General features: G+C 41.7%; 49 protein-coding genes and 1 tRNA gene (1 of these 50 running past the window's edge). 33 read left to right on the top strand and 17 right to left on the bottom strand.

Translation table 11 applies throughout. The features are described from left to right. The 7 genes in view from ACSLUK_RS09280 to ACSLUK_RS09250 are tightly spaced (at most 36 nt apart) and all read left to right on the top strand, a layout consistent with a single transcriptional unit that may run on beyond the window. Positions 1-52: the 3' end of an ABC transporter permease gene (locus ACSLUK_RS09280; protein ID WP_448548283.1), read on the top strand. It extends 1,049 nt beyond the left edge of the window; the window shows 52 of its 1,101 coding nt (coding positions 1,050-1,101); its start codon lies beyond the left edge, outside the window; it ends in the stop codon at positions 50-52. After that, positions 49-471, top strand: a complete 423-nt coding sequence (locus ACSLUK_RS09275) for a DUF2141 domain-containing protein (protein ID WP_448548282.1) — start codon at positions 49-51, stop codon at positions 469-471. The genes ACSLUK_RS09280 and ACSLUK_RS09275 overlap by 4 nt, the downstream gene beginning before the upstream one ends. 10 nt (positions 472-481) lie before the next feature. Continuing rightward, a complete protein-coding gene (locus tag ACSLUK_RS09270) occupies positions 482-1,174 on the top strand; it encodes an ABC transporter ATP-binding protein (RefSeq protein WP_448548281.1) in 693 nt (230 codons plus the stop codon). Continuing rightward, entirely contained in the window at positions 1,171-2,397 is a 1,227-nt protein-coding gene (locus ACSLUK_RS09265) for an ABC transporter permease (RefSeq protein WP_448548280.1), read from the top strand. Before ACSLUK_RS09270 ends, ACSLUK_RS09265 begins: the two co-directional genes overlap by 4 nt. After that, the gene (locus ACSLUK_RS09260) at positions 2,390-3,139 is read left to right on the top strand and encodes an outer membrane lipoprotein-sorting protein (protein ID WP_448548279.1); all 750 of its coding nucleotides are present in this window, start codon (positions 2,390-2,392) and stop codon (positions 3,137-3,139) included. The genes ACSLUK_RS09265 and ACSLUK_RS09260 overlap by 8 nt, the downstream gene beginning before the upstream one ends. Then, positions 3,136-4,383: a hypothetical protein gene (locus ACSLUK_RS09255; RefSeq protein ID WP_448548278.1), complete on the top strand. Its 1,248-nt coding sequence runs from the start codon at positions 3,136-3,138 to the stop codon at positions 4,381-4,383. Before ACSLUK_RS09260 ends, ACSLUK_RS09255 begins: the two co-directional genes overlap by 4 nt. A 36-nt stretch (positions 4,384-4,419) precedes the next feature. Continuing rightward, positions 4,420-5,625, top strand: coding sequence for an aromatic ring-hydroxylating oxygenase subunit alpha (locus ACSLUK_RS09250; RefSeq protein ID WP_448548277.1), 1,206 nt, complete (start codon positions 4,420-4,422; stop codon positions 5,623-5,625). On the opposite strand, the gene ACSLUK_RS09245 is transcribed toward ACSLUK_RS09250, so the two are convergent. Further along, a complete protein-coding gene (locus tag ACSLUK_RS09245) occupies positions 5,603-6,337 on the bottom strand; it encodes a LytR/AlgR family response regulator transcription factor (RefSeq protein WP_448548276.1) in 735 nt (244 codons plus the stop codon). The two genes, ACSLUK_RS09250 and ACSLUK_RS09245, sit on opposite strands and share 23 nt — an antisense overlap. A 14-nt stretch (positions 6,338-6,351) precedes the next feature. Continuing rightward, positions 6,352-7,365 (bottom strand): sensor histidine kinase, encoded by a 1,014-nt coding sequence (locus tag ACSLUK_RS09240; protein WP_448548275.1) that lies wholly within the window; start codon positions 7,363-7,365, stop codon positions 6,352-6,354. Between the two features lie 512 nt (positions 7,366-7,877). On the opposite strand from ACSLUK_RS09240, the gene metA reads away from it, so the two are divergent. Together metA and metH are read left to right on the top strand one after the other, a co-directional pair. Continuing rightward, on the top strand, positions 7,878-8,819 hold the full coding sequence (metA, locus tag ACSLUK_RS09235; protein WP_448548274.1) for a homoserine O-succinyltransferase MetA: 942 nt from the start codon (positions 7,878-7,880) through the stop codon (positions 8,817-8,819). 13 nt (positions 8,820-8,832) lie between these two features. Continuing rightward, complete coding sequence (gene metH, locus ACSLUK_RS09230) at positions 8,833-12,525, top strand: methionine synthase (protein ID WP_448548273.1); 3,693 nt, start codon at positions 8,833-8,835, stop codon at positions 12,523-12,525. 45 nt (positions 12,526-12,570) lie between these two features. Here the strand turns inward: metH and radA are convergent, their stop codons facing one another. Further along, positions 12,571-13,938, bottom strand: a complete 1,368-nt coding sequence (gene radA / locus ACSLUK_RS09225) for a DNA repair protein RadA (protein ID WP_448548272.1) — start codon at positions 13,936-13,938, stop codon at positions 12,571-12,573. A 506-nt stretch (positions 13,939-14,444) separates the two neighbouring features. Here radA and ACSLUK_RS09220 point away from each other — a divergent pair. Then, positions 14,445-16,898 (top strand): PilZ domain-containing protein, encoded by a 2,454-nt coding sequence (locus tag ACSLUK_RS09220; RefSeq protein WP_448548271.1) that lies wholly within the window; start codon positions 14,445-14,447, stop codon positions 16,896-16,898. Between the two features lie 19 nt (positions 16,899-16,917). Continuing rightward, positions 16,918-17,262: a cupin domain-containing protein gene (locus ACSLUK_RS09215; protein WP_448548270.1), complete on the top strand. Its 345-nt coding sequence runs from the start codon at positions 16,918-16,920 to the stop codon at positions 17,260-17,262. 7 nt (positions 17,263-17,269) lie between these two features. Here the strand turns inward: ACSLUK_RS09215 and serB are convergent, their stop codons facing one another. After that, positions 17,270-18,349 carry a phosphoserine phosphatase SerB gene (serB, locus tag ACSLUK_RS09210; protein ID WP_448548269.1) on the bottom strand — a complete coding sequence of 360 codons (1,080 nt, stop codon included), beginning with the start codon at positions 18,347-18,349 and terminating at the stop codon, positions 17,270-17,272. An 85-nt stretch (positions 18,350-18,434) separates the two neighbouring features. Here serB and ACSLUK_RS09205 point away from each other — a divergent pair, with 85 nt between their 5' ends. After that, on the top strand, positions 18,435-19,067 hold the full coding sequence (locus ACSLUK_RS09205; protein ID WP_448548268.1) for an AhpA/YtjB family protein: 633 nt from the start codon (positions 18,435-18,437) through the stop codon (positions 19,065-19,067). A gap of 2 nt (positions 19,068-19,069) precedes the next feature. Here the strand turns inward: ACSLUK_RS09205 and ACSLUK_RS09200 are convergent, their stop codons facing one another. The 4 genes from ACSLUK_RS09200 to prfC form a co-directional block, all read right to left on the bottom strand. Continuing rightward, positions 19,070-19,858 carry a TatD family hydrolase gene (locus tag ACSLUK_RS09200; RefSeq protein WP_448548267.1) on the bottom strand — a complete coding sequence of 263 codons (789 nt, stop codon included), beginning with the start codon at positions 19,856-19,858 and terminating at the stop codon, positions 19,070-19,072. Between the two features lie 104 nt (positions 19,859-19,962). Beyond that, positions 19,963-21,084 (bottom strand): HDOD domain-containing protein, encoded by a 1,122-nt coding sequence (locus ACSLUK_RS09195; RefSeq protein WP_448548266.1) that lies wholly within the window; start codon positions 21,082-21,084, stop codon positions 19,963-19,965. Positions 21,085-21,099: 15 nt separating this feature from the next. Further along, positions 21,100-22,839: an arginine--tRNA ligase gene (gene argS, locus ACSLUK_RS09190; protein WP_448548265.1), complete on the bottom strand. Its 1,740-nt coding sequence runs from the start codon at positions 22,837-22,839 to the stop codon at positions 21,100-21,102. A 138-nt stretch (positions 22,840-22,977) separates the two neighbouring features. Continuing rightward, positions 22,978-24,558 (bottom strand): peptide chain release factor 3, encoded by a 1,581-nt coding sequence (gene prfC, locus ACSLUK_RS09185; RefSeq protein ID WP_448548264.1) that lies wholly within the window; start codon positions 24,556-24,558, stop codon positions 22,978-22,980. 591 nt (positions 24,559-25,149) lie between these two features. On the opposite strand from prfC, the gene ACSLUK_RS09180 reads away from it, so the two are divergent. From ACSLUK_RS09180 to ACSLUK_RS09165, 4 genes are all read left to right on the top strand, one after another. Continuing rightward, entirely contained in the window at positions 25,150-25,524 is a 375-nt protein-coding gene (locus ACSLUK_RS09180; protein ID WP_448548263.1) for a BlaI/MecI/CopY family transcriptional regulator, read from the top strand. Next, positions 25,517-26,758 (top strand): M56 family metallopeptidase, encoded by a 1,242-nt coding sequence (locus ACSLUK_RS09175; RefSeq protein WP_448548262.1) that lies wholly within the window; start codon positions 25,517-25,519, stop codon positions 26,756-26,758. Before ACSLUK_RS09180 ends, ACSLUK_RS09175 begins: the two co-directional genes overlap by 8 nt. Positions 26,759-27,109: 351 nt before the next feature. After that, on the top strand, positions 27,110-28,252 hold the full coding sequence (locus tag ACSLUK_RS09170; RefSeq protein WP_448548261.1) for a serine hydrolase domain-containing protein: 1,143 nt from the start codon (positions 27,110-27,112) through the stop codon (positions 28,250-28,252). A 55-nt stretch (positions 28,253-28,307) separates the two neighbouring features. Next, a complete protein-coding gene (locus tag ACSLUK_RS09165; protein WP_448548260.1) occupies positions 28,308-28,700 on the top strand; it encodes a hypothetical protein in 393 nt (130 codons plus the stop codon). 120 nt (positions 28,701-28,820) lie between these two features. On the opposite strand, the gene ACSLUK_RS09160 is transcribed toward ACSLUK_RS09165, so the two are convergent. The 6 genes from ACSLUK_RS09160 to aceK all read right to left on the bottom strand — a co-directional run bounded on the left by ACSLUK_RS09160 (position 28,821) and on the right by aceK (position 35,618). Next, positions 28,821-29,066 (bottom strand): hypothetical protein, encoded by a 246-nt coding sequence (locus ACSLUK_RS09160; RefSeq protein ID WP_448548259.1) that lies wholly within the window; start codon positions 29,064-29,066, stop codon positions 28,821-28,823. Positions 29,067-29,183: 117 nt separating this feature from the next. Continuing rightward, the gene (gene rimI, locus ACSLUK_RS09155) at positions 29,184-29,660 is read right to left on the bottom strand and encodes a ribosomal protein S18-alanine N-acetyltransferase (protein WP_448548258.1); all 477 of its coding nucleotides are present in this window, start codon (positions 29,658-29,660) and stop codon (positions 29,184-29,186) included. After that, on the bottom strand, positions 29,627-29,983 hold the full coding sequence (locus ACSLUK_RS09150) for a DNA polymerase III subunit psi (RefSeq protein ID WP_448548256.1): 357 nt from the start codon (positions 29,981-29,983) through the stop codon (positions 29,627-29,629). Before ACSLUK_RS09150 ends, rimI begins: the two co-directional genes overlap by 34 nt. A gap of 79 nt (positions 29,984-30,062) precedes the next feature. Continuing rightward, the gene (locus ACSLUK_RS09145; protein WP_448548255.1) at positions 30,063-33,206 is read right to left on the bottom strand and encodes an EAL domain-containing protein; all 3,144 of its coding nucleotides are present in this window, start codon (positions 33,204-33,206) and stop codon (positions 30,063-30,065) included. A 469-nt stretch (positions 33,207-33,675) separates the two neighbouring features. After that, positions 33,676-33,752, bottom strand: a tRNA-Trp gene (locus ACSLUK_RS09140). Positions 33,753-33,887: 135 nt separating this feature from the next. Then, positions 33,888-35,618, bottom strand: a complete 1,731-nt coding sequence (gene aceK / locus ACSLUK_RS09135) for a bifunctional isocitrate dehydrogenase kinase/phosphatase (protein ID WP_448548254.1) — start codon at positions 35,616-35,618, stop codon at positions 33,888-33,890. Between the two features lie 185 nt (positions 35,619-35,803). Between aceK and queA the strand changes: the two genes are divergently transcribed. From queA to ACSLUK_RS09105, 6 genes are all read left to right on the top strand, one after another. Then, a complete protein-coding gene (gene queA, locus ACSLUK_RS09130; RefSeq protein WP_448548253.1) occupies positions 35,804-36,850 on the top strand; it encodes a tRNA preQ1(34) S-adenosylmethionine ribosyltransferase-isomerase QueA in 1,047 nt (348 codons plus the stop codon). A gap of 71 nt (positions 36,851-36,921) precedes the next feature. Continuing rightward, a complete protein-coding gene (gene tgt, locus ACSLUK_RS09125) occupies positions 36,922-38,067 on the top strand; it encodes a tRNA guanosine(34) transglycosylase Tgt (RefSeq protein ID WP_448548252.1) in 1,146 nt (381 codons plus the stop codon). A gap of 81 nt (positions 38,068-38,148) precedes the next feature. After that, on the top strand, positions 38,149-38,484 hold the full coding sequence (yajC, locus tag ACSLUK_RS09120) for a preprotein translocase subunit YajC (protein WP_448548251.1): 336 nt from the start codon (positions 38,149-38,151) through the stop codon (positions 38,482-38,484). A gap of 28 nt (positions 38,485-38,512) precedes the next feature. Continuing rightward, positions 38,513-40,360, top strand: a complete 1,848-nt coding sequence (gene secD / locus ACSLUK_RS09115) for a protein translocase subunit SecD (protein WP_448548249.1) — start codon at positions 38,513-38,515, stop codon at positions 40,358-40,360. 8 nt (positions 40,361-40,368) lie between these two features. Further along, positions 40,369-41,316, top strand: coding sequence for a protein translocase subunit SecF (secF, locus tag ACSLUK_RS09110; protein ID WP_448548248.1), 948 nt, complete (start codon positions 40,369-40,371; stop codon positions 41,314-41,316). A gap of 86 nt (positions 41,317-41,402) precedes the next feature. Then, positions 41,403-41,540 (top strand): hypothetical protein, encoded by a 138-nt coding sequence (locus ACSLUK_RS09105; protein WP_448548247.1) that lies wholly within the window; start codon positions 41,403-41,405, stop codon positions 41,538-41,540. A 530-nt stretch (positions 41,541-42,070) separates the two neighbouring features. On the opposite strand, the gene ACSLUK_RS09100 is transcribed toward ACSLUK_RS09105, so the two are convergent. Continuing rightward, complete coding sequence (locus ACSLUK_RS09100; RefSeq protein WP_448548246.1) at positions 42,071-43,267, bottom strand: cyclic di-GMP phosphodiesterase; 1,197 nt, start codon at positions 43,265-43,267, stop codon at positions 42,071-42,073. 191 nt (positions 43,268-43,458) lie between these two features. On the opposite strand from ACSLUK_RS09100, the gene ACSLUK_RS09095 reads away from it, so the two are divergent. From ACSLUK_RS09095 to ACSLUK_RS09075, 5 genes are all read left to right on the top strand, one after another. Continuing rightward, positions 43,459-45,072, top strand: coding sequence for a beta-helix domain-containing protein (locus ACSLUK_RS09095; RefSeq protein ID WP_448548245.1), 1,614 nt, complete (start codon positions 43,459-43,461; stop codon positions 45,070-45,072). Positions 45,073-45,171: 99 nt separating this feature from the next. After that, entirely contained in the window at positions 45,172-47,862 is a 2,691-nt protein-coding gene (locus ACSLUK_RS09090) for a TonB-dependent receptor plug domain-containing protein (protein ID WP_448548244.1), read from the top strand. Positions 47,863-47,934: 72 nt separating this feature from the next. Beyond that, entirely contained in the window at positions 47,935-48,327 is a 393-nt protein-coding gene (locus tag ACSLUK_RS09085) for a hypothetical protein (protein ID WP_448548243.1), read from the top strand. 93 nt (positions 48,328-48,420) lie between these two features. Further along, positions 48,421-48,873 (top strand): hypothetical protein, encoded by a 453-nt coding sequence (locus ACSLUK_RS09080; protein WP_448548242.1) that lies wholly within the window; start codon positions 48,421-48,423, stop codon positions 48,871-48,873. A gap of 172 nt (positions 48,874-49,045) precedes the next feature. Then, positions 49,046-50,362, top strand: coding sequence for a hypothetical protein (locus tag ACSLUK_RS09075; RefSeq protein WP_448548241.1), 1,317 nt, complete (start codon positions 49,046-49,048; stop codon positions 50,360-50,362). A 435-nt stretch (positions 50,363-50,797) separates the two neighbouring features. On the opposite strand, the gene ACSLUK_RS09070 is transcribed toward ACSLUK_RS09075, so the two are convergent. Beyond that, entirely contained in the window at positions 50,798-51,277 is a 480-nt protein-coding gene (locus ACSLUK_RS09070; protein ID WP_448548240.1) for an aminoacyl-tRNA deacylase, read from the bottom strand. Positions 51,278-51,378: 101 nt separating this feature from the next. Then, entirely contained in the window at positions 51,379-52,014 is a 636-nt protein-coding gene (locus tag ACSLUK_RS09065; protein WP_448548239.1) for a sulfotransferase, read from the bottom strand. 354 nt (positions 52,015-52,368) lie between these two features. On the opposite strand from ACSLUK_RS09065, the gene ACSLUK_RS09060 reads away from it, so the two are divergent. The 6 genes from ACSLUK_RS09060 to ACSLUK_RS09035 are packed head-to-tail and all read left to right on the top strand — an operon-like array spanning position 52,369 to position 57,467. Then, positions 52,369-53,154 carry a DUF3450 domain-containing protein gene (locus tag ACSLUK_RS09060; RefSeq protein ID WP_448548238.1) on the top strand — a complete coding sequence of 262 codons (786 nt, stop codon included), beginning with the start codon at positions 52,369-52,371 and terminating at the stop codon, positions 53,152-53,154. Between the two features lie 22 nt (positions 53,155-53,176). Further along, positions 53,177-54,544 (top strand): MotA/TolQ/ExbB proton channel family protein, encoded by a 1,368-nt coding sequence (locus ACSLUK_RS09055; protein WP_448548237.1) that lies wholly within the window; start codon positions 53,177-53,179, stop codon positions 54,542-54,544. A gap of 3 nt (positions 54,545-54,547) precedes the next feature. After that, complete coding sequence (locus ACSLUK_RS09050) at positions 54,548-55,075, top strand: MotA/TolQ/ExbB proton channel family protein (protein WP_448548236.1); 528 nt, start codon at positions 54,548-54,550, stop codon at positions 55,073-55,075. Between the two features lie 43 nt (positions 55,076-55,118). After that, positions 55,119-55,532 carry an ExbD/TolR family protein gene (locus ACSLUK_RS09045; RefSeq protein WP_448548235.1) on the top strand — a complete coding sequence of 138 codons (414 nt, stop codon included), beginning with the start codon at positions 55,119-55,121 and terminating at the stop codon, positions 55,530-55,532. 2 nt (positions 55,533-55,534) lie between these two features. Then, positions 55,535-56,155 carry an energy transducer TonB gene (locus tag ACSLUK_RS09040; RefSeq protein WP_448548234.1) on the top strand — a complete coding sequence of 207 codons (621 nt, stop codon included), beginning with the start codon at positions 55,535-55,537 and terminating at the stop codon, positions 56,153-56,155. A gap of 16 nt (positions 56,156-56,171) precedes the next feature. After that, positions 56,172-57,467 carry a tetratricopeptide repeat protein gene (locus tag ACSLUK_RS09035; protein ID WP_448548233.1) on the top strand — a complete coding sequence of 432 codons (1,296 nt, stop codon included), beginning with the start codon at positions 56,172-56,174 and terminating at the stop codon, positions 57,465-57,467. The last annotated feature ends 204 nt before the right edge of the window (positions 57,468-57,671 follow it).

Here is a 57,671-nt window from a genome sequence, read left to right as displayed (position 1 = left end):
GGCATTGTGCCTTTGGGGCTCAACTAAAACCTTTAAATGGAGAAATGCATGAAATATTCATTACTAACATTCTTGACTTTATCAGCGCTAATCTCGGTTGTGCCTGAAACATCGGCTAGTGAATTAGTTGTTAATGTTGAAAACTTACATACAGGAAAGGGGAAGCTATATACCAGTTTATGTAGTAGTGCACATTTCATGAATGGTCGTTGTGATTACGAGATTATTAAGAAAGTAGACAAAGACACAGAGCAGGTTGTTTTTAGTCAGATATCACCAGGAAGTTATGCTGTGTCAGTATTCTACGATGTGAACAACAATAGCGAATTGGACACAAGTATTTTTGGTATACCTAAAGAACCTACCGGCGTGAGCAATAATGTGGTTGGAAAAATTGGGCCGCCAGCTTTTTCTGATGCTCAAATCAACATTGATGAGCACGACAAAGAAATTACGATCAAAGTTTTTTAGCGAGTTCTACATGAATCAGAGTTCATATCAAGAAATCATAGTGTCGTGTAAAAACCTGACTAAATACTATGGTCATAGTCAAACCAACGTACACGCTGTTAAGCAACTGAATCTTGAAATCAAAGCAGGAGAGATGTTAGCGATCTACGGGCCATCAGGCAGTGGTAAATCAACCTTGCTTAATTTGATTGGACAACTCGACATTCAGTCTTCTGGAGAGATCGTTTTATTTGGTAAATGCTCTTCAACGTTGAGTGTCAAAGAAAAAACAATGCTTCGCAGAGAGAAATTAGGATTCATATTTCAAAATTTTAACCTAATGCCAGTGTTGACTGCAGTTGAAAATGTCGAGTTAGCGCTAACGACCCATTCTTTTAGCAAGCAACAACGTAATGAACGAGCCATGGAAATGCTTTCGTTAGTTGGGCTAGCGCAGCGAGCTCATCATTTTCCACATGAATTGTCAGGTGGTCAGCAACAACGTGTCGGGGTTGCACGTGCATTAGTTCATCAGCCTAGTTTAGTCATGGCGGATGAACCCACAGCGAATCTAGACTCCAAATCTTCTGAAGACATCGTTAATTTAATGAAGGATTTGTGTCGCCAGCAGCAAGTCAGTTTTGTTTTTTCAACCCATGACCCTCGTATTTTGGCGGCTGTAGATCGCAGTATAAAACTAGATGATGGAGAGGTAGTTTCGTGATTTGGATAAATTTTGCATGGCGGAATTTCGTTAGAAATACGCGTAAATCGTACTTCAATTTACTCATTGTTTTGATTGGTATGCTCGCGTGCATCATTGCCATCGGGTATATGAAAGCGACATTTATGTTGGTTAAAGAAGGCACGATTAGAGGTGGTATGGCACACTTACAAATTGCCAAGCAAGGCACTTTTGACGGCTATGAAGAGTCTCCAATGCAGTTCGGCCTTAGCAAAAATGAAGTAGCCCAAATTGAAATTGTCTTACGCAATGATGCCAATGTAGAATTTATTTTACCGCGAATAAAATTCCAAGGTTTAATCAGCAAAGGCTCTACTAGTTTGGTTTTTATTGGTGATGGCGTATCTCCAAATCAAGAACGTAAACTTGCGCAGAACTTTATCAATACCGTATCAGGTAAAGGACTTGAATATGCACCTGATGGTGACATGTACAACATAGTTATCGGATCTGATATGGCGCGTCTTTTAGGGGCTGCCGTAGGGGATAATGTGACGTTAATGGCCGTCACAGAATTTGGTGGCATTAATGCCATCGACGTTAATGTTTTTGGCATTTCAACTTCGGGCTCCCCAGAAGTTGATAAAATTCAATTATATGCGCCGATAGAACTAGCGCAAAATTTAATTCTGACTGAGAAAATATCACGGCTTGCGATTAAGCTAACCAATGATGAAGTGGTTAGTGCAACACAGACATCGTTGAGTAACACGATTTCACCACTCGTAGTTAGGAATTGGCAGCAACTTTCACCTTTTTATGATCAAATGATCAGTTTGTATGTTCGTCAATTTACCGTGTTTGGTGTCATTATCGCAATCGTGGTTGTTCTGACTATGTTAAACGCCATGTTGATGAGCTTATATGAGCGAAAACGCGAGTTTGCTACCATGCTCAGTATCGGAATTTCACCTTTATCAGTAAAGTCCAGCTGTGTTTATGAAGGGGTTTACATCGGGTTGCTAGCTAGTGTCCTAGGTATCGTTATAGGAGCGGGGGTATGTGAACTAATTAATCTTGCGGGAATAAATATGCCTCCACCACCTGGCCGTTCGCAAGGGTACCAATTAATGGTGCTATTTGATATGAAAGCGACCGCATTAGTATGCGCGATCTTAGTTGGCCTGTGTGCTATCGCAGCATGGCTTGCAGCGTCAAAAATCAACAATATGACTATTGTGGAGGCAATAAACCATGCGTAGTATTTCTCGATTCTTGACAATAAGCACTATTATTTTGTCATTCAGTTTTTTCGCCAATGCTACTACCGACGAAGTAATGACTGATGCGAACAAACAACTAGCTAACAAGATCCTTAATTTTTTGGATAAAGGAAAAGCAGAAGGTACACCTTTTCAATTGCTTATGTCAGTTGATGACTTAACTTCAGGAACAAGTCAGCAATACCGAATGAAAGACGATGGCAATACTAGAACGGTATTGGAGTTTTTGGACAAACGTCAACGCGGTCAAAAAATATTGTCAACAGAGAACGATATCTGGTTTTTTTCAACTCGCACACGTCGCGCGATTAAAATCCCACCTATTCAGAAGTTATTCGGTGATGCGAGCATAGGTGATGTCTCTCGATTAAGGTATACCCTTGATTATGAACCAATCGCACTTATTCATGATAAAGACACCATAAAGCTAACCTTGAATAGCAAGCAGGCAAGTGCAACATACCACCAAATAGAGTTGTGGGTAAGTGGCTCTGAATTTTTGCCCAAAAAAGCTAATTTGTTTGCAGCGTCAGGAAAGATGCTAAAGACTGTTAACTTTGTGGATGTTGAAATTGTTGAAGGCACTCCAGTAGTAAATCGTTGGCAACTATCTAAGCCTGGCCAAGCGTCAAAAATCACTCAAGTGACGAGTTCAGAATTTGCTTACATCAAAGCGAGTGATATCGAGTTTACCAAGAGCTATTTGGAGCTTAAAAAATGATGTCGAAGTATCTGCTGACAGTATTGTTTGTCAGTGCGATGGCTCACAGTCAAGAAGTAAACTTTGACCTGCTTAATATCACTTCTATGCCAATTGCTTATAAGGGACGACTAAATCCCGACGACTTTCTTGGGGTTGATGCAGTCGCAAATGAGACTGCACTAGTGACATCAGGCGTGATTAATGCCAAAGGGGTAAGTGTTAACTTTAGAAACCGGTACAGTTATTACGTTGTTGAGGGAAGCCAATCTGATAGAGATGAATTTGAATGGCAAGAGCTTTCTATTGACCACCTATTAGCTGACAACCTCATTGTAAATATTGGTAAAACGCAGTTACCTTGGGATATGGCAATGTCTTTTCAGCCTTTGGGCTTTTTTCAACGAGAATTGAATATTACTGACCTCACTGATAGCCAAAGTCGTTCTGCGGGCTTACCGTTAATTGCTTTTTCGTATTTAGCTACAAATTGGCAAGGAACTTTAGTTTATAGCCATGATTTTGAAAATCAGATAGATGGATTTAATCAAGGATTAGAGCAATGGGCAGGCAAGTGGGCCTATACTCTGGATCAAGGAGAGGTTGCACTAGTGATGCAAAAACCTCAGGGGCAACCCATTGGTTTTGGTTTGCAAGCGAACTATACCTTAAATGACAGCGCCGTATTTTATACTTCCATTTATGTGAGAAAAGGCACTCGCCGCCCTCAAGATATGAGACTCTTAATGGATGATTATATATTTATGGGGCAGTATCCTTTTTCATATTCGTCACTTAATTCACAACAAAAATACTCAAGGTATGTCGTCGGCTTGTCGTGGCAGTTGTATCAGATAAGCTTTACTACTGAATATAGCTATGACGAACGTGGATTAGATGACACGAAATGGCGTAAATTTATCGATAATAATACCGCAAATCTTGTACTTTACCATAGTGAGAGACAGGCATTAGGCGAGCTAGCGTTATATTACGATAATCAAGCAATCATCAAAACAGGTACTCGGCAAAAATACTGGTTCGTTAACGCTCTGATGGATCTTGAACAAAGCAGTTTAGGTCTGTTTGTTAAGATTGATGGCCACGACTTTTCTTCGATTTCAGGCGCTACATTTACACATCGTTTAAATGACGCTACAGATCTGAGCCTGAGCTACTATCATTTCGCAGGAAGTCGTTCTAGCGAACTGGGCAGTTTGCCTATCAAATCTGAATTCGAGCTTATGTTCAAATACCTGTTTTAACCTATACCTTTCTTAGCCTAGCGAGCAAAAAATACCATGGTTACTCGAACAATTGCACCAGAGTTTTATACAAGTGAATCGCTTTTTGAGCGAGAAAAATCTCAGCTGTTCCCGTCACAGCTATTTTGTCTGACACATGCTAGTGAGCTGCCAAATGTTGGAGATTTTGAACGCTTTAAACTTTTTGATGACGACATTCTACTGAGTCGTCAGCGAGAAGGTAACTTATTGGCCTTTGCCAATACATGTTTGCATCGCAGAGCAACGTTAGAGACAGAGAAGAAGGGATGCAAAAAACGTTTTACCTGCCGATACCATGCTTGGCAATATGATAATTCCGGTGTGCTAATCTCTACAAGGGAACAGCTACCACAGCTTGAGTGTAAGCTAAGCTTGTCTACTTACCCTTTATTTGAACTTGGCGGTTTGCAGTTAGTGCAACTAGGTAATGAAGATGATGTTGGTAATGTTGATCTGACAAATTTAAAGCAATTCTTTGAGTTTTATGGTGTACAAAATACCATAGTTGCACATTCGCAGGAGTATGCCTGTTCGGCAAACTGGAAGATTGTTACCGAGAATTTCTTAGAATGTTATCACTGTGCGCCGAACCATCCTCAGCTTTCACAAGCCGAAGGACATGTAGAATTATTAGAAAATGGCGACATGAGCCAATTCATTCAACAACAAAATGCCTACTTCTCAAGGGCAGAATCTTTCGAGCACTTGGTACCCGAGCCGCAATTCATTAATAGCAATAATGCCGTTTACTCAGTCATCAATGGTGTGCATTTGCAATCGCCTCGCGCTACAGGGACGCAAACAGGGCAACTCATTGGTTCACTACTAGGTAAACAAGAAGGTATAGATCATGGCTTTGTTTATGGTTCTCTGGGCCCATTCTTGCACTTTTCTATATATTCAGATCACGTCGTGGTTGTGTGCTTTGAGCCCAAAACAGCAGGGCACACGCAAGTCAAATTGTTTTGGTTAACTAATGCAGATTTTGATCACAAGAAGTTACCAACGTTGAAATGGCTTTGGCACAATACGATTCAACAGGATTGCCAGCTATGTGAACTCGTACAACAACAAGCAAAGTCAAGCCGAGCTACGTCGGGTTACTACACTGACATGGAGGCTGACAGTGCTTATTTTAGCGCTTGGTATAGGCAACACTTTGTCAACAACGATATAAAAGATATAAGTGTTGAATCTACTAAAAACAGAAGAACTGCTTAATCTTCTTAGCACCGTCGCGACTGCTATTTAACTCACTTTTGTTCTCGTCGTTCATTATCAACATTAGTTTACCGCCAAACCAGCGCTGGATTTCTTTAATGTGGTGAATATTGATCATGTAACTGCGATGCAATCTAATGAATAAAGCAGGATCAAGTAAGTCTTCCAGTTGTTCGAGTGAATAATTGACTGGATAAGCACGATCAAATGTATAGGCGCAAACGCCGCTAGCGGTGGACTTTAAGTAATAGATATCGTCAGTTTTAAGTATGAAAATTCGATCGCCTTGTTTACTGACAAGGTGTGGTTCATGTGTAGTATTCGTAATTGGTGTTTTTTGGCTGGTACTTAGCTTCTGATGCACTTTTTCAACAGCTTGTTTCAATCGTTCGGTATCAAATGGTTTCAACAAGTAATCTACTGCATCTTTATCAAATGCTTTAATCGCATATTCACTGTAAGCGGTAGTGAATACGACCAAGGTATGTGTCGGCAATGAACTTAATACATCAAAGCCATTTAATTCTGACATATTAATGTCGAGAAAAATAACATCTGGATTTATTTTGTTAACTTCGTGAATCGCAGAAAGGGGCTCTTGTGAATTGCCTACAATGTCAATGTTGTTAATTTGAGATAATTGATGGCTTAACTTGCTAATGGCCATCGCTTCATCGTCTAAAATATAGGCGGTGAGTGTTTTACTTTCCATATCTATTCCCCAATCTACGTTTGTGCTATATACAAAGTTGCAATTGCACCAATACCACTGGACGTTGAGCCATTTTCTAAGCTTAATGATGAAGATGGACAATGCTGAATGCGCGTTTTAACATTTTTCAGTCCTACTCGCCTGTGAGTGTCTAGCTTCAAAACATGCTCTGGGAAGCCTACGCCATTGTCACTGACTGAAATTTTAAGTTTGTTGTTTACACGCTTAATTGTCACATTAATGTGTAAAGGCTTATTTTTATTGTTATGTTTGATGGCATTTTCTACTAAGGTTTGCACGATAAGAGGTGGAAGTAAGTAATTATTACTTTCGGGATCAACATGAGTGTCGAGTGTGAGTAGTTCACCGAAACGAGCCTTTTCAATGCTAATGTAACGTGCGATTAGGTCTAACTCGGCTTGCACTGTTATTTTTTCTTTGTCAGACAACTCAAGTGAAAAGCGCAGCAATGCTGCAAGGTCATGCAATATGCGATCAGCTTCATCAGGATTAGTGTGAATCATGGCAGATATCGTGTTAAGACTATTGAACAATAAATGCGGGTTTAGCTGATACCTAAGTGTTTCTGCCTGCGCTTTATGCAGGTTTATTTTGCTCGAAATAAGCATTTCACTATATTCATACACGCGTGCAATTGAATACATAATTAACGTCCAAGAAATTGACATGACCAAGGTGTTTTCCATGTCAAAAACATATTTGCTAAAAATTACGCCTTGAAAAATATCTTTGGCGATGTGTCCTATTAATAAGGAAATCCAAAGGATCAATAACTCAAGCAGGTAATGACCGCGTTCTTTATTCCTAAGTTTGAAAATTAAATAGCCAGCAGTCCACAGCGGCCACCAATAAAAACACACAAACCAAGTTAATGCGGCTAGTAACTCGGCAACTATCACGTTTGATTGATAGGATGAGCCGAAAGCAGCAAACACAACTGTTAATACAAACGATGTATAGAAAGTGAATTTGTAATATCCGAGTTTTGAAATTCTTTGCGTGACCATTTCCCTTCCCTAGTAGTCGTTGCGTGATAACGCGTTGATTCCTTTACGCTACCTATAACATTTAAGTGAAACCACAAGCCATTTATATTGTTTTTTTATCATGATTTACATTGTTTGTTAACATTTTTGTTTCATTTGTCCCGCACTTTCATTGTTTTTTCATGGTAATTAAAAAATACTAGTCATCGTTGCTCATTAATGGCATATCGGGGGGATTTTCATTGCTTCCAGGTGCTTAGCGATAAATATGAATGGGTTAATTAAAATGCTTACTGATTAAATTGTATTTATATCAAAGTGTTAGGTTTTGTTTGGTGACTTGGATTATTTACGGAACTTGCGAACTACTACACTTTGATTGAGGTTGAAAATACAGATTCTGCAATCTGTTTACACCTCATAACAAAATGTTTTAGACGTCTATACGTTTAGAGGTTGACATATCTAGAAATCCAAGCGACATTATAACCATTAAAAGTTTAGCCGAAGAATTGCAAAAAGGTGGATGCTTTATGCCCATTAAAATTCCAGATCAGTTGCCCGCACTTACCGTACTAGATAACGAAAATATTTTCGTTATGTCTGAGCACCGTGCGGTTAATCAAGATATTCGTCCGATGGAAGTCGCAATTCTTAACTTGATGCCAAACAAAATAGAAACCGAAGTACAAATTTTGCGCATGCTTGGCAATACGCCGTTGCAGATCAACATCGAGTTTATTCGTATTCATGCTAATGAATCTAAGCATACGCCTAAAGAACACCTTGATAACTTTTATCGACTATTCGACGACGTTAAAGAGAAGCAATACGACGGGTTAATTATAACTGGCGCTCCACTAGCGTTGCTGGATTACCATGATGTTACGTTTTGGGACAAAATATGTGAAGTATTTGACTGGGCAGAAAGAAACGTTACTTCAACGATGTTTTCGTGTTGGGCTGCACATGCGGCGTTATATCATCATTATGGTATTCAACGCCATTTACGTAAGCAAAAGCTGTCTGGTGTTTATCGTCATTACCCGATAGATCCGCGTGAGCAACTAACCCGTGGCTTTGATGAATCCTTTTACGTACCACATTCGCGTTATGGTTACATTGAACGTGCAGAGTACGAAGCTATCGATGGTCTGAGGGTTTTGGCTGAATCTGAAGAAGCAGGCGTGTACCTCGTTGCGTCAAAGAATAAGCAGCAAGTGTATCTCACGGGACATCCAGAGTATGATGCAACTACGTTGTTAGAAGAGTATCAGCGTGATCTATCTGCTGGAATATCACCCCAAATTCCTGAGAATTATTTTACCAATGATAACGTAAACACGCAGCCAAAAAGCTTATGGCGCAGCCATGGCAGCCTTTTATTCACCAATTGGCTCAACTATTATGTATATCAAATCACACCGTATCAGTTAGACGCTAATAGCATTCAGGCGATCCACCCTGAAGGATAAATAGAGAAGTAGTATGAAAAAATCAGCATCTTATGCCTTATTAGAGCAGCAACTAGGCCAACGAATACTTATCCTTGATGGTGCGATGGGTACGATGATTCAGGCTTATAAGTTTGAAGAGCAAGATTATCGTGGTGAGCGTTTTGCTGATTGGCACTGTGATGTCAAAGGCAATAACGACATGTTGGTATTAACCCAGCCTGACGTTATCAAAGCAATTCACATGGAGTATCTGCAAGCTGGAGCAGATATTTTAGAAACGAATACCTTTAACGCCACCACTATTGCTATGGCTGACTATGACATGGAGCAATATAGCGCAGAGATTAACTTAGTTGCTGCGCAAATTGCACGTCAGGCAGCAGATGAAATGACAGCACAAACACCTGACAGACCTAGGTTTGTTGCGGGGGTTTTGGGACCAACTAACCGTACGTGTTCAATTTCTCCAGATGTAAATGACCCCGCATACCGAAATGTCACGTTTGACGAGTTAAAAGATGCTTACATTGAATCGACCAAGGCATTGATTCAAGGTGGTTCAGATATCATCTTGATCGAAACTATTTTTGACACATTGAACGCAAAAGCGGCGATTTTTGCCGTGGAAACGGTATTTGAAGAGCTAGGTGAGCGTTTACCTGTAATGATTTCAGGTACAATTACTGACGCCTCAGGTCGAACGCTTTCAGGGCAAACTACAGAGGCATTTTATAATTCATTACGTCATGCACAACCGATTTCATTTGGTCTCAACTGTGCGCTGGGGCCGGTTGAATTGCGGCAGTATGTTGAAGAATTGAGTCGTATTAGTGATGTGGCTGTGTCTGCGCATCCAAACGCAGGTTTACCTAATGCGTTCGGTGAGTACGACTTTAGTGTCGATGACATGAACTTGCACGTAAAAGAGTGGGCAGAATCTGGATTCTTAAACATCATTGGTGGTTGTTGTGGTACAACTCCTGCGCATATCAAAGGAATGTCAGATGTAGTTGCAGGCGTTACGCCGCGCAAAATTGAGCCGAGAGAAGTGGCTTGTCGGTTATCTGGCTTGGAAGCACTGACAATCAACAAAGATACTTTGTTTGTTAATGTGGGCGAACGTACAAACGTCACTGGTTCAGCTATATTCAAGCGACTTATTACTGAAGAGAACTACGACCAAGCTATCGCTGTCGCTTTACAACAAGTGGAAAATGGCGCTCAGATTATTGATATCAACATGGATGAAGGCATGTTGGACTCCAAAGCTGCGATGATTCGTTTCTTGAATCTTATTGCGGGTGAGCCAGATATTGCCAAGGTGCCAATTATGTTGGACTCGTCTAAGTGGGATATCTTAGAAGAGGGACTTAAGTGTATCCAAGGTAAAGGTATCGTCAACTCGATTAGCCTGAAAGAAGGCGAAGAGGCTTTTCGCCAGCAGGCTGAACTGTTAAGGCGCTACGGCGCTGCTGTAATCGTGATGGCTTTCGATGAAGTCGGTCAGGCCGATACCCGAAAACGTAAATATGAGATTTGTCACCGTGCATACCACATCCTTGTTGATGAAATTGGTTTTCCGGCGGAAGACATTATCTTTGACCCGAATATATTTGCTGTAGCAACTGGTATTGAAGAGCACAATAACTACGCGGTTGATTTTATTGAAGCAGTTAAAGACATTAAAGATAACCTGCCTTATGCGATGATCTCTGGCGGTGTTTCAAATGTCTCGTTTTCGTTTCGTGGTAATAATCCGGTACGCGAGGCAATTCACGCCGTATTCCTTTATCACGCCATTAAAAATGGTATGGATATGGGCATCGTAAACGCGGGGCAACTGGCAATATATTCAGATATCCCTGAAGATTTGCGCATTGCGGTTGAAGATGTGATTCAAAACAGCGACGACGGTGCAACCGAACGCCTGCTCGATACTGCAGAGAAATATCGTGGTCAGGCAGGAGCGCAAGACAGTAAAGTCGATCAGGCATGGCGCGAATTGCCAATCAATAAGCGATTGGAGCATGCGTTGGTTAAAGGTATCAACGAATTTATCGTTGAAGACACTGAAGAAGCACGACTAGCGGCAGAGCGCCCACTCCATGTAATTGAAGGGCCGTTAATGGACGGCATGAATGTCGTAGGTGATTTGTTTGGCGCTGGTGAAATGTTCTTGCCACAAGTAGTGAAATCTGCGCGAGTCATGAAGCAAGCTGTTGCTCACCTAAATCCTTATATCGAGGCGGAGAAAACGGTCGCCAAATCTAATGGTAAAGTGTTACTAGCTACTGTAAAAGGCGATGTTCACGACATAGGCAAAAACATCGTTGGCGTAGTATTACAATGTAACAACTATGACATTATCGACTTAGGTGTCATGGTGTCGTGTGAAGAAATCTTACGTGTTGCTAAAGAAGAAAAGGTCGATATTATTGGCTTGTCTGGGCTTATTACACCGTCACTTGATGAAATGGTACATGTCGCCAAAGAGATGCAGCGCCAAGGTTTTACTCTTCCGCTGCTCATAGGTGGCGCGACAACATCTAAAGCTCATACGGCAGTGAAAATCGCCCCACAATATGAACATCCTGTGGTATATGTGCCTAATGCTTCACGCTCGGTATCAGTTGTGAGTAATCTATTATCAGATACTCACCGTGGTCCATTTATGGAACGTATCAACGACGAATATGTTCGCGTGCGTGATCGCCACTACAAAAAAGGACCGCGTTCAAGTTTAATCTCTATAGAAGATGCACGTGCCAATGCCGTACCGTTAAGTTTTGAGGACTACACACCCAAAATACCGAATAAGCTTGGTGTTACTGTGCTGGAAGAACTCGATTTAAACGTTGTGCGTAACTATATCGACTGGACACCGTTCTTTATGACATGGCAGCTATCTGGCAAGTATCCATTGATCTTGCGCCACGAAGTGGTAGGTGAGGAAGCAACTCGCTTATTCAATGATGCAAACGCGATGCTCGATGACGTAATCAACAATAAGAAGCTCAAGGCAAAGGCAGTGTTTGGTTTGTTCCCTGCTGTGCGTGTAGGTGATGATGTTCAATTGTTTGAAGATGATGAACGTGAGCAACCCTTGATGAAGTTACACCAATTACGTCAACAAACGAAGAAACCTGCGGGGCAATATAATCGGTGTTTGTCGGATTATGTGGCAGATGAAGCTTCCGGCGTGAAAGACTATATGGGAGCGTTTGCGGTTTCAGCAGGCTTTGGTGCAGATGAATTAGTGAAAGCTTTTGATAAGGATCACGATGACTACAATAGTATTCTGATTAAGGCTGTCGCTGACCGATTGGCAGAAGCGAGTGCCGAGTACTTACATGAGCGTATTCGTAAGGAATATTGGGGCTACGCGCCCGATGAAACGCTTGAAAATGACGCACTGATTCGTGAGCAATATCAGGGGATACGTCCTGCACCAGGTTACCCAGCGTGTCCAGAGCACACGGAAAAAGGGCTTCTGTGGCAATTGTTGGATGTTGAAAATAACATCGGTATGGAGCTAACATCCAGTTATGCAATGTGGCCGGGGGCAGCGGTAAGTGGCTGGTACTTTGCGCATCCTGATGCTAAATATTTTGCTGTAGCGAAAGTGGCTAAGGATCAGGTGCTTGATTATGCGCAACGTAAACATTTTACCTTGGAGCAGGCTGAACGTTGGTTGTCTTCGAATTTGGATTATGAGCCAGAGTAAATAAGTAATAACGAATGATGGGGCATAGCTGCCCCATTTTTTGTGCTACAAAATAGCGTCTAAAGCATCGCTGAGCTTTTTCACACCAATAACTTCCATACCTTCAATTTTGTCTTTTGGTTGATTATTAAAGGGAACAATGGCGCGCTTAAAACCATGCTTGGCAGCTTCGTTGATGCGCTCTTGGCCACTGGTTACTGGGCGGATTTCACCTGACAATCCAACTTCGCCAAACACCACTAAATCTTGCGGCAATGCTTTGTCTCGAAAGCTAGAAACCAATGCCATAATAAGTGCTAAATCGATGCCTGTTTCAGAGACTTTAACGCCACCAACCACGTTAATAAACACGTCCTGATCGTTCATCTGTAGGCCGCCATGACGGTTGAGAATAGCCAAAAGCATCGCGAGGCGGTTTTGCTCAGCACCAACAGCGACACGTCTTGGGTTGCCGAGCGCGGAGTGATCAACCAATGCCTGAATCTCGACTAACAGTGGGCGTGTTCCTTCCCATAACACCATAACGATACTACCAGGCGTTTGTTCTTCGCTGCGCGTTAAGAAAATTGCTGAAGGGTTTTTTACCTCTTTAAGTCCGGTGCCGGTCATGCCAAAAACACCAAGTTCATTTACTGCACCAAAGCGGTTCTTGATGCCGCGAAGTGTGCGGTAGCGTGAATCGGTGGAACCTTCGAGCATGATTGAACAATCGATACAATGTTCTAAAACCTTCGGGCCAGCGAGAGAGCCATCTTTAGTCACATGGCCAACGATGATCATGGCGACATGATGTTGTTTAGCAAATCGAGTAAGAAAAGCGGCAGCCTCTCGTACTTGCGACACACTACCTGGTGCTGATTGGATATCAGACATGTGCATGACCTGAATAGAGTCAATGACCATAATCTTCGGCTTTTCGCGTTCCGCGATATGACAGATATTTTCAACACTGGTTTCAGAAAGTAGCTTTAGGTTATCGGCTTTTAGTCCAAGCCGCTGCGCACGCATGGCAACTTGCTGCAATGATTCCTCACCAGTGATGTACAGGGCAGGCATATGGTTTGAAAGTGCGCACATTGTTTGTAGGAGTAATGTACTTTTACCTGCGCCGGGTTCACCACCGATTAACGTTGCGCTGCCCGGTACCACACCGCCACCTAACACCCGGTCAAATTCGACAAAGCCTGTTGAAAAACGGGGTAAATCAGCCAAATCGATGGTATCTAATGTTTGTACCTTAGCTTCGGTCATGCCAGCATATCCACTAAAACTGCCTCGGGAACTGCTTGGCGCTTTGGCAGCACGATATTCAGAAATTGTGTTCCATGCTTTGCATTCGTTACATTGGCCTAACCAACGTGAATAGTCGGCACCGCAATCGGTACATACAAAGGCGGTTTTAGTTTTTGCCATGGTTTACTAGCTTTCCCTTAAATTTATAAGCAGCTAATCGAGACCATTAGTTGCGTAGTGAAAAGGCTTGTTATTCTAGCGGAGCATTACATGAGGTCAAGCATACTTGCAATCACTATCATTGATTAATTTTTCTTTGAATCTTGGGTTATTAAATTGCCTGATTAGTTAGACAATGAATCTACCGTCAAATTTTTGTTGGTTTTCAGTTCGTTAATTTCGCACCGCTTGAAATCTTCTTTTCAAAGTATTTGTTGATGAACTATGAAGTATAGAAACAAATAGGGGGTAGATGATTAAACGCTTTAAAATTGCGGCCTTTGGCCGTAAATGAGCAACTAACTCGATTTGATAATCGAAAGTTTTGCCAACCAATTCAATAACAAGGTATAGTTGTTGCTTATTGATACAAAGTTCACGTATATACTAATAAGAATTCAACAATGTTATATGTAATGATGGCGTATATGAGTGTTGGTCTATTGACAGATAGAAACAAAGCGTAAATGACAACAGATTTTTCAAAGTATCAAAAAATTATTGATCAATTTAGTGGCAAAGTGTTCGATAGTGATTTCGAAGCACGTTTTAGCGCTGTTACTAAAATTGTTCCTAAGACGGAACGCTTTCTGTTAAAAATGGAACTTAAACGGTTAGCTAGTCCTTGTACGCGCTTAGTGGATTTGCGAGGTCTAGTTGATGGCGAATGTCGTCCATACGAGCATGAATCACGTGTTCATTTTCTTGATGACTTGGCTATTCGCGTGTTTGAGCAGGCACTGAATAACTATGGTAGTTATACATTTGGTGTGTATGAAGCGGTAACCAATACCGAAAACAATTTCCGTGTCATCTATCAACGGGAAAAGGGTAACGTAGTCTCTCCGACTGCAAGCAGCGAGCGAATATTTGAAAAAGTGCAATATCCGGCACAAATTTTTCATTACGGGCCTTATTTTAATCGTAGCGAAGAGCGCATGAACTTTGCTATTGCACTTCGTATTTATTTAGATGACGAAACTGCAGTAGAAGCTACTTCTTCCGATCTAAGTGTCTCTGGTTGTAAAATTCGATTGACAAGTATTGAGGATCTTAAAGTTGGTCAGCAATTACAGATTAAATTCATCGGCTTAGAAGGTGAGTTTCAGTTTGGCAAGAATGACAATTTTTATTATGAAGTTCGTAATATTCAAATAATCGAAGATATCCAGTTGCTGGGAGTGGCACGTGTATACAGCAGTGATAATCAACGCGATGGATTTGGACAATTTTTAACTGGCTTTATTCAAGGCAATAAACGTCGTTATAAAATCAATTTAGATAATTCAATTGAAGCGATTCAATCAAGAGCGTTTGAGCAATTTACTTTGCCGAAATCAAATGAATTACCGATATTCATTGATAATTCAAAAGGCCTTTCTTTACCAAGGTATGCACTCACCTGTAATAATAACCAAGGTACCTTTCAATATTGGCAAGATGAACTTAAATATTCGGCCCTGTCATTTCTGATCACGCCAGAACGATTTCTACGACTAAAAAAGGCGAAAGAACTGGGACGTAATCTCTTGGTTTATAGCTTTGTGCATGAGCGAGACGGTCGAAAGTACTTTTATACTGCTGATAATATTCAACTTGAAGAAGATAAAGACTTTATGCCTCTATATTTGGGCTTTGCATCCTCTAAGCTCAGTTTTGCTGTAACTCAGTTATCGCTATTAAATGTAGTCAAGGAGTTTGCTCATTCGCCGTTAACAGTGGCGAATGCACTCCCTAAGAAAGAAGCTTATCGCAACTTACCGCCGAGTAATGACGTGATGCAAATGCTCGCACCACTTAATCATATTGTTGTTGCTGCTGATATTACTGAGCCACGTATGGCTGAGTCTTATAAGACAATTCCTTTTGAAGGGATTGATACGATGAAGCTGAAAATGTTTGGCCACAAACGAGTGTCAAAACCTTTAAAGGTGGACTCCGTTGGTATTAGCTATCGTAATCAACGTCAAGAACCGCGGTATATATACACAACCCCAGTTGTCATAGAAATTGGCAAAGTCACTTGGAATGGCGTATCAAAAGATTTTTCAACATCAGGGTTAAAAGTAGAGTTGGAAAAGTCAAGTGTGCTTAACAGGGGCGACATCGTTAATGTTGGTTTTCCGAATCTTCAAAAAATCACATCAGCCTTTGATTTAAAAGCATTGCCTTATGAAGTTGTCCGACTCAACGCCGACAAAACGGTTGTTAATCTGAGAGTTTATGTTGAAAAACACCAACATATCGGCCGTTCATTCTTTAAAGCATTAATTGAAAAAAACCATGAAAAGCTAACTACAGATCAGTATGAAATGGTAAACCCTGGGCTTGCAAAAGCCTTGCGTAATTTATACGCAAGTGTTGTAACGACACCAAACTTGATCGTACAAACGAGTGGCAGTCGTTACAAAGTTGAAACTATTACTGGCCGCTGCGATCGAATGCCTTTAATCTCTCACTGTAAAGAACTGAGTGACCGCACAAAATTTCATAACCTTTACCCGTTGCTAAACAACATTAAGGCGATGAATGAAATGAATAACACCTTGAAAAAGCTGCAAAAAGGCGTACCTCCTGTGGTCGATATTTTGTACATTTCAATTAAACATAACGGTGAAGCTGTCGACAAAGCGGTAGTCACGAAACTTGAATCAGAACTGCAATCAGAAAAGCACAAGCACCTATTTATTCAGCGGGCGCTGAAGACGGGGGATTTTTTCTGCGTACAAGTGAAACTGTCACGAACAGAAGAGCCCGATATGGACTTCTTAAGCCCTGAGTTGAGTTACATTGGCTCTTACGCTATTCACCGCGGCAAACAGCTCGAACAGGAGATTTGGAGTGTTGTAGGGTGTGTTTCCGTGTTAGATATTACACAAGAAGCTCTAGTGAGATACAAATTTGTTCCTCATGAGTTTTAACTAGGGAATCGTAAGATATATGCGGCCAATTGATAAAAACACCGCGGAACATTACAAGTGGGGAGACGATTGTGACGGTTTTCACTTAGTTCGAACACCGCGATTGAGTGTTATCCAAGAAATCGTCCCGTCTGGCTGTGCAGAGGTAAAGCATTTTCACCATAACGCAGAACAGTTTTTCTTTGTATTATCAGGTATTGCCACGATGGAGTGTGAAGGAAATGTACACCAGTTAACCGCGCATACGGTTATTCACATACCCGCAGGCGTAGTGCATGGGTTGTCTAACCAACACCAGCAGCCGTTGATATTCACTGTTACTTCTACACCTCCCTGCCACGGCGATCGGGTAGAGCTAGTCTAGAGTTTTGCTATTTTAACCAATGAATGAGCGTGTCTAACCCTGTGTGGTTAATTGCGCACGCGGCCTGTTGCATAACAATAGGTTTGGCATGAAATGCAACACCCAGATTAGCAGCATTCATCATGATTAAATCATTGGCACCATCACCCATTGCTACAGTTTGAGTAAACGGTAAATTGTAGGCTTGTTGCAATTGGCGGAGTGTATCAGCTTTCACCTGTGCATCTACAACATCACCCAAAACTTTACCTGTGAGCTTACCGTCAACGATTTCTAATGTATTTGCGCGTGCTTCGTCAAGCGATAGCATTGATTTTAAATAATCTGCGAAATAGGTAAAACCGCCAGACGCTATCGCAATTTTCCAGTCGTGATGCTGTAGTGTGGTTATCAGTTCTTTCAGGCCTGGCATTAAGGGAATGTTATCGGCAACCTGTTTAAGTATACTTTCAGGTGCACCCGATAAGGTTGCCACTCTTTGGTGTAAACTCTGCGCAAAGTCTAATTGACCTTGCATGGCAAGCTCTGTCACTTCCGCTACTTCTTCACCGACCCCCGCAAGTGCCGCTATTTCGTCGATGCACTCTATTTCGATCGTGGTTGAATCCATGTCCATGACCAAAATGCCGGGTTGAGAAAGCGAAGGGGCGTTGTCCAATAGTGCTAATTCTAAACGCTGTGTTTGTGAATATTGCGCAATTGCCTGACGGCTTTGTTTAATATCGTTAGTGGTTACCTGAAAGCGATAGCTCGTTAGATTATTTCGCTCGTTTATCGCTGTTAGCGCTTCACAAGTCAGGTTGGCCGATTCAACACATTCGAGCAATTGTTTGAGCGTGATAGTAGAAAAAACGACTAGCTCTAACAATCCTTGTTCCTTAGCTTGTACCAGTTCAGGCATTGAACGCTGTGCAAGCGTGTCGATTTCTTCTGGTGTAAATGCTAATACTGTTTTGCTGCTAATTAAGAGTTCTGAGGCACTTACACTGCAATTAATGGGAAGCTCTGTGTGCTTAGCAGTGACAATTTGCGCTAGTGAGCGCGTTCCAAATACAGAAGAAGGGATGGCAATACCAGACAACGACACGACAGGTTCCTAATAATAAACATTTAATTTTACGTCATAAATTACTATAGTGTAGACAGATAAGTATGAGTCAACGCCAGATTTTATGACACAACAAGAACTGCCTTTATACCCTAAATTGTCTTCGATTTATAATAAAATAATGCAATTAGCTATAGCGATAGTCTTGATTATCGTGTTGATGAATATGTGGATTTCTACTCATAATCATATGAAACAAAGTATCGAACAACAGTTTACCTTTGTAGCCGAACAATATTTGGATCAAACAGCAAATGGCGTAAGTATATTCGTTGATGAAAATCGAGAGCAACTGCAGGTTTTTATTGATGGTATGGCACAAAGTGAATGGGTTGAGGGCATTTTGGTTTATGACGATACAGGATTAACGATTGCCGCTAACCACAAGCCTGACTCAATCAATGACTTATTTGGTATCAGTGCCTATCGACCAAATGTAGCGAATGAGAAAGTGTCGTTTGTGCGAGAAATAGCACAGGGGAAGTTTGAAGGGTATGTTCGTGTTACGTTAGCCAAAAAAGCTTATGTGTCAACATTAAATCAAGCAAGCCAAGATCATTATGACTTACTTCGATTGATGATGATTATGGCAGGGGGCGTTGGGTTTTTACTTACCCGAGGGCTCAATCGCTTTAGTCGTCAAGGTTATCGATTACCTAAAGATCAACCACACAGTAAAGCGTCAAATGATGCTTGAAGCTAGTAATCAAATAGCTCACTAACATTTGTCTGCAATTGCTCAGCAACGGTATCTGGTGACTCTGAACGCAACGTGCAAAGCTGTGCAAATATGGTGGGAATATTGACAGGGGAGTTGTCTTTTCCTTGTTGGCCAAAAAGCGGCATACTCGGCGCGTCAGTTTCCAAAACTAGTGATGACAGTGGTAACTTGCTGACAGTTTTTAACGTTTTTTGTGCTCTTGGGTATGTAATCGTACCGCCAATGCCCAGTTTAAACCCAAGATCAATGTAGCTCTTTGCTTGTTGGTAACTTCCAGAGAAAGCGTGAATGATGCCTCCACGCTGACATTTTATGCGAGAAAGTGTCTTATGCAAGATTTGATGCGATTGTCGGTGATGAACAATTAACGGTTTGTCTATTTGATTAGCGAGTTGAATCTGTGACTCGAATACTTCAATTTGTAGCGATAAATTGTTTTGCTGTTCTGCAATTTTGCCATCTATGCCCGTTTCACCGATGGCGATAATGTCTGTCTGCTTTGCTAACGCTAATTGTTGCAACTGCTCAAGAGTGTTATTGTCAACAGTACTCAGAAACCATGGATGAATGCCCAAACATGCTTGCAGCTTAACCGTAGATGGATGATGGCTCAATTTAAGTACTTTGTGCCAATTCTCTGGGCCAATGCTAGGTACAATGATACGTGAAATGCCAAGTTGTCCGCATTGTTTCAGCAATGATGCTAAGGTATCGGAAAAACTATCAAAATCTAAGTGACAATGAGTGTCGGTAAACTGGTAGTGCATTCGTATAATGAATTGAGTATGTGGTTAGATACTTAGTTAAGATTACCACAATTCGTTCCGATTTGTTTGAAACTGAGCATTGGCGTTCAAGGAATATTGTGCAGCTAGAGGTATTTAGCCGCACGTTTTTCAAGTGCTGGTAATTTCTTTTCCAAAGCAAAATGTTTGACAAAGTCTTCATCGAGCTGTTGTTTTCGAATCAAGTTACTCGCAATATAAACCGCATGAGCACTTCCAAAAGGTTGCTTAATCAATTTAGCAGGGGCGCAGTACTCTAATACTGCTCGAACCATGTCGTATGAAAAGCTCCATTGATGTAATAAGTAAGCGCCAACTTGACAGTGATCAGTGCCAAATATCTTGCGTTGTACGTCAATTAATAGTTGACTGCTATTAGGTAATGCAAGATATTTTTGGGTTAGTTGGGGTTCAATGCCCAGCAAAATCAACATACCTAGGCGGTGAAGCAAGCCAACCAACAATGTTTGCTCTTTTTCATTGAGCTCGACCAGTGAAGCAGCAAATTTAGCAGTTGCAAGTGCGGATGTTTGCTCGTCGGCAATTGAAAAGCCCGGAATGTCAGCTTGTTGCGAAAACAGTTCCGCCGTCATCACAATCAAGCTTAACGTTTCTACGCCCATCTTTGTAATAGCATCGCTGATATTGGTTAGCGGCTTATTGGATTGGACAAAGCTGTTATTTGAGCATTGTAAAACTTTAGCTGCAAGTGCTGGATCTTGAGTGATGATGTCAGCAATCTTATCTGAGTCGCAATTATTGTCATCTAAAAGTGCTTTTAATTGTACGTAAACTTTCGGCGGGCTTGGCAGCGTCTTAACCTGACTCACCGCTTTTACAACTACTGCTTTCGTGATGCGACTATGTGTGTGTTTAAAGTTTAGTAACTGATTAGCAATATCAGATGCGCTGTGACCTAATCCAAAATGTGCATGGGCAAATTCGTTGGATTTTTTTGAACCTGCGTTGTTGTCAACGATCACGCGAATGACATGTGGATATCTGATAGAAATAGCTTTGAGCACATGATAACCACTAGTCTTGTTTGGTTTTTCAGTGCAAATGACAAGTTCTATTTCATGTTGCGCGATAGCCTTAACTGCACGAACAGCGTCTGTAAATAAAGCTGTCTTACAGCCACGATTACTAAGTTCGGTCGCTAATGACGCAAGCTGACCACTTGCGTCATCGAGTAACAATACTTTCATGCTTGAAGTAAACGCTTACATGCGTTCCATTGTTTCAATGCCTAAAATATCTAACCCTTGCTTGAGTGTGCGGCTAATTAACAAACAAAGTGCTAAACGAGATTGTTTTACTTCATCAGCAATACCGTCTTTTAGGATTGGGCATGCCTCATAGAAACTCATGTATAAACTCGCGAGTTCATATAAGTAGTTACACAGTAAGTTAGGCGTACACTCAGTGGTTACTGCAGTTATCACATCTTCAAGCTGTAATAATTTCAATGCGAGCGCTTTTTCTTGCTCTTGGACAATGTTGACCTCACTAATGAAGCTCGCTGTATCCACATCGGCTTTGGTAAATATACTTTGAATACGCGAATAGGCATATTGTAAGTAAGGAGCAGTAGCGCCCTCAAAGCTCAACATGGTTTTCCAATTGAAGATATAATCGCTGGTTCTGTTCTTAGATAAATCAGCAAACTTAACTGCGCCAATACCGACTTTTTCAGCAATCTCCGCGAGTGTTTGCTCATCATAGTCAGGGTTTTTCTCTGCGATTAAATCTTTAGCACGTGCAACTGCTTCATCAAGTAATTCCGCTAGCTTGATTGTGCCACCTGTACGCGTTTTAAATGGCTTGCCGTCATCACCCATCATCATACCAAATGGACAGTGCTGGTAGGCAACATTGTCTGGTAAGAAGCCTGCTTTACGCGCTACGATTTCCACTTGTTTAAAGTGCAATGCTTGGCGTGCATCAGTAAAGATAACAATGCGGTTTGCTTTTAGTTGATTAACGCGATAGCGACATGCTGACAAATCGGTTGTTGCATATAAGAATCCACCACCTGATTTTTGCACGATAAATACAGACGGTTCGCCGTCTTTATTTGCCATTTCATCAATAAAGACAACTTTTGCGCCTTGGTCTTCAACGGCAATATGTTTGGCCATCAGCTCATCTATAACTGCAGATAAGTCGTCGTTATAGGCACTTTCACCCATAACATGCTCACGGCGTAGAGTCACATTGAGCTTGTTGTAAATTTCTTCACTGTGCGCTATTGAAATGTCGATAAATTGCTGCCACAACTGATTGCAATCGCTATCACCACCTTGAAGTTTTACAACATATTCGCGTGCACGATCGGCAAAACCTTCTTCTTCATCAAAGCGAACCTTTGCTTCACGATAAAAGTTTTCTAAGTCGGCTAGTGCTGTTTCTGCGACTTCATTGCCAGCTAATTTATCACTCAGGTGCGCCAGCAACATACCAAATTGTGTGCCCCAGTCACCCATGTGATTTTGACGAATAACATTATCGCCTTGAAATTCCATCGCACGAACAACGGCATCACCAATAATGGTTGAACGTAAGTGGCCAACGTGCATTTCTTTCGCTAGGTTAGGTGCAGAATAGTCAACGACGATATTTTGAGGAATCGTCGACTGGCTCACTGCTAAGTGCGAGTCTTGGCTCATTGTTGCTAGTTGTTTAGCTAGCCAGTCGTTGTCTAAATGAATGTTGATAAAACCTGGGCCAGCAAGTTCCACCTTACTCGCAATACCTGACAAATCGAGGTTTTCTACTACTTTAGTGGCAAGTTCTCGAGGGTTTGTTTTCAACTTTTTCGCTGCGCCCATCACGCCATTGGCTTGATAATCTCCAAATTGAGGTCGGCTTGACACATTAACAGCAGGGTTGGTGTCGTCTGGGAGGCCTGCAGCTACCATAGCTGCCAATACTTTTTCATTCAGTATATTGCGAATATTCATGTGCTTAGACTCTTTGCATCTGTTTCATGCTGGTAGCGTGTTGCGTTCGACGTATTGATGCTCGCTACCGCGTAAATTAATTTGTAATCGATTTTGTGACGAATTATACAGTTTGTTGTGAATCGCCACGGTCAACCGCTAGTGCTCTCTTGTTTTATGGAAAACAACTTCAGGGTAACGCTCTTGTGCCAAACTTAAGTTCACCATAGTAGGGGCGACATACGTTAAGTTATCACCGCCATCTAGCGCTAAGTTGTCACTCGCTTTGCGTTTAAACTGTTCCATGATTTTCTCGTCTTCACAGGTTACCCATCGTGCGGTTGCTACACTGATTGACTCATAGATGGCGTCAACGTTGTATTCTGTTTTTAAACGATGAACAACAACTTCAAACTGAAGAACACCGACAGCACCAACTATCATGTCGTTATTGTTCAACGGGCGAAATACTTGAACCGCACCTTCTTCAGATAATTGAATCAATCCTTTTTGCAATTGTTTCGCTTTTAATGGATCTTTTAGGCGAATACGGCGAAACATTTCTGGTGCGAAGTTTGGAATGCCACTGAACTTCATCATTTCGCCTGCAGTAAATGTATCACCAATTTGAATACTGCCATGATTGTGCAAACCTATGATGTCACCAGCATAAGCTTCTTCTACGTTAGCACGATCACCTGCCATAAAGGTAACGGCATCGGCAATCTTAACGTCTTTGTTTATACGCACTTGACGCATTTTCATGCCTTTTTCGTACTTGCCTGAACAAATACGCATAAAGGCAATGCGGTCACGATGTTTCGGATCCATGTTAGCTTGAATTTTGAATACGAAACCAGAGAATTTTTCTTCTTCGGCAGATACTTCGCGGACGTCGGTTTGTCGCGACTGTGGTTTAGGGGCCCATTGTGTTAAGCCGTCTAACATGTGATCTACACCAAAGTTACCAAGAGCGGTACCAAAGTAAACAGGTGTTAGTTCACCTGCCAAAAATTCTTCCAAATTGAACTCATGTGATGCACCAATAACGAGTTCAAGCTCTTCTCGTAGGTCATCGGCATAGTTTCCTATTGCGGCATCTAGTTCTGGATTGTCCAATCCTTTAATTACGCGCTTTTCTTGAATAGTATGGCCTTGTCCAGATTGATAGAGGATCGTTTCGTCGGTCAAAATGTTGTATACACCTTTGAACTCTTTACCCATGCCTATAGGCCAAGTGATTGGTGCACACTTTATTTTTAAGACGTCTTCCACTTCATCCATTACTTCCATTGGATCTCGAGTGTCGCGATCCATTTTGTTCATGAAAGTAATAATTGGCGTATCGCGAAGGCGCGTTACTTCCATAAGCTTAATGGTTCTGTCCTCTACACCTTTTGCGGTGTCGATTACCATTAAACATGAATCCACTGCCGTTAGTGTACGATAAGTATCTTCAGAGAAATCTTCGTGACCCGGTGTATCAAGTAAATTGACTAAACAATTACTGTAAGGAAATTGCATTACCGAGGTGGTAATTGATATACCACGGTCTTTTTCCATTTCCATCCAGTCGGATTTTGCATGTTGTCCTGACTTTTTCCCCTTTACGGTACCTGCTTTTTGTAGTGCTTGACCAAAAAGTAATACTTTTTCCGTAATGGTGGTTTTACCCGCATCAGGGTGAGAAATAATCGCAAACGTTCTACGTAAGTCGACTTCCTGCTGTTGTACAGACATGCTTAATACCTAGTTAAATTAATCGGACAAATTCAAGAGCGCGATATTATAGCGAAAATGGCCACTAAGAGCAGCATTTATCTGCGGTTATTTGCATAGAGCGTGTTGTTTTTTGTCGTACGAATTTTGTTCACCCTAAACGTGTTTGAATCAGATGTCCGGTTTGTAGTACGGTTTTAGCTTCTTCCTTGGGCTAAGTACCTATTTCCATGCAGGCAATAATGAACAAAGCGCGCTCAATTGAACCCTTCGGGCAGCGCCTGTTTGGCATTTATACTGTGTTATCGCCTTGCTTGAGGACGACTGCATGGATGCAGGAGGTAGAGCGACGCAGGATGCCAAAGCCGAGGACAACTACACTACGAAGGCTCTGCCTAGTCTAAATGCCAAACATGCTGCTGCAAAATCATACAGCAAAGAACAACACGCTCAAATTTCATATATAAAAGGATCGTTTAAAAATTTTTTATTGACTTTGTTGATTACGAGTGTAATTCTTTGTGTATTACGATTGTAATCGTAAGTGGGATTGGATAAAGTAACTTCAAGCATATAAATAGCAATTTAAATAGAAATATGAGCGATTCACATATGATAGAAATCAGTAAGGCCGAATTTGAAGTGCTTGAAGTACTATGGCAAAAGAGTCCACTAGATGCGCAGCAAGTAATCGAAGCGTTAAATGAAGAAAAAAGCTGGCACGACAAAACCGTAAAAACTTTACTTAATCGCCTTGTAAAAAAAGAGGCGATCAGTTTTGAAAAAGATCAACGAAAATATCTCTACTTTCCGCTTATTGCCAGGGAAGAATATACCAGTAAGGAAAGTTCAAGCTTTATTCAGCGAATGTTTCGCGGCAAAGTTGCACCGTTAGTTGCTGGGTTTGCCAGTAAAAATGATCTGAAGAAAGAAGATGTTGAAGCATTAAAATCGATCATTGAGCAATGGGAAAACGAAAATGACTGATTTTCTGCTGAATTCCATTGTGCCGCTAACGCTGCTGATGTTAGCTGTTTTGTTATTACGGCACATGTTTACTCGTCATGTTGGCGTTACACTGAGTTACTATAGCTGGGGTTTAGTACCACTCGGGCTATTAGCCTATCATTTTCCGCTGCCGATAGTAGCTAACTTTGCCAGTGCACCTGTATCGATTGATATTTATCAGATTGTATCGAACAGTGTGCCTAACGACACAATGACGTTATCTGCAATGCTGTTGGGCGTTTGGGCATTGGGCTTAGCGACATTTATTAGCTATGTTGCGATATCACATGTGCAGTTTTACAAGCAACTTTCTTTGGTTAAACACGAAGACATGAGCCAACGTTTACCCGTTGAGGTCTATTACAGTGAAGCGGTGTATTCTCCGTTTCTGCTTGGCTTGTGGCGACCCAAATTAGTGTTGCCTGAAGAATTTAGTACTCTTTATAACGAAGAACAGCAGCGACTGATCATCGCGCATGAACTTTGTCACTATCAACGAAAAGATATGTGGTGGAACCTATTAGCTTGTAGCGTAGTTGCATGCTTCTGGTTTCATCCATTGGTGTGGTGGTCATATCGATATTTCCGCCAAGATCAGGAATATTCTTGCGACTTTGCTGTGCTGGCGCGCACACAGCGAAGTTGCAGAATCAACTACAGTAAAGCCTTGGTAATTACAGCGGAGTCAACACCGCCTAGCACCTTTGCCTTACTTTCTTTTAATGAGTATGGAGAGCGAAATATGATGATGAATCGTATTCAATTAATTAAAAACGACAAGAGAACAAGTTTGCGTGCAGCCGTGACCGCAGGTGCAACGATGTTAATGTTATTAACAACGGCAAGTTATGCGGGCAATTCGATGCTAGGGGAATCAGGTGCGAAGGGAGTCAAATCTAAATCGGCAGAGCTATCGCCAGTAATGCGTGTTGAACCAATTTACCCAGACCAAGCGATTAAACAAAAATTAGAAGGTTCAGTGTTGTTGCAGTTTGACATTGACGCAGATGGTACGACCGAAAATATCTCAGTAATCAAAGCTGAGCCTTCAGATATATTTAATAAGAGTGCGAGAAGAGCACTGAAAAAATGGCAATATAATGCAAATGGCAAGCGACATGAAGGGCAACTGGTTCAACTAGATTTTTTGCTTGGTCAAGGCAGCGCTAAACGCCAATCGTTATTGGAGCGAATTGAAGTTCAAGGGAAATAATTCCGATTTATTAATGTGAATAGGTCTTAACTCTATCTGTCAGACTCGATTAACAGAACTCAATCAAGTCTGACAGTCGCATATATACCAGAAGCGGCCGTACGCGGCTTGCTTTTTAGGAGGATGAAGTGTACGGCATGGCGGACATTTTATTCTTTCACGTGAAAACACAAGACGTGTTGTTCAGTGGAATCGAGTGATACTGTGAAGTTGCAGTTACAAATTGTTGTGTGCCAAATCATAGAGCGTGACGATGATGTTACAAGAAGCGTTGAATACAAAGTTATCCAACGTGTTAGTTCACATGGAAGACCAACGTTTCTAAGCAAATAATAAAATAGGGGAAAAATCATGCACAGAATAATTCAGGCGCTCGCGTGTTGCTTGCTATTAAGTTCAGGTCAAGCTATTGCACAGAATAAGCAGCTAACGCTTTTAGAAAAACGAATGGACGCAATTGCAGAAAAGAGCATTAGTCTGGATGGGCCGGGCTGCTCCATAGGTATAATCCAAAACGAACAGTTTATTTTTAAAAAAAGTTATGGACTAGCCAATTTGGAGTATCAAATTCCACTCAATGATAAGTCGGTGTTCAGGATGGCGTCGGTATCAAAGCAATTTACAGCGTTTGCTGTTTTGCTGTTAGCCGATGACGGAGCCATCAAGCTGGATGACGATATACGCCAGCATCTGCCTGATTTAAGAGACTATGGAAGAAAAATCACCATTAATTCAATACTTGGTCATTTCTCTGGTTTAGGGAACTTCGAGGATCAACTCGACACGTTACGTGAATCTTCTTTGAGCGGGTTTATGATTGGTAGTGAACAATTTGTATCAAATGCAGAATATTATTCTGTAATTAAAGATTTTCCGATTGTGCATGAGCCTGACACTACTATGGAATACAGTAATCACGGATATATCATTCTGGCAAAATTAGTAGAGCGGGTAAGTGGAATGACGATACGCGAATTCACTGACAAGCGCATATTCAAGCCGCTTGGTATGAACAATACGTTTTTCTCAGACAGCGCCGAAGAGGTAATTCCTAACCGAGCATCAGGATATCGCTCGCCTGGAGCAGGACAACAACTTAATCATTTAACCGCTTTACACACTATTGGTGATGGGGGCTTATTCACCACCATCGATGACATGCTTATTTGGGACAATCACTTTTATACTCCTAAACTGGGTAAAAATCCGGAAGAATTAATGGCGCTGTTGAACAAGCCAAATGTTAATATTCCTGATAGTGACGAAGGAAAATGGTATTACGCCAATGGGCAAAATACCGATGGTCGTTATTTTTTCCACAACGGCGGCTGGGTCGGCACAGATACTAGCTATATACGAAGACCAGATACCAAAACGTCGGTTGTTGGAATGTGCAATTCTGTGTCACTGAGCGTGAATGATTTTACTTATGCAACCTTTCAGATATTGGCTGATTTAAAATTGTGGGATGGGGAAGACCCTTCGATATATTGAAGTAAAACTCGAAAGCGGTTGATGGAACGGCTATGACTCAAAATGAGAGGAAGTTATGCAAACTACTATTAGAGCATTGTTTTTAATATCGATCTTCCCCTTATGTTTGTTATATTTTCTTTTTTCTGACTGGGAACAAGATTGCGGAAATCGGGTCTTGGCTCACCATTCTGGTGAGCAGGAGCTATATGTATTTCAACGTGCTTGTGGAGTTGGTAGTGGGTTTTCGGTAAATGTTTCAACTTTTCGTAGAGGAGATTCCCTTTCAAATGAAGATGGTAATTACTTTGTTGCGGTAGTTACTAGTGAAGAGCTTTCCAGCGATGATGTTAAATTGAGTGTTGATCGAGCTGGCGTTTGGAAGGTAACGCTGCCCCGTGATAGAGTTACACATGGTAAGTTTGTGAATAAATCCCACTCAGAAAAAATATTAATTGAGTATTATTAGAAAATCTATATTTGGTGGTTCCTAATATGTCTTATAAAGGCCTCGCATACTAGCGGGGCTTTTAGTATAGGGCCTCTATTTTTCAAATATACCTGTCACGTCTAACTTCACTCATGCAAATTAACAAGGTTTTTGAAATAGCCCTGAAATAAAATGACTTTCTTGCTCTGTAAGTAATGGCAATGTATTTACAGGTGCCGTTGATGTCAGCCCGCACGCTTCTATATTTGACTGTATAGCATTACTCAACAATGCAATGCTAGATTGTCTATCAAGTGACAATTCATTCATTAAGGTATGACAAGCTTGCTCAAGTGAAGCCTGAGCATATGCTAATTTGTTGCCGTATGTCTGTTGTGTATACATAGCTCTTACCTCACGTTGGTGTTTGCACTCTTAGATATGAGGTAAGTGTATTAGTGAGTGAGCAATAAAAGTAGCGTATTCATGTAGTGGAATGTGTTAATTTGTAATCGTGTAAAATCACTTAAACGATTTACGCATAACAATGGCATCTTCGTAACCAGTTTCTGCCGGGTAATAGCCAGTACGACGGTTTATTTCAACGTATTCTTGATTGATATATAACATCAATGCAGCAAGGTTCTTTGCCCTAACTTCTAAGAACGACAATTCCGCTCCTAATGCTTGAGCTTGCTGGTGATAATGATGAAGTAGCTGTTTTCCAATGCCTTTGTTTTGGGCGCTTGGGTTCACGCAAATATCCATTAACGTGGACTCACCTGCGACATATTCACCAATATAAAATCCTAACATTTCTTGCGATTTTGATTGAGCATAGTAGCCAAAATAACGACCCCCAATACAGCTGAGCATAGTTTTTTCACTCCACGGATGGCTATGACATGCGTTTTCAATACGCATTAGTTCAGCAATAACGTCAGGGCTAGTAGGTTGGAAAGATATTAACTGATTAGGTTGTTGGCTAATATTTGCCATAATTTTTTCTTCAATTCACTATTTGTCGCAATAGCCGACAGTTCTGGTGTTGTTAGTACATTTTTTAAAAAAGAGATATCTTGTGCAGGCGTAAAATACCAGTTAGTCGTGCCCAGATCGATGTGGTCACTTGTCACGGTGACGTCATCGGTAGTTAGTGCCAGCGTGTGTAAAATATCTTTAAAAAGTTGATTGTCTTTAATATCAATTGGTATTGGCAATGTAGTAGCAGTCGATTGCTTTGTCGTTGCTATGTCACGACGAACCCAAACAGGAATTTCTATCGCATTTAACAAAGCTAATTTTCGTGAAGTTAACTGCATTTTGCGGCCAAACAATTGTATGATGTGACAGTATAATCATTTATAGAACGAAAGTTAACAAGCTAAGCACACTTCATAGTTAAACGCTTAACTTGGCATGTCTTTTTTTCAGGGTTAAGTGAGCTTCAAATGCTGGTACAGGCAAAGGCTTACTTTCATAATAGCCTTGGAAGTAATCACACTTTGTTTTGGCCAGAATTTGTTGATGCTCACTTAATTCTACTCCTTCTGCGACTACTTTTAATGACAGTGTTTTTGCCATTGTGATAATCGCTCGAACAATACTTTCATCAACTTCACTTTCGTGGATACCTTTAATAAATGACCGATCTATCTTTAAGGTGTCGATTGGAAATAGCTTCAAATAACTCAACGATGAATAACCTGTCCCGAAATCGTCAAGCGATAACGAAAAGTCCAACGATTTCAACTCGTGCATAGTTTGAATAGCTTCTTGTAGATTACTCAATAACATGCTTTCTGTGATTTCAATATTAATGCCTTTTGCAGACACTTGGTATTGGCTTAGTTTGGCTTGCAACAGCGTAATTAAGGTTTGAGGCTGGCTAAACAATTTTGCTGATAAATTTATCGACAACATGCTTAATTCAATGCCGTTTTGTTGCCAAAGCGCTTTTTGTTTAAGCACACTATCAATAGCAATACGATCGATTTGATCAATGATGCCACATTGCTCGGCAAGTGGGATAAACGCGTCTGGCGGAATCAATGTACCGTCTGGCTCTTGCCAGCGTATCAAAGCTTCGGCGGCAACAACATCTTGCGTATTTACATCAACAATCGGCTGATAATAAAAGTCAAAATATTGATTGTTGATAGCGTTTAACAACCGTTGTTCACGTTCCAGTTGCAATGTCACCTCATCATTCATGTGTTGCTCGTAAAATCGGTAGTGGTGCTTTTGTGTTGTTTTTACATCAAGCATCGCGATCATAGCTTTGCGTATTAGTTCATCCGCGTTGTCGGCATCATTTGGATAAAATGTGATGCCGATAGCCACGTTAACTTTAAATGGACTGTTATTAACATCAAAAGGTGTTTCTAGCGCCGATAATAGCTTCTGTGCGATCTTTGCGCCGCCTCGCTTCGGGGTTTTGAGTTTAGCCAGCAAACAGAATTCGTCATTATTAAAATGTGCCAGTACGTCTTTGTCTTGAATAACACCTTTGATACGGTTGGCGACTTCTACGAGCAATTGCTCGCCAGACTGATGACCATACATGTCATTAATTTGCTTAAAATTGGTAAATTCCAGATAGATGACCGTTGGGTGTACACCATTCGCTGAGGCATTGAGGCAAGACTGATTGAGTAACTCTTGAAACAGCGTTCTGTTTGGCAGTTGGGTGACTTTATGGTGAGTAGCAAGCTTAGTTAATTGCGCCTCTGCTTCTTTTTGCTCAGTGATGTCTCTAAACACTCCAAGGTAGTTAGTTGTGACGCCGTCTTCGTTGTTAATCGCTTCAATCTCAAGCTCAATTGGATAAATCATCCCTGAGGCCCGTTGATCATATAGCTCACCACGCCATGAACCATCTACTTTGGCCTGATTAAAAATGCGTTTCATTAATTGCTCATCTTGGCCTTTTACCGGAGCTAATCTTACAGGGCGGCCTACTACTTCGGATTTTAAATGATGAGTAAGTTTAACAAAGGCGTTATTGACTACTTCAATAATGCCATCCGTATTGGTAATCCAAACACCATCAGAGGTGTTTTTGAAGGCAAAAGACAACAACAATAGTTGCTGCTCATTTCGTTCAATAATTTGGTTTTTTTGACGCAATCTCACTGATTCTTTGCGTGTGAAGTACCAGTTGTAACCAAGCATAAACATAATACCCGTTGCGACAGCCACAACTATAACCAGCAATTGTTGATCCTGTTGTGAGACAATTTCCGCATTTTTAAGGTGATTTTCCTGTTGCAGTAATTTGATGGTGTTATCGCGCATGGCAAGCTGGTGCTGTTTTTTCAATTGATTAATTGAAACATCCTGCGCTTTGGCCAACAGATCTGTCGATAACTTATGGTATTGCTCGTAATTCGCTAAACTTTGCTGAAAATCTCCCATGCCTTTGTATGCTAGGCTGATTGCCAAAGTTACATCCGCTTCTTCTTTAATGAGTTGTCTGCTTTGATACTCTCGTTTAACTTGCTCAAACAAAGATAAGGCGTCTTGAAATCTGGTTTCGGCCAAATATAGGTGAGCTAAAGCTAAGTTAGTACGTGTTTGATAAAGTGAATCGGCCAGTGAATGGCTAATTGTTTGTGCGCTTTCAATCGCGATTTTACTTTGAGTTAATTCGCCTACTTGGCTCAGTGTTTCAGACATGGCGATGAGCGCCGAAATTGCTAATTTAGGATACTCATTTATGCTTTCATGCTGCATGACTTGATTGAAATGGTGGATAGCGTTATCAAATTGCGTGAGTTCGTGATAGTAGATGCCTTGGTTCGTGAGGCTGCTCAGCACACCCGAAATGTTTCCAATTTCTTGAGAGAGTATTTTGGCTTTTTCAAGATAATTGATCGCTTCTTGGTAATTTTTTTGTGCCCAACTGATTAACGATAAATTGTTTAGTATGTCAGTTTGCCCACGCGTTTCTTCGAGTTGTTCATATTGGGTGAGTGCCGATAGAAAATTGGATTGTGCTTGCTTATAGTTACCAGTAAAGAAATATGCGACGCCCAACATATTGGTAATTTGGGCAACATCTAGTCGTGTAAAAAACAACTGTTCATGTTCAAAATTTAGCTTAGCTTGCACCAAATTAATCTGTTGTTGTTTTAGAAATGATTCGCCTTGCTCAATCAGTCCCAAATAATCGCTTTGGAAGTAATGGAGCTCTATATCCGCTTTAGCGCGCAATTGTTCCAGTGCGTTACGGCTTTTAGGTGGAATGAGTAAACTATCAAGTTCGTTTGACCATTGCTGGTATAATTCTGAGTTTGCTAATCTTGCCGATGCGAGCACGAGCTGCGTAATAATTGCCGCTTTATAGTTTTCAGAAGTATCTTGTTCAAGTTGTTGATATTGATTGAGAAGAAATTGATATTTACTCTGTTTGGTATGGGAAGGGTCGGCGATATATTGATGAATGTGTAAATAATTTGAATTGGCAAAAACAGGCGATGGGAACGCTACAACATACAACGCGAACGAGATTAAAATACTTCTAAATAATTTTGTATATACCATACCGAACCAGAATTCATTCGAACGTCATTGGACATCCGTAATCCACTTCGAAAATATAAAAGACGAAAATTCAGTATACCGAGCAAATAAATTTATTCAAATGCTAAGAGCGTATTGAGCGTTAATGTGTGAATTTTGTTCAGATTGATCGTGTTTTGATCGCGGTGCTCGCTTTGTAGCATAGTTGTTTTACGTAAAAATCGAGCGCAGCTACCGCGACCTGCTCACGCTAAGTACCTACATCTATGTAGGCAACAATTTGCAAAGCTCGCTCAATTGAACCCTTCGGGCAGCGCCTGTTTGGCATTTATACTGTGTTATCGCCTTACTTGAGGAGAATAACTACACGACGAAGGCTCTGCCTAGTCTAAATACCAAACATTCAGCTGCAAAAATACACAGTAAAGCTCAACACGCTCTATGTTTCATGATGATGTTGTGAAATTGCTAAAAATGTGAAAGGAGGAAATGGCAGGGGTAGAGAGATTCGAACTCCCAACCGTCGGTTTTGGAGACCGCTGTTCTACCAATTGGAACTATACCCCTGCAACGGAGGTGAATTATACTGATGCAATATTAAAGGTAAAGAGCTATTTGCAAAAAAAACAACTGTTCGAACGTTTTTTGCGCGTTTCGACGATGTTTACGCCCAAAACTCTGCCAACAGCTCCATATCGCAGGCTATTTATTGGCTTTGGAAGCCGAGAGCTTTAATTCATCAGGGTAGGGGAATACGTCGGCAAAATGTCCTTTAGCCACTTGATCTTGCCAGTGCTGCCAATAGCTAGCGTCAAGTAAATCTGCGTGGTGTTTCATAAATGCCTCGCGATAAACAGGGTTAGCAAGAGCAAAAGTTGCCAATTCCTCTGGAAAAACATCACCTGGCGCCACGGAGTACCATGGTTCCGCGGCAAATATTTGTTCTTCAGTAACGGGCTCTGGCTTCACACGAAAGTTAACTTCATTCATATAGGTAATTTCGTCATAGTCGTAAAATATCACTCGCCCATGACGGGTTACGCCGAAATTTTTAAGCAACATATCCCCAGGAAAAATATTGGCGGCAATGAGTTGTTTGATGGCCATACCATAACCATTCATAGCGTGCTCAATTTCTTCCTGATTCGCTTTGGCTAAATACAGATTGAGTGGTGTCATGCGACGCTCAATGTATAAATGCTTGATGATAATAAGGTCATCTTCAAAGCAAATACTGGATGTGGCCACTTGCTGAAGTTCGCTCAATAGTTCATCAGAAAATCGGTCGCGTGGAAATGCAACCTCCGAGTATTCCATCGTATCGGCCATGCGACCAACCCGATCATGAAGTTTAACTAAGCGATACTTAGTTCTTACATCCGATCGAGTCATTAATTTGCTTGGCGCAAACTTATCTTTGATGAGTTTAAATACATAAGGGTATGAAGGTAGCGTAAACACTGACATCACCATACCTTTAATGCCTTCGGCCAACTGAAATTTGTCATCGCTCTTATTTAAATGATGCAAAAAATCGCGATAAAACTGTGTTTTCCCTTGTTTATGGTAGCCAATAGCTGAATAAAGGTCAGCACGCGTTTTGTGTGGGATTAAGTTTTGTAAAAAGTCGACCAGCGCTTGTGGATGGGGGCAATTAACAAAAAAATAGGCTCGGGCAAAACCAAATACTACCGCCATATTTGTGCTGTCGGTTAAGAGCGCATCAAGTGTTAGTCCTTGAGCGTGGCTATTTATGATTGGAACAATAAAGGGAGTTTCTCCTTTCGGTGAGATAACCCGACCAATCAAATAAGCCCCTTTATTGCGATAAAACACGTAATCTAAAATATCAATTGTTAAGTGGGCCTCTTCAAAGCGCGTATTGGGTGATTGTTTCGCAAATGCGCGAATCAAGGCATTAATATCCGCTTTAAGGTGAGCAAACGGCACATTAAAGCCAGCGTGTCGAACAATGTCTTCAACAGTTTGAAACATGCCTTTTTCGTTTGGGTAATAGCGGCGATAAATGCGCGGTTTGGGGGAAGCAGGGCGTGCTTTACTTGATTCAACAAAAATAAAGGCATTGTGGTAATACTTCCGCTCGAACAAATGACAGAAGACAGAATTATAAAAGCTCTCTGCTAGTTCAGATTGTGGGTGTTGTTGCAATAGATTTAAGTACTCAGTTTTCACCTGTTGCCACAGCATGACGTTGAGCGCGGTGATGCGAAAATCATTCTTGATGGTTGTGAGGGTTTCTGTGACGCGTAGATCGTAATAATCAGTGCGCGCACGTGCAGCGAGTTGCACTTCATGCCATTGTCGCTGTTCAAAGCGGGTTTGTGCAGTACGTGTGATCTCACTGAATAGGTAAATATGCCGTTCAAAGCCGTTTAAGATCGTTTTTGCCAGCGCAATTGCAAGGTTTTTCATGCCAATTTCACAGAGGTTTTTGCCCAAGCTTAGTGGAAATTCACGTTAACAATCGAACAATTTTCACAAATACTGGGCATAAATTACAGTGATATAGCATGAACAATAGGGTATGGCTTGCTATTGCGCGCGCTGACAACTAAAATTACGCGGTTTTTTAGTCTGTAATTTAGTAGTTCAAACATATGCGTGTAGCCGATTTTTCATTCGATTTACCAGAGGAGCTTATTGCTCGATATCCAAAAGCTGAGCGTAGCTCGAGTCGTTTGATGGCACTCGAAGGCAATAGCGGTGGTATTGAGGACCTTCAATTCACTGCCATACTCGAGAAAGTCAATGCGGGGGATTTATTAGTATTTAATAATACGCGAGTAATACCCGCGCGCATGTTTGGTAAAAAGGCAAGTGGTGGCAAAGTCGAAGTATTAGTTGAACGTTTACTTGATGAACATCGTGTATTGGCGCATATTCGCGCGAGTAAATCGCCTAAAATTGGCACTGAGATTGTGTTGGAAGACAAAGTCACGGCGACAATGGTGGCACGCCACGATGCATTATTCGAGCTGCATTTTCAGGGAGAAGAAAATGTGTTGTCGATACTGGAGGAAATTGGCCATATGCCATTACCTCCTTATATTGATCGTCCCGACGAAGATAGTGACAAAGAACGCTATCAAACAGTCTTTAACGAAAAGCCAGGCGCTGTAGCTGCGCCAACGGCTGGCTTGCATTTTGACGATGAACTACTCGCTAAGCTGAAAGCAAAAGGAGTAAATCTTGCTTTTGTAACATTGCATGTAGGAGCTGGCACTTTCCAACCCGTACGTGTTGATGAAATAGCTGATCACATCATGCATGCCGAATATGTAGAAGTACCAGAAGAAGTCGTTCAGCAAATCAATGAGACTAAAGCGGCTGGTAAACGCGTAATAGCCGTTGGTACAACCTCAGTTCGTTCGTTAGAAAGTGCGGCAAAAGCAGCAAAAGCAAAAGGAACACCACTCGCACCATTTTATGGTGACACAGACATTTTTATTACCCCAGGTTATGAATTTGAGGTCGTTGATGCGTTGGTGACCAACTTTCATTTGTCTGAATCAACGCTACTGATGTTAGTTAGTGCGTTTTCAGGCTATGACCACATCATGCGTGCTTATAAACATGCGGTTTCAGAAAAATACCGCTTTTTTAGTTATGGCGACGCCATGTTCTTAACCCGAAAAACAAACTAATTGTAGATACGTCTGCAATGTAATCAACAGAGTGCTACTGGCCTGTTTCGCTGGTGGGCAGAGGATAAAAAATGAAATACCAACTTATTAATAAAGACGGCAAAGCGCGTCGTGGTCGACTTACCTTTGAGCGCGGTACCGTTGAAACACCGGCTTTCATGCCAGTAGGGACTTATGGCACGGTTAAGGGAATGAAAACCGAAGAGATAAAAGAAATCGGTGCTGAAATTATCTTGGGAAATACTTTCCACCTCATGTTACGTCCGGGGACTGACATCATCGAACAACATGGCGATCTACACGACTTCATCAACTGGGATAAGCCGATTCTTACCGATTCAGGTGGTTTTCAGGTATTTAGCTTGGGTGCTATGCGTAAGATCTCCGAAAAAGGTGTAGAGTTTCGCTCACCAGTTAACGGTGAAAAAATCATGCTGACACCGGAACGCTCAATGGAAGTGCAGCGTAGCTTAGGTTCAGATGTGGTCATGATTTTTGACGAGTGTACGCCATACCCCGCAACGCACCAAGAAGCAAAAGATTCTATGGAGATGTCTCTTCGTTGGGCGCAACGCTCGAAAGATGCACATGGGGATAACCCTTCAGCACTTTTCGGCATAGTACAAGGTGGTATGTATGAAGATTTGCGTGAAGTGTCAGTAGAAGGGCTTAAAGCTATTGAATTTGACGGCTATGCGATAGGTGGTTTGTCGGTTGGCGAACCAAAAGAAGACATGATCCGTATTTTAGATCATACCACGCCCTTGATTCCAGCAAACAAACCCCGATACTTAATGGGGGTGGGCAAACCAGAAGATTTAGTTGAAGGTGTGCGCAGAGGCATTGATATGTTTGACTGCGTGATGCCAACACGAAATGCCCGCAACGGCCATTTATTTGTAACCACTGGCGTTGTTAAGATACGCAACGCGAAAAATAAAACAGATACAGGGCCATTAGACGATCAATGTGACTGCTACACCTGTAAGAATTATTCTCGCGCTTATTTACATCATTTAGATAAGTGTAATGAAATCCTAGGATCGCAGTTGAACACGATACATAATCTACGTTTTTACCAGCGAGTCATGAAAGGTTTGCGTGATGCGATTGAGCAAGGTAAATTAGATGAATTTGTTAGCGAGTTCTATGCACTAAGAGGCTTGCCTGTGCCGCCATTAGCAGGCTCTGAATCAGCGCAAACAGCAGCTGAGTAACGTATTAATAGCCGTTAAAGCCAATGCTTTAACGGTTTTAACGTATTTTTAAAATTTTAATAAGAAGTATAAGAGGAAATTATGAGTTTATTTATTAGTCAAGCACATGCCGCGGCAGGTCCAGCACCACAAAGTGGTGGTATGGAAATGATCATCATGCTTTTAGTGTTCGGTTTGGTGTTTTACTTTATGATTTATCGTCCACAAGCTAAGCGTGTTAAAGAGCATAAAGGATTGATGGAAGCATTGTCTAAAGGTGATGAAGTATTAACTCAAGGTGGTTTGGTAGGTAAAATCACTAAAGTATCAGCTGAGAAAGATTTTATCGTTGTTAGCATTGCAGAAGGTACAGAAGTAACCGTTCAGAAAGCGGCTGTTAGTGCTGTTTTACCGAAAGGAACGATGAAAAGCCTTTAATCGAACAACAACATTCTAAGGAATAATTGTGTTAAACCATTCTCCGTTATGGAAAAAGCTAATGGTGCTTTTCGTCATTATAGTTGGGACGCTGTATGCGTCACCAAACTTGTATGGCGAAGACCCAGCAGTACAAATATCAGGTCTGCGTGGCGTTGAAGCAAACGCAAGCACGTTAGATACAGTGAAGTCACAATTGGATGAGCAACAAATTAGCTACACCAGTGTGTCTCTTGAAAATGACCAAGTGTTGATAAAATTCGCGGATACTGAAAATCAACTGAAAGCCCGCGATTTACTTGATAATAATATTGGCGACAAATACTCAGTTGCGCTTAACTTAACGCCGGCAACGCCAGATTGGCTAGCAAGCATTGGCGGTGTGCCAATGAAGTTAGGATTGGATCTTAGCGGTGGTGTAAGCTTCACGATGGAAGTAAACATGAATGAAGCCGTTAACAAAGCGCAAGAAGGCATGGTAGGCGACTTTAGAAATGACTTACGTGGCGAAAAAATTCGTTATCGTGGAGTGAAAAAAGTTGGCGGCAGCATCGAAATTCAGTTTAGAAATGCAGAAGACTTAGATACAGCTGAATCGTTTCTTAAAAAGCGTTATCGTGATTTCTTGTTTGTTGATAATACTGACACATTAACTTTGTCTGCAACGATGACAGATCAAAAGTTGAAAGAAATCCGCGAATATGCACTTCAACAAAACATTACCATTATTCGTAACCGTGTAAATGAACTCGGTGTTGCAGAGCCATTGGTTCAACGTCAAGGCCAGAAAAATATCATTATCGAATTACCGGGCGTTCAAGACACTGCGAAAGCAAAAGAGATCTTAAACGCAACGGCAACGATAGAGTTTCGTATGGTAGATAGTGACGGTGATTTAGGTAGCGCACTAAATGGCAGAGTACCTGCAAGTTCACAGCTATTGTATGAACGCAATGGTACGCCAGTATTATTGAAAAAGCGTATTATGCTTACCGGCGATCATATCGTTGATGCAAACTCTAGTTTTGATGAATATAATCGCCCGCAAGTAAATATTACACTTGATTCGCCTGGTGGAAGTAAATTCTCTAATGCAACTAAAGACAACATTGGTAAGCCGATGGCAACTGTCTTTATTGAGTATAAACCGACAGATCGTGTTGACGCAGATGGCAACACAATCTTTGAAAAAATTGAAGAAGTTATTAGTGTTGCAACCATCCAAGCACGTTTGGGTAAGAGCTTCCGTATTACTGGTGCTGGCAGCCAAGCAGAGGCACATAGTTTAGCGCTACTATTGCGTGCAGGTGCTTTGATTGCACCAATTCAAATAGTTGAAGAGCGTACTGTTGGTCCTACGTTAGGTGCAGAAAATGTTGCATCGGGCTTCCAAGCGATCATGGGCGGCTTTGCTTTAGTCTTCATCTTTATGTTGTTTTACTATCGCGCATTTGGTGTGGTAGCAAACCTTGCCTTAACTGCAAACCTTATTTTGATTGTTGGTGTTATGTCGATGATCCCAGGGGCAACATTAACACTACCAGGTATGGCCGGTATTGTACTAACGGTTGGTATGGCTGTTGATGCCAATGTGCTGATATTTGAGCGTATTCGTGAAGAACTACGAGCAGGAAAATCAGTACAGCAAGCGATTCATCAAGGTTATGATGCGGCATTCTCAACAATACTTGATGCGAATATCACAACATTAATCGCGGCCATTATCTTATTCGCCGTTGGGACTGGGCCTATTAAAGGTTTTGCGGTCACGTTATCTATCGGTATTATTACGTCAATGTTCACAGCGATCGTTGGTACGCGTACTATTGTAAACAGTGTTTGGGGCGGTAAACGCCTTGAAAAGCTGCCAATCTAGGTGAAGTTATGCAATTAATTAGATTTAAAGAAACTGTCAATTTTATGAGCTATCGCAAGGTGGCAATGATATTCAGTGTTTTGTTAATGCTAGCTTCGATCGCATCGCTTGCTGTTAATAAACTAAATTTTGGCCTAGATTTTACAGGTGGTACTTTGATCGAAGTTGGCTTTGATCAAGCGGCCGAACTGAATCAAATTCGCCAAATTATGGATGCTAATGGCTTTGATGATGCCGTGGTTCAGTTTTATGGTAGTAGTCGTGAAGTAGGCATTCGATTAGCACAACGTGACGGTGTAAAAGCTGAAATGTTGGGCAATCAGGTGTTAGACATTCTCAGAGAAGGTACCGGACAAGATCTCGAAATGCGTCGCATAGAGTTTGTTGGCGCGAGTGTCGGCGATGAGTTAACCGAGCAGGGTGGCCTTGCGATGTTAACAGCACTGATTTGTATCTTAGTATACGTTGCGTTTCGCTTCGAATGGCGTTTCGCACTAGGTTCAGTATTCGCACTATTCCACGATGTTTTATTAACGCTTGGGTTGTTCTCGATTTTAGGTCTTGAATTTGACTTAACGGTTCTTGCAGCGATTTTAGCGGTTATCGGTTATTCACTTAACGATACCATTGTTGTATCAGACCGTATTCGTGAAAACTTCAGAAAAGTACGAGAGGGTGGCTCTGAAGAGATTATCAATATTTCTTTAACGCAAACGCTTAGCCGTACCTTCATTACGTCATTAACGACATTGTTGGTATTGATCGCATTGTTCTATCAAGGTGGCGCACTAATCCATGGTTTTGCGACTGCATTACTATTTGGTGTGTTCATTGGTACTTACTCTTCGATTTACGTTGCCAGCTCGATAGCTTTATCACTTGGTGTTTCAAAAGAAGATCTCATTCCAGAGGTCATCGAAAAAGAAGGCGAAGACCAAGAAGCAATGATGCCATAATTGCTTCATAAGTTTACGCGCACAAAGCCAGTCATATCGACTGGCTTTTTTATGTTCAGGACGAACGGTATGACGCAGTGCCATGGATGGCAAGGAGCGTCGATGTTCAGGACGAACGGCATGACGCAGTGCCATGGATGGCAAGGAGCGTCGATGTTCAGGCCTCGTTAAATCCTGAGCCTGTCGAAGGGCGGCAAGCTCAGGATTGGTCGGTTCCTGTATGACGCGTCCTTCGGTTGCTTCGCACTCAGGATGCACGGGGCTATATGGATGGCAAGGAGCGTCGATGTTCAGGCCTCGTTAAATCCTGAGCCTGCCGAAGGACGAGTATATTCATTCATCTTAAGCCTGACGAATGGCGCGCTCAGTCCGAAGGTTGCAGTTTAGGTGGTTAGAAAATTCCGTTCACACTGAGTAGGGGAACGACGTATCGAAGGGTGTTCGAAGAGTAATTTGCCATCTCGTAAGAATCGCAACGGCTTAATAGGAGCGCTTTGTGATTGTTTTATCTAAAAATTTTCAACCAAAAACCTAATGTACGAAAATTTACGTAAATAAAGCTTTTCTTTATTAACATCCTTTAGTACTATTACTCTAATCTTGACTGTCGCAACAAGTTTAATGCTCTTTCGACAGGATCGTTGTTTAATTTTTTATATTTTTGTGCTTCCCTTACAAGAATAGCTTTGCCGCGTATCTCACGCGGCTTTTTTTTGCCTGCATTTTTAACAAATGGAGTCGCTATTATTCAATTTCAGCCAACAATATCTCTTATCACTTTCGCGATGTTTATGTTGTACTCTTCACCTTTCACTGAAGCGATGATTTCGATAGGTTCAACAGTTAAATCGATCGATTTTGGTGAAATCTTACAATTGAGCTTCAAGCTGTAAAATACCTTTACGATAGGCTTTAATGGTTCTTCACGATTCCCTTCTATCACAATGGCAAGCATTTCGCTGCTAAGTTTAACGAGGGAGCCAACGGGGTTTACCCCGATATACTTAATGAATTTTTGTACAAGATCTTGGTCAAACAACTCGTTTTGGCTAATCAAATAACGGAGGGCTTCAATGGGTTGTACACCTTTTTTATATGCACTGTCGCCGGTCATTGCATCGTAAACATCAACTATGGCGATCATTCGAGAGAGTTTCGAAATTTTGTCTTTGCTAATCCCTCTGGGGTAACCACTACCATTTAATCGCTCATGATGATTCACCACCATATCGATTATAACGGGCGCATCAAAGCCATCGCGTTTACAAATATCATAGCCCCATACAACATGCTTCTTAACAACAGTCATCTCGTTGTTAGTTAAAGTGCCTGGCTTATCAATGATTCCTTTCGGAATTTTGGCGGTGCCAACGTCATGGAGCATAGCGCCCAACGTGATTTGTTCAACGACTTCCTTTTTAATGCCTAAAAACAAGCAAAAACCACACATCAAAACGCCACTGTTTATAGAATGTTCCCATTGGTAAGTAGAATGATGGCGAATGCGGGTGAGTATGGTCATGGCATATTCGTTTCTCGCTACAGATTCAGTGATCTCTCCAGCGAGTGTGCTAATGGCTTCAGGCGTTAAGTTTTGCCCAGCAGATGCGTTAAGAAACATTTCTTTAACGTGCTCTGTTGCCTCATCATAAATTTCACATGATCGGGCAAATTCATCTTCAACATTTTGGCTAAGTGGTGGGGCTTCATCATTTGCTGCGGCTTTTTTTCGTGCGGGTGGTTGATTGGCATCTGAAGAAGTTCGCGCTTCGTTTAGCGCACTTTCATAGGCAACAACGAGACTAGCAACGCCTTGTTGCCTTAGCTGCTTTATTGTTTCAGCAGACTTTACCAAGCCACGTGTTTTGACTTTATACTGGCTGTTGTTCCATACAACATCTTTAACGTACATCCCTATCTCTAATTCGTCGATTGTGATGGTTTTAAACATAGAATGTACGGCCTTGAATATTATTTTTATTATAGATGAGTATTTGTACCACGTTTTCACATTTTTACAATGCTGTAAGAATTAGTACATAAAACTTACATATTTCTAAAACATTTCTGTCATTTAACCGCACTAAAGTATGCGCAGTTTTTTAATCACATATAACTAAAATATTGCTGTCTTGGGAGACAATGATGGAATTAAAGAAAGCTTTTAAAGTGTCTGCAATTGCGAGTGCACTAATTTTAACTGCCTGTGGTGGCGACATTAAGGTTCAGCCGACAACGATCGATAACTCTGTTGACAATAGTGTAACAAACCCAGGTGGTGGTACTGTTACTCCTTCGTTCGAATGTGCTTCATATACACAAAACGGTTCAACTTTATCAGGTGCGGTTAATGGTGATGATTGTGTTTACTCGACAACTTTTGCATCTGATTTAAAAGAAATCACTAGCGACTTATACGTTCCTTCGATTCCAGGACGTCATATTTTCCAAGGTAGCTTGTTTATTGGGGCTGATTATGCGCCGGGCCAAGAATCAAATATTCCTGCTGTAGGTTCTACATTGACGATTGAGGCAGGTAGCACGTTGGTCTTTTCGAGTAATGATGATTACCTACGCGTAGCGCGTGGTTCACGTATTATTGCTGAAGGTACGGTAGATAAGCCGATCATTTTCACGTCAAATGAAGCCTTTGATGACTTAGATACTGTAGGTGAAGGCCCGAAATATCGCGACTGGGGTGGGATCATGATTAATGGTCGTGGTATCAACAACAAGTGTACAACAGCAGAGCGCGAAGCAGATACATGTAGCCAGAAAACGGAAGGTGCGGTGTCATACTATGGTGGTAACATCGAAGATGATAACAGCGGTATCTTGAAGTACGTTGGCATTCACTACGCAGGCTCAGGGCCTAAGCAAGCTGGGGCGGGTGATGACTTGAACTCGTTGTCATTATATGCGGTAGGTTCGGGCACAACGATCGACTACATTCATATTCACGAAGGCTATGATGACGGCGTTGAAGCATTCGGTGGTAGTGTAAACATGAAGCACTTAGTGTTAACACACAACCAAGATGACTCAGTTGACTGGGATGAAGGTTATACAGGCAAAATTCAACACGTGTTAGTAAAGCATGGTAACCAATTAGGTAACCGTGGTTTTGAAACTGACGGTGCTAAGTCTTCGCCTGCTGGCCAAGGTGACACAGATGAATCTGCATCAAACGTTATGGTTGCGAACGTTACTGTATTAGCTAACGATACAAGCAGTATTCGTGATGATGATGCGTCACGTGGCATCATGTTACGCGAATGGGGAATGGCGAAGCTTTATAACCTACTTGTGACTAACACAGGTACAGAAGGTTCACACCAGTGTTTCGAGCTAAATGATGAGAAAGACAAAGTAGATGCAGACGGCGTTATTGCAAATGCTAATGCAGGTAAAATCGTTGTTGAAGGTTCAATTGTCGCTTGTGGCATTAACTTCAAGAACCCTAAAAACAACCCTAGCTTTGACTTAGCGACATGGTGGGCTGCGCAAGGAAATTCAGCGCTTACACCTAGCCACATAGTTTACGCTACTGATGGATATCGTACAGCACTTCAAATGACAGACTCTGACGGTAATGCTGTTGAAGTTGCAGCGCCAGTTGATGTAAATGCAATTGACCCTTGGTTTGACCAAGTGGACTATGTAGGTGCTATTTCTGAAGCTGATACGACAAGCGATTGGGCAAAATGGGTTGATATGGCAATGCAAGTTGCTGCTGACTCAAGCTTTGCTTACTAAGCGATAGTTCATATTCGTACTGGTTATTAGGTAAAGGCACTAACATGTTTTAGTGCCTTTATCGAAATATGAATTATTTCTTATTTGAGGTAAATTGACATGAACACCAAAAATAATCGCTTTAACTTGAATAAGTTAACCTTGGGCCTTGTCGTTGCTTTTGCTTCTTCTCTTCCTTCACTTTCAAATGTAGCTATTGCGCAAGAAGATGATCAGGCAATTGAAGAAGTCGTTGCGGTTGCATCACGCTTACAAGGCAGCGCCGCTGCGGTCGTAGAAGAGCGTAAACAACAAGCATTTGTTGCCGATATCATGGGCGCAGAACAAATTTCTCGTTCAGGCGATAGTGATGCGGCATCGGCATTACGCCGTGTGACAGGTTTGACACTCGTTGACGGCAAGTATATCTATATACGTGGTTTAGGTGAGCGTTACTCTAGTACACGCTTAAATGGCGCAAACGTGCCTAGCCCTGACTTAACACGTAATGTCATTCCATTAGACATCTTTCCTTCAAGCATCATTGAAAGTTTGTCGGTACAAAAAGCATTTTCACCGAACATGCCTGCAGCATTTGGTGGTGGTAACGTAGACATTCGCACGAAAACGATCCCTAAAGAGTTCTTTTTTGATGTAGAAGTGTCTGTGGGCAAAGATTCAGCATCATCTGATGGATTCACTTATGCAGGTGGTGGTGATGACTGGCTAGGATCCGACGATGGTAGTCGCGTATTGCCTGCTACAATTTCTGCGGCATTTGACCGTTATCAAGCAGATTTCTCTATCGATAATATTATCAAAGTTGAGAACAACATTGGCGGTGGAAATTTATCAGCCGATGAAGCTCGCGCCATTAATAAAGGGCTTGCCAAATCGTTAAACCGCGATCAGGCGATTACCAAAGAGTCGTTAGACCCTAAATTCGGTGGCACAATCGCGTTTGGTAATTCGTTTGATGAATCAATGTTTGGCGGAACTTGGGGCTTCTTAACATCTTTAAGTTATGACAACGATTGGACACATGCTAAGCAAACGAGTGGTAAAACTGCTGATGGTGCGGGCAACAATGACTGTCAAAGCGCTGTTACCATTGCTTGTTATGACCGATTCGACGACAGTGAAAAAACGACGAATGAAATAAAACTTAATGGCATATTTAACTTAGGTTATGAAGTAGGCAGCCATAAAGTGTCGATGTCGAATATGTTTTTACGCAATACTGAAGACGAAGTTGAAGTTTCTCTTAGTCAACAACCAGACAACGAATTAACATTCGAAGATGGCAAAGTAACGCGTACACACACAACTAAATTTGAAGAGCGTGAACTACGTGTAATGCAGTTTCTTGGTCAGCACACGTTTAGTGATTACTGGGGAGTTGGTTTTGATTGGCAATACACTGATTCAACGGCAACCACTGATATTCCTAATGCTACCAGCTTAAAAGTACAGGATGTCTTTGATAATGGCGCATACCAAGAAAGCCGCGCTTTAGAAGTTACTAACCTGAATACACACAGCTTTGTTGAAATGGAAGACGACGTAGAGTCGTATGGCTGGAATGCTAGTTTGCCTGTGTTCACATCGGACTATGAGCTAGAGCTAAAAGTTGGCGGTGATTTCCTCGAAAAAGTACGTGATTATCGCACCGACGTATTTAGCTTCAACTTCAATGAAAGTGTGGCTCTTAACACTAATGCAGCCGATGTGCTTGGTATTGGTGGTGCGTTTACGGATAGCTTTATTGACAGTACAGATTTTGATTTTGTCTTTAGCGAGCCGAAAACAGATGATTACCTAGCGGCACAAATGATTGATGCTTACTATGGCTCATTTGATTTAGTTATTGATCAAAAATGGCGTTTTAGTGGCGGTATTCGTTGGGAAGAGTTCAAGCAATCTTCACTGGCGTTTTCTCGTCAAATATACAGCGTGACTGACTTTAACGATATATTCTCTCAAGAAAATATTGAGAATAGCGTGATGCGTGAAGACGATACATTTGGTGCATTAGCTATGACGTATTTGGCTGAAAATAGCCAATGGCGTTTAAGCTATGGCGAAACTATCGTCCGTCCAGATTTGCGTGAAGTATCGCCGGTTGAGTTTATTGACCCAATCACTGACTTAAAAACGGTTGGTGCTGAAGGATTGTCATCAAGCCCAATCAAACACTTTGATGCAAGATATGAGTACTACGGTGCCAATGGTAACAACTTCTCGGTTGCTGCCTTCTATAAGGACATAGAAACACCAATTGAGACTAAGTTATTGGTGGGTGACGACTCATATAGCTTAACTTACATCAATGGTGAATCTGCAGAAGTGTATGGTATTGAAGCTGAATGGCTCTATGACTTATCTGCTTTGAGCATGGACGGATTCTTCTCATCGGGTAACATCACGTTGAGTGATTCAGAAACAACGCTGGCAGCCGAAGATGCAGGTACGCAAAACCAAAAACGCCGTATGACAGGCCACTCGGAGTATGTTGTTAACATGCAATTTGGTTACGACTCTGCAAATGGTAACCACAGTGCGTCACTGGTTTACAACGTATTTGGTGAACGTATTCTGGCAGCAGGTGCGGGTGACCGTGGTGACGCGTTTGAACAACCGTTCCACTCACTTGACATGGTTTACACTTACTACCCAAGTTTTGCCAGTACAGTTAAGTTGAAAGTTCAGAATATTCTGGGCGAAGACTTTGAAGTACTACAAGACGATATCGTAGTTAAAAGCCGCGAAATTGGTACCGAAGTTAGCTTGAGCTACAAGTACAGTTTCTAAGCTCAGACTATCAAATTGTGAATAAGGCCACATGTGTGGCCTTTTTTGTTTTCCGGCTTACTGAGGAATAATGTGAATTTTCGATTAGGTTATTTCGTCGTTAGCACCATTAGAAGTTCAGGAGAATATTCGGCGAAACATTCACTTATGTTTACTTTGGTGTTGTGCAAAAAGAAGTTAAAAGCGGGGATGCCGTCAACCGATGTCGTAGTTGCTCTTGGCAGCCCTAACATCTTAAAAACAGCGCCTAATGGCAATGAAGTGTGGGTTTATGACAAGTTTTCTACTGAGCAGGTGTATCAATCGGCCGGTGGAGCACTTGGTTATTTTGCTGGAAATGGTGGTGGCATAGTGACGGAGACGCGAGGCAGCTCTCAAGTAAGCTCAAATACGCTTACTGCTATTATCAAATTCGACGAAAATAGTAATGTAGACACTATTGCATACCATCGAAGCAAGTTCTAAGTGGTGAGTACGTTGATGAAAAATATAATAAAATTTACAAGCATTTTCATCTGTTTATTCGTTGTATCTGGGTGTAGTTCTAAAAAGGCGCCAATGTCGACGCTTGAAATTAGAAGTATCCAGACAAAAGAGTATGACAGTACGAGCCAGTTGATGGTTTATAAAGCGTTAATCAATGCGTTGCTTGACCGAGGTTTCATTTTAAAAGCGTCTGATTCCCAAGCGGGTGTTGTTTTAGCCAATAGCACGTCAACGCAGCTCAATGGTGGTGAGGTGGTTAGCAAGGCGATCGCTACTTACCTAACGTTAGGTCTAAATTGGGTATTTGGTGACAATAATTTTGAAGATACATTACTCATTGATGTTTCAGCTAATGTGACGCAATTGGCCGGTATAACTAAGGTGAGAATTAACGCTGTTGCTAAACATATGAACAGCGAGGGTGAAATTATTGACTCTCAAATGATCATTGAGCCGCAGCATTACAATGCTATTTTTGAACAAATTGAAAAATCAGTGTTCTTAGAACAGAATTTGGACGTTTGATCTGCATGAAATAATAGCCGGTGCACATACAAAATGAAGAAATCATTTTATCTTGTGAGTGACTTTTACAAACGATGAGAAGATCATCCGGCTATTATTCTTTCATTATTTGTTGTGTTGTTAATATTCTGTTATTGTAGCGCAAAAATTAATGCTGGGATGCAACGAAACAATGAACAAAATCTTATTAACTATTCTTTGGCTTACCTCTATAGCGATCGCTGTATACGCAGGAAAGCAACTAAATACTCAATCAGCTAATCCAATTGAACTTTCACATTCAACATCCTCTGTCGCAAGTTGTCCTTCGACTGTTTCCAAATCTGTTGTTAAACCTGAACGATCGGCCTCGGTTGGCAAGTTGTGTTTGTTAGAACAACAACTGGCAAAAGCCAGTGTTAGCGATGTTGTGAATGATTTCCTTGATGCGCAAAAGTCGTCTGGCTCGATTGGGCTTGGAATGGAAGCGCAAATGAAATTTTATGTTGCGTTAAGCCAAATGAGTGAGGCTGAATTAGCGCACGCGCTAGATTTGGCTAACCAACATGGCAGTGATATGGAAAAAATTCAAATACTATCTACCATCCTTACAGAGTATGCGAAAATTTCGCCTCAGAAAGCCTTGAGATTTGTCGACAAAGAAATGCATGGCAATCAGTATACTTATATCGCAAGTAGTGTTGTGGTTAGTGCATGGGCAGTACAAGATCCTGATGCCGCATTAGCATGGTTTGTTGAGATGAGTAGTGCTAAGCAAAATAAAGCGGAAAAGTTCGCGCAAGATATCGCGTCGGTTTCAATATTTAGTGCTATGGCGAGAAAAGATATGAACTACGCTTTGAGCCAAATTGCCAATGTGCCGCAAGAAGAGAATATCTTAGCTAGCGTCGCAATGGGGATTACACAAGCAGTTGATGAAGATACAGATTTAAATCATGTATTAAATGAACTAAGCGCTTTCAATAGCCCTGCGATGGTAAATATGGCCATTAATCATTTAGTGACAAGAAAGCCCGAAGAAGTAGCAATGTGGCTTGATCAACAGGAAAGCTCCAAAGCTGTGGATAGCAATAGATTAACCGTCGTCAATCAATGGGTAACCTCTGAGCCAGATCAGGCAATGGCTTGGTTTCTCGCTGATAAAGAAGGAAAAGCGCGTGAGTCAGCCATTAACGATGTTACCAGGCATTGGGGAGCGAGGTCGCCAGCACAAGCTTTGGCTTGGCTGAACAAGCAAGAAAACATTAATACCGCTCAAGCGACTGAAAATGTCATTAATAATGCAGCCTATACTAACCCGAGCTTTACTGCAGAAAACCTTCACCGAATCACTGATGAAAAGAGTAGAAAAGCAATATCTGAGCGGTTGGTAGGCTGGTTTTATAAGCAAGACAAAGAAGCAACACTCGCTTTTATTGAAAGTTCGCCGTTTAGAGAGTCGTTAGAGCAAAAATTAGCGGAGCACAAAAAAGAGCAAGGGTATAACTAGAGCGTGTTGACCTTTGCTGTTCATTTTTGCAGCTGACAGTTTAGCATTTAGACTAGGCAGAGCCTTCGTCGTGTAGTTAATCTCGGCTTTGGCATCCTGCGTCGCTCTACCTCCTGCATCCATGCAGTCGTCCTCAAGTAAGGCGATAACACAGTATAAATGCCAAACGGGTGCTTCAATTGATCGCGCTTTGCTAATTGTTGCCTACATGGATGTAGGTACTTAGCGATAGCAGGACGCGGTAGCTGTGCTCGATTTTGACAACGAACAACTATGTTACAAACCGAGCGCCGCGATCAAAGCACGCTCAATTGAACAAAATTTGTACCTCAAAGATCAACACGCTCTAATCAATATTGAAAGGATGTTGAAAGGGCGGTAACAGCTTACTTCGAAAAATACCGCCCAATTTATCACCCTCCTTGACTCAAGTGATTAATGAAACACTTCACGACTAAATCTGAGGTGTTTGCCATTTGCCATCATTGAAGCAAAATGGTCACGTTCTATCGCGAGCACTGTTTTATGATCGCCCGCTTCTAAATAGATTCGCTCTTGTCCGTCCAACATTTCATCACACACATACGACATGTTATATGCTTCAGCTACAGGTGGAATGGCACCATGCTCACAATCTTCAAATAATTTATAAACATCTTGCTCTTTCATTAACTGGTAAGAACCCATCAGTTCGTCATTTAAAGCAGACAAACTAATCTTGTTTTTCGCTGGCAAGATGGCCATTACTTTACGATCTTCGTGATCTTGTAGTACGACAGCTTTCGCTAACTGTTGTGGAGGAACTTGCGCATTGATTGCGGTACCGATAGAGCTGTTGCTATGGTAGTGCTCAATGGTTTGATAGGGGATATGTTTAGCATCTAAATACTGCGCTAATCTTTTGGACATCGTCATAATAGCCTCCAGTAGAGAAAATGACTTATACAAAGTATAGAGCCATTTGTCAGTATTGCGAGTTACCGGCGATGTACTATTGGACGTGTGCCTTTACGACATTAATAGATCGCTTTGTCGATTCGACCGTTGTGTGTTGATTCAACTTTGAGCGGGTGTTTGATGTCTTTCCATGCTGTCACTTTACCGCCTTTATTCAGGTGGAAAAATTCACGGTCAGGCATTGGCAAACATAGGAAATTTGCAAGGCGTTTCATATCATCTGCATTGCTGATATCGATTGTGAGTAAACGATTTGTATATTGTGGGTGTTGTTGTGTGAAAAAGTGCTGGATTGATTGTTGATGCGCTAAGTAACAATGCCCAAGAAAGTTATCGTCGTTTATGTTTTCCAATGTAAATGGCGAAAATATGGTTTGATAACAACGCTTAATATGCGGATTAAAGCCACCATCCTCGCGTGTAACATTGATAAACATCCGATTTAACAACTGTTTAATTGATGGTAACCAAGGCTCAAGCGATCGCGTTAAATAGATAAACTGAGCATCTGGGTAATCGAATGCTAGTTTTTCAAAGTCACAAAATATTGGTGTATCGGCAATCACCTGGGCATCTGCAATTGTCTGCTTCGTATAAGCCGTGTGAGCGGTGGTAAAACCAAGCTCAAGCATAGTAGCACATAAGCTGGTTGTGCCTGTTCTGGGTAATCCAATGACAAAGATTTTGTTCGGCATGCAGAAAATATTACTTGATTAAGTACGCGTGATTGCTAAGTGCCGCTGATTATCTCAATATCAAGGTTGTCATTCAATGTTCACTCGCTTGTCACATTAACAATTTATCTTCTTATTTTACCAAATTGTCGATTTCTTTCATTTTGAACCTTGTCATAAATCTAGAGGTTAAGCGTAAGATTTTCGTCACTTTTTTGTCATTTAATAAAGCTGCAAAGTTACTGAAACATAAGTGTCACAAATTCACCTTAAACTTGTCCGCAAATTATTAGTTAGGTGAATACCTTCGCCCAAAGGAAAGGCGGAAGTATGAGCCGTTTGCATATTTGCCAAGCCAATTATTAGGGTTTTACTATGAAATTGTCCAAACTGGCGCAAGCGAGCATATTGTTTAGTGCATCCTTGTCGTTTTCTGGAATTACGGCTGCCATTCAGCCACAAAGTTCTGAGCTTAATCGTGTTGTGACTGAAGGAAAAAAAATTAACGAGTCTGCGAATAAGTCGCAACAGCGAGTTGATGAGCTAAGTGATCAAATTCAATCAAAGCTACAACAGTTTAAAACGGTTAATAAAGAAATAGATGGTTTGAATGTCTACAACCGTCAGATGCAGGCACAAATCGACAACCAGCTACAAGAACTTCGCCAGTTAGCGGTTTCTATGGAACAAGTCAGTATTATTGAACGCCAAGTTTCGCCACTAATGGCGCGAATGATAGACACACTATCTTCATTTGTTGCACTTGATATGCCTTTCCTTCCTGAAGAGCGCAGCAATCGAATTGCTGACCTTAAATCAATGTTAACGCGTGCAGATGTCGCTGTTTCAGAAAAGTTTCGCCGCGTACTCGAAGCTTATCAGGTTGAAGTTGAATATGGTCGCACAATCGAAGCTTACAGTGGTTTATTAACGCTTGATGGTCAAGAACGTGACGTAGACTTTCTACGTATTGGCCGAGTTGCTTTCGTTTATCAAACACGTGATGGTAAGCAACTTGGGATGTGGGATCAAACGAGTGGGGGCTGGCAACCTTTGCCTGCTGAGTATCGCACGCAAGTAAGCAAAGGTCTTCGCGTTGCTCGTAAGCAAATAACACCAGATTTAATCGTTGTGCCAGTTGCACAAAATTCTGCCGAATAAACTGAGCATAAGGATAACTATCATGAATAAACTTACCCAGTTATTTACCCGTGTAGCAATCGTATCAATTGCGACAGCGTCATTACATGCCAATGCGCAACAAGCGGCTAATCTTGACCAATTATTATCACAGCTTAAGCAGGGTCAAATAGCCCAAAGCGAACAAAATAAGCAGCGTGAAGCTGAGTTCAATGCGCGTAAGAGTGAACAAGAACAACTATTGCAACAAGCTTTTTCAACACGAGATCAAGCGATTTCTCTGAGTACTGAGCTGGAAGCACAATTTCAAAACAATGAGCAAGATATTGCGACAAGAACCGAGGCGCTTAATAAGCGTATGGGCGAGCTAAAAGAGTTATTTGGCGTATTGCAGCAAGTAGCGGGTGATACGCGAAGCAAATTTCAAACATCGGTTATTTCTGCGCAAATAGCAGGTCGTGGCGAATTCTTAGATGAATTTGCACAAAGCATGGCATCTACGTCAAAACTAGCATCAATTGAAGAAATTGAGCGTTTGTGGTTTGAACTTCAGCAAGAAATGACAGAGTCAGGCAAAGTACACCGGTTCACGCGTGAAGTGGTTGCAGCAGATGGTTCTAAGGCTAATCAGGAAATCATACGCGTTGGTGGCTTTAATTTGATTTCAGAGGGTAAGTATTTGGAATACATTGATGAAACAGGTTCGGTTGCTGAGCTTATTCGTCAGCCGTCTACTCGTCATTTAAATAGCACAGCAGCGCTATACGGTGCTGATAATAATGTTGTGCCTTTTTCTCTTGATCCAACAGGCGGCTCAATCCTTGGCCTATTAGTACAAGCACCAACAACAGAAGAGCAAGTAGAGCAAGGTGGACCAGTAGGTTATGTCATTCTAGGCATTGGTTTAGTTGGTTTGCTTATTGCGCTAGAGCGTTTTGTTACTTTATTCCTTATCGGCGCTAAAGTTAATCGTCAGCTTAAAGCAGATGTAGCAACCAATGATAACCCGTTAGGGCGCGTAATGATGGTAAAAGACCAGCATAAAGACGTTGATACCGAAACGTTAGAACTTAAATTGTCCGAGCGAATTCTGGCAGAAGTCCCCGTGCTTACGTCTCGTTTGACGCTCATCAAAATTATCTCAGTCGTTGCACCGCTTATCGGTCTGCTGGGTACCGTTACAGGGATGATCAATACCTTCCAAGCGATAACATTATTTGGTACGGGTGACCCTAAACTGATGGCAGGTGGTATTTCACAAGCCCTTGTTACAACTGTTTTGGGCTTAGTTGTTGCTATTCCAATGGTATTTATCTCAACGCTATTAAACACTCGCAGCAGAGGCATTATTAATATTCTCCAACAGCAAAGTGCGGGCATTATCGCCGAGCGCGCTGAGAAAGGAGCGTAAGTCATGGTTTTATTCATCGACCTGATGAATAGCATTCGTGAGTTTATCGACACTGGCGGCCCCATATTGGTCGTCATTGCCGGTGTCATTGGCCTAATGTGGCTGCTGATTTTTGAACGTTTGTACTTCTTTTTGAAAAGCTACCGTGGCATTCGAAATTCGGTAATCGCGCAATGGCAACAAAGAGACGAACGACACTCATGGAATGCTGAGCAAATTAGAACGGCGAATGTTTCACGCATATCAGCGATGTTAAACCAAAACGTTCCGTTGATTCACAGTTTAGTGGTGTTATGTCCACTTTTAGGTTTGCTAGGCACGGTAACGGGCATGATTGAAGTTTTTGATGTAATGGCTATTTCAGGTCACGGTAACGCACGTTCAATGGCTTCAGGTGTGTCGCGTGCAACCATTCCAACAATGGCGGGCATGGTGGGCTCATTGTCGGGCGTATTTATGGTGACGTGGTTACAGCGTACAGCAAAACGTCGTACTGAGTTATTGGAAGATAAGTTACCGATGGCGCACTAAGCGTTTTACGGCATTGGTAAAAAAGTAATAAAAGGTAGAGAAAATGCGTTCTCAATTAGCAAGAGTTTTACAAGAGCAAGAAGAAGCAGAAGAAATTAACATGACCCCAATGCTGGACGTGGTCTTCATTCTGCTTATTTTCTTCATCGTTACAGCATCATTTGTCAAAGAAGCAGGCATCGAAGTGAATCGCCCAGAAGCTGCAACGGCGGTGAAGAAGGAGCGAGCCAATATCTTGGTGGCCATCAGTGATAAAGGTGAAATTTGGATCAACAAACGTCGGGTAGATGTACGTGCGGTACAGGCTAATATTGAGCGGCTGAAAGCAGAAAACCCTCAGGGTACAGTCGTTATTCAGGCCGACAAAAAGGCAACAACAGACGTGTTGATCAAAGTGATGGATTCGGCTCGCGCCGCTGGTGTCTTTGACGTATCAATCGCTGCGCAAGAGGCATAGTCATGTTAGCAACATCAGGACGTTACTTGTTTGGATTGGTGCTGGCAGTATTCGTTACGTTGGCATTGTTGTGGGGTATGCAAGCGCTTATCGCTGGTGGCAGTAATGTATTAACTGAACCACCGCGCGGAAACGTGCTCGATTTCATTCGACTGAAAAAAGAAGAAGTGGTTGCTAAGAAAGAGCGCAAACCACAGAAGCCACCAAAACCGAAAGAGCCACCTCCGCCAATGCAAACGCCACAAATGCAGCAGGCAAACCCGAATGCAGATGCGATTAGCACGAGCTTTGCTGCAGATGTTCAAGCAGATACTGGCCTTAGTGGTGGGTTGAATTTGGACAGTGGTGATGGTGATTATCTGCCAATCGTGAAAGTTGCGCCTGTTTATCCAAGACGCGCACAATCGCGCGGCATAGAAGGTTATGTAATCGTTGAGTTTACCGTGACAAAAAATGGTTCAGTGCGTGATCCAATCGTCATTGAAGCGAATCCTGAACATATTTTTGATCGTGCTGCGCTCGATGCTACAATGAAATTTAAATATAAGCCCCGTGTGGTTGATGGTGTAGCCACTGAAGTGGCGGGCGTACAAAATAAAATCAGCTTTCAAATTGAAGGCTAATTGAGAGGGTACGGAAATGAAAAAATTAGTATTGTTATTACTAACACTAGGTGCTTGCTTCATTGCACCTATAACATTCAGTAGTCAGGTGCAGGCGGCTGATGATTCTGCAAAATCTGCAAGCAAGAGTACGGTGAAAGTGCCTGCAATGCGCAACCGTGTTTATACTCAGTTAGCGAGAGCGCAAAAGGTGGCTGATGATGGTGACCGCGCGGGTGGCTTAGCGATTTTGGATGAAGTGAAAGCGCGCATTGATAGCATGAACAGCTATGAGCAAGCGATGTTGTGGAACTTTTATGGTTTCATGTATTACGCTGACGAAAATATTAGTCAGGCTATCGCCAGCTTTGAAAATGTCGTTGCAGAGGAGGCGATTCCTGAGTCGCTTCGTTTATCAACGTTGTATTCATTGGCACAACTGTCTATGCAGCAAGGTAGTTTTGATCAAACTATCGCATACTTAGATAAATGGCAAAACGCAAACAGTAAGCCGCTAACAGGTAGTCAGTTAATGTTTTTGGCCAACGTTCATTATCAGGCTAAAGATTACAAAGCATCACTGATCTCGGTAAATAAAGCGATAGCATTAGTAGAAGCAAAAGGTGAGCAGCCTAAAGAGAACTGGTTGATATTACAGCGTGCCAATTACTATGAGCTAAAGCAACCTGAAAAAGTGACCGAAGTGCTAGAGCAGTTAGTGCGTTTATACAGTAAACCTGAGTACTGGGTTCAACTTGCTGGCATGTATGGTGAAACGGGTCAGGAAGACAAGCAGCTCGCTATAATGGAATCAGCCTGGCAAGCAGGTTATATCACGAGCGCTCAGCAAATTGTTACATTAGCGCAATTATATCGTTATCATGGTGTGCCATATAAAGCAGCAAATATACTCGAAAGCGCGATAGACAGCGGTGAAGTTGTCGCTAATGAACGCTATCTTGAAATGATAGCAATGGCATACATGGCGGCCAAAGACGACAAAAAGGCTATTCCTGCCTTAGAACAAGCATCAAAAATCGCTGAAAGTGGCAAGTTTGATGCGCAACTGGCACAGTCTTATTTGAATCTTGAACATTGGCAAGATGCCATTGTCGCTGCAGAAAAAGCGCTAGAGCGTGGCGGTGTTAAACGTGTTGGCGATATGCACCTGGTGCTTGGTATGTCACATTTTCATCTCAAGCAATTTGCCGAAGCATTAGATGCGTTTTCTGCGGCGCAATCTTATCAGGAGTCAGCGAAAACTGCCGATCAGTGGTTTAAATATGTTAAGCGTGAACAAGGACAATATGAACGTTTAGCAATGTTAAATTAAACTAATCACTGCGCTACTATTAAGTGTTCGAGGGACATTTAACTGTCCTTCGACAGCTCGTACCTCGCGCTCAGGACGTATATGGTCTCCTCCTGCTGTGCAAGTACTTTTTTGAAATAAACAGATGGCTTACGTATATCCGGCCTGTTTGTTGAGGTTACCCTCTGGCCTTGATGAATCTTTCGCACCCAGCGTCCTCATCGA

It is taken from the genome of Thalassotalea fusca, from assembly GCF_053485835.1.
The sequence above is the reverse complement of the archived record's forward strand: the minus strand, read 5'-3'. Positions and strand labels throughout refer to the sequence as shown.

Coding starts and splice junctions, on each gene's coding strand:
- tgt (WP_448548252.1), top strand. CDS start 36,922: ATGAAATACCAACTTATTAATAAAGACGGCAAAGCGCGTCGTGGTCGA.
- queA (WP_448548253.1), top strand. CDS start 35,804: ATGCGTGTAGCCGATTTTTCATTCGATTTACCAGAGGAGCTTATTGCT.
- ACSLUK_RS09065 (WP_448548239.1), bottom strand. CDS start 52,014: ATGCCGAACAAAATCTTTGTCATTGGATTACCCAGAACAGGCACAACC.
- prfC (WP_448548264.1), bottom strand. CDS start 24,558: ATGTCTGTACAACAGCAGGAAGTCGACTTACGTAGAACGTTTGCGATT.
- argS (WP_448548265.1), bottom strand. CDS start 22,839: ATGAATATTCGCAATATACTGAATGAAAAAGTATTGGCAGCTATGGTA.
- ACSLUK_RS09170 (WP_448548261.1), top strand. CDS start 27,110: ATGCACAGAATAATTCAGGCGCTCGCGTGTTGCTTGCTATTAAGTTCA.
- ACSLUK_RS09055 (WP_448548237.1), top strand. CDS start 53,177: ATGAATAAACTTACCCAGTTATTTACCCGTGTAGCAATCGTATCAATT.
- ACSLUK_RS09220 (WP_448548271.1), top strand. CDS start 14,445: ATGACAACAGATTTTTCAAAGTATCAAAAAATTATTGATCAATTTAGT.
- ACSLUK_RS09095 (WP_448548245.1), top strand. CDS start 43,459: ATGATGGAATTAAAGAAAGCTTTTAAAGTGTCTGCAATTGCGAGTGCA.
- ACSLUK_RS09060 (WP_448548238.1), top strand. CDS start 52,369: ATGAAATTGTCCAAACTGGCGCAAGCGAGCATATTGTTTAGTGCATCC.
- ACSLUK_RS09260 (WP_448548279.1), top strand. CDS start 2,390: ATGCGTAGTATTTCTCGATTCTTGACAATAAGCACTATTATTTTGTCA.
- ACSLUK_RS09150 (WP_448548256.1), bottom strand. CDS start 29,983: ATGCAGTTAACTTCACGAAAATTAGCTTTGTTAAATGCGATAGAAATT.
- ACSLUK_RS09250 (WP_448548277.1), top strand. CDS start 4,420: ATGGTTACTCGAACAATTGCACCAGAGTTTTATACAAGTGAATCGCTT.
- metH (WP_448548273.1), top strand. CDS start 8,833: ATGAAAAAATCAGCATCTTATGCCTTATTAGAGCAGCAACTAGGCCAA.
- ACSLUK_RS09090 (WP_448548244.1), top strand. CDS start 45,172: ATGAACACCAAAAATAATCGCTTTAACTTGAATAAGTTAACCTTGGGC.
- ACSLUK_RS09050 (WP_448548236.1), top strand. CDS start 54,548: ATGGTTTTATTCATCGACCTGATGAATAGCATTCGTGAGTTTATCGAC.
- ACSLUK_RS09160 (WP_448548259.1), bottom strand. CDS start 29,066: ATGTATACACAACAGACATACGGCAACAAATTAGCATATGCTCAGGCT.
- ACSLUK_RS09165 (WP_448548260.1), top strand. CDS start 28,308: ATGCAAACTACTATTAGAGCATTGTTTTTAATATCGATCTTCCCCTTA.
- ACSLUK_RS09105 (WP_448548247.1), top strand. CDS start 41,403: ATGGCAAGGAGCGTCGATGTTCAGGACGAACGGCATGACGCAGTGCCA.
- ACSLUK_RS09200 (WP_448548267.1), bottom strand. CDS start 19,858: ATGCACTACCAGTTTACCGACACTCATTGTCACTTAGATTTTGATAGT.
- ACSLUK_RS09205 (WP_448548268.1), top strand. CDS start 18,435: ATGACACAACAAGAACTGCCTTTATACCCTAAATTGTCTTCGATTTAT.
- ACSLUK_RS09080 (WP_448548242.1), top strand. CDS start 48,421: ATGTCGACGCTTGAAATTAGAAGTATCCAGACAAAAGAGTATGACAGT.
- ACSLUK_RS09100 (WP_448548246.1), bottom strand. CDS start 43,267: ATGTTTAAAACCATCACAATCGACGAATTAGAGATAGGGATGTACGTT.
- ACSLUK_RS09040 (WP_448548234.1), top strand. CDS start 55,535: ATGTTAGCAACATCAGGACGTTACTTGTTTGGATTGGTGCTGGCAGTA.
- yajC (WP_448548251.1), top strand. CDS start 38,149: ATGAGTTTATTTATTAGTCAAGCACATGCCGCGGCAGGTCCAGCACCA.
- ACSLUK_RS09075 (WP_448548241.1), top strand. CDS start 49,046: ATGAACAAAATCTTATTAACTATTCTTTGGCTTACCTCTATAGCGATC.
- aceK (WP_448548254.1), bottom strand. CDS start 35,618: ATGAAAAACCTTGCAATTGCGCTGGCAAAAACGATCTTAAACGGCTTT.
- radA (WP_448548272.1), bottom strand. CDS start 13,938: ATGGCAAAAACTAAAACCGCCTTTGTATGTACCGATTGCGGTGCCGAC.
- ACSLUK_RS09270 (WP_448548281.1), top strand. CDS start 482: ATGAATCAGAGTTCATATCAAGAAATCATAGTGTCGTGTAAAAACCTG.
- ACSLUK_RS09245 (WP_448548276.1), bottom strand. CDS start 6,337: ATGGAAAGTAAAACACTCACCGCCTATATTTTAGACGATGAAGCGATG.
- ACSLUK_RS09070 (WP_448548240.1), bottom strand. CDS start 51,277: ATGACGATGTCCAAAAGATTAGCGCAGTATTTAGATGCTAAACATATC.
- ACSLUK_RS09145 (WP_448548255.1), bottom strand. CDS start 33,206: ATGGTATATACAAAATTATTTAGAAGTATTTTAATCTCGTTCGCGTTG.
- ACSLUK_RS09240 (WP_448548275.1), bottom strand. CDS start 7,365: ATGGTCACGCAAAGAATTTCAAAACTCGGATATTACAAATTCACTTTC.
- ACSLUK_RS09045 (WP_448548235.1), top strand. CDS start 55,119: ATGCGTTCTCAATTAGCAAGAGTTTTACAAGAGCAAGAAGAAGCAGAA.
- ACSLUK_RS09215 (WP_448548270.1), top strand. CDS start 16,918: ATGCGGCCAATTGATAAAAACACCGCGGAACATTACAAGTGGGGAGAC.
- ACSLUK_RS09180 (WP_448548263.1), top strand. CDS start 25,150: ATGATAGAAATCAGTAAGGCCGAATTTGAAGTGCTTGAAGTACTATGG.
- secF (WP_448548248.1), top strand. CDS start 40,369: ATGCAATTAATTAGATTTAAAGAAACTGTCAATTTTATGAGCTATCGC.
- ACSLUK_RS09175 (WP_448548262.1), top strand. CDS start 25,517: ATGACTGATTTTCTGCTGAATTCCATTGTGCCGCTAACGCTGCTGATG.
- metA (WP_448548274.1), top strand. CDS start 7,878: ATGCCCATTAAAATTCCAGATCAGTTGCCCGCACTTACCGTACTAGAT.
- rimI (WP_448548258.1), bottom strand. CDS start 29,660: ATGGCAAATATTAGCCAACAACCTAATCAGTTAATATCTTTCCAACCT.
- ACSLUK_RS09035 (WP_448548233.1), top strand. CDS start 56,172: ATGAAAAAATTAGTATTGTTATTACTAACACTAGGTGCTTGCTTCATT.
- ACSLUK_RS09255 (WP_448548278.1), top strand. CDS start 3,136: ATGATGTCGAAGTATCTGCTGACAGTATTGTTTGTCAGTGCGATGGCT.
- ACSLUK_RS09275 (WP_448548282.1), top strand. CDS start 49: ATGAAATATTCATTACTAACATTCTTGACTTTATCAGCGCTAATCTCG.
- ACSLUK_RS09195 (WP_448548266.1), bottom strand. CDS start 21,084: ATGAAAGTATTGTTACTCGATGACGCAAGTGGTCAGCTTGCGTCATTA.